The sequence below is a fragment of the Acidobacteriota bacterium genome (genome assembly GCA_016196035.1).
GTDB lineage: Bacteria > Acidobacteriota > Blastocatellia > RBC074 > RBC074 > JACPYM01.
This window is the reverse complement of the sequence record JACPYM010000021.1, coordinates 1-57,671: the sequence shown is the minus strand read 5'-3', so window position 1 is coordinate 57,671 and position 57,671 is coordinate 1. Positions and strand designations below refer to the sequence as shown.

50 protein-coding genes and 1 pseudogene (1 of these 51 running past the window's edge) are annotated in these 57,671 nt (G+C 55.7%); 24 read left to right on the top strand and 27 right to left on the bottom strand.

Annotated features, from left to right (window positions below; genetic code table 11):
• A protein-coding gene (locus HY011_07015; GenBank protein ID MBI3422674.1) for an MFS transporter crosses the window boundary here: on the top strand, positions 1-656 show its 3' portion. 676 nt of this gene lie to the left of the window's left edge; 656 of the gene's 1,332 nt are visible here — the last part of the coding sequence; its start codon lies beyond the left edge, outside the window; the stop codon is at positions 654-656.
• On the opposite strand, the gene HY011_07010 is transcribed toward HY011_07015, so the two are convergent.
• Entirely contained in the window at positions 649-1,236 is a 588-nt protein-coding gene (locus HY011_07010; protein MBI3422673.1) for a sel1 repeat family protein, read from the bottom strand. The genes HY011_07015 and HY011_07010 overlap by 8 nt on opposite strands.
• 26 nt (positions 1,237-1,262) lie before the next feature.
• The gene (locus HY011_07005; protein MBI3422672.1) at positions 1,263-1,829 is read right to left on the bottom strand and encodes a hypothetical protein; all 567 of its coding nucleotides are present in this window, start codon (positions 1,827-1,829) and stop codon (positions 1,263-1,265) included.
• A gap of 265 nt (positions 1,830-2,094) precedes the next feature.
• Here HY011_07005 and HY011_07000 point away from each other — a divergent pair, with 265 nt between their 5' ends.
• Positions 2,095-2,580, top strand: a complete 486-nt coding sequence (locus HY011_07000) for a hypothetical protein (protein ID MBI3422671.1) — start codon at positions 2,095-2,097, stop codon at positions 2,578-2,580.
• 86 nt (positions 2,581-2,666) lie between these two features.
• Here the strand turns inward: HY011_07000 and HY011_06995 are convergent, their stop codons facing one another.
• Positions 2,667-4,871, bottom strand: coding sequence for a FecR domain-containing protein (locus tag HY011_06995; protein MBI3422670.1), 2,205 nt, complete (start codon positions 4,869-4,871; stop codon positions 2,667-2,669).
• A gap of 708 nt (positions 4,872-5,579) precedes the next feature.
• Between HY011_06995 and HY011_06990 the strand changes: the two genes are divergently transcribed.
• Positions 5,580-6,032 carry a group 1 truncated hemoglobin gene (locus tag HY011_06990; GenBank protein MBI3422669.1) on the top strand — a complete coding sequence of 151 codons (453 nt, stop codon included), beginning with the start codon at positions 5,580-5,582 and terminating at the stop codon, positions 6,030-6,032.
• 294 nt (positions 6,033-6,326) lie between these two features.
• Complete coding sequence (locus HY011_06985; protein ID MBI3422668.1) at positions 6,327-6,782, top strand: DUF3574 domain-containing protein; 456 nt, start codon at positions 6,327-6,329, stop codon at positions 6,780-6,782.
• A 162-nt stretch (positions 6,783-6,944) separates the two neighbouring features.
• Here the strand turns inward: HY011_06985 and HY011_06980 are convergent, their stop codons facing one another.
• A complete protein-coding gene (locus tag HY011_06980; GenBank protein MBI3422667.1) occupies positions 6,945-10,103 on the bottom strand; it encodes a PD40 domain-containing protein in 3,159 nt (1,052 codons plus the stop codon).
• Positions 10,090-10,674, bottom strand: coding sequence for a sigma-70 family RNA polymerase sigma factor (locus tag HY011_06975; GenBank protein ID MBI3422666.1), 585 nt, complete (start codon positions 10,672-10,674; stop codon positions 10,090-10,092). Before HY011_06975 ends, HY011_06980 begins: the two co-directional genes overlap by 14 nt.
• Positions 10,675-10,951: 277 nt before the next feature.
• On the opposite strand from HY011_06975, the gene HY011_06970 reads away from it, so the two are divergent.
• Positions 10,952-11,587, top strand: coding sequence for a hypothetical protein (locus HY011_06970; GenBank protein ID MBI3422665.1), 636 nt, complete (start codon positions 10,952-10,954; stop codon positions 11,585-11,587).
• A 118-nt stretch (positions 11,588-11,705) separates the two neighbouring features.
• Here HY011_06970 and murA read toward each other — a convergent pair whose 3' ends face one another.
• The 7 genes from murA to HY011_06935 all read right to left on the bottom strand — a co-directional run bounded on the left by murA (position 11,706) and on the right by HY011_06935 (position 22,393).
• Positions 11,706-12,965 (bottom strand): UDP-N-acetylglucosamine 1-carboxyvinyltransferase, encoded by a 1,260-nt coding sequence (gene murA, locus HY011_06965; GenBank protein MBI3422664.1) that lies wholly within the window; start codon positions 12,963-12,965, stop codon positions 11,706-11,708.
• 4 nt (positions 12,966-12,969) lie between these two features.
• Positions 12,970-14,541 (bottom strand): glycosyltransferase family 39 protein, encoded by a 1,572-nt coding sequence (locus HY011_06960; protein ID MBI3422663.1) that lies wholly within the window; start codon positions 14,539-14,541, stop codon positions 12,970-12,972.
• Between the two features lie 106 nt (positions 14,542-14,647).
• On the bottom strand, positions 14,648-16,348 hold the full coding sequence (locus HY011_06955; GenBank protein ID MBI3422662.1) for a GMC family oxidoreductase: 1,701 nt from the start codon (positions 16,346-16,348) through the stop codon (positions 14,648-14,650).
• A gap of 243 nt (positions 16,349-16,591) precedes the next feature.
• Complete coding sequence (locus HY011_06950; protein MBI3422661.1) at positions 16,592-17,278, bottom strand: hypothetical protein; 687 nt, start codon at positions 17,276-17,278, stop codon at positions 16,592-16,594.
• 345 nt (positions 17,279-17,623) lie between these two features.
• Entirely contained in the window at positions 17,624-17,866 is a 243-nt protein-coding gene (locus HY011_06945; GenBank protein ID MBI3422660.1) for a hypothetical protein, read from the bottom strand.
• 52 nt (positions 17,867-17,918) lie between these two features.
• Positions 17,919-18,590, bottom strand: coding sequence for a hypothetical protein (locus tag HY011_06940; GenBank protein ID MBI3422659.1), 672 nt, complete (start codon positions 18,588-18,590; stop codon positions 17,919-17,921).
• Between the two features lie 212 nt (positions 18,591-18,802).
• Positions 18,803-22,393: a carboxypeptidase regulatory-like domain-containing protein gene (locus HY011_06935; GenBank protein ID MBI3422658.1), complete on the bottom strand. Its 3,591-nt coding sequence runs from the start codon at positions 22,391-22,393 to the stop codon at positions 18,803-18,805.
• A gap of 439 nt (positions 22,394-22,832) precedes the next feature.
• Here HY011_06935 and HY011_06930 point away from each other — a divergent pair, with 439 nt between their 5' ends.
• The 14 genes from HY011_06930 to HY011_06865 all read left to right on the top strand — a co-directional run bounded on the left by HY011_06930 (position 22,833) and on the right by HY011_06865 (position 38,906).
• Complete coding sequence (locus HY011_06930; protein MBI3422657.1) at positions 22,833-24,161, top strand: Gfo/Idh/MocA family oxidoreductase; 1,329 nt, start codon at positions 22,833-22,835, stop codon at positions 24,159-24,161.
• Between the two features lie 29 nt (positions 24,162-24,190).
• The gene (locus tag HY011_06925) at positions 24,191-24,790 is read left to right on the top strand and encodes a hypothetical protein (protein ID MBI3422656.1); all 600 of its coding nucleotides are present in this window, start codon (positions 24,191-24,193) and stop codon (positions 24,788-24,790) included.
• Positions 24,791-24,853: 63 nt separating this feature from the next.
• Entirely contained in the window at positions 24,854-25,603 is a 750-nt protein-coding gene (locus tag HY011_06920) for a DUF1080 domain-containing protein (GenBank protein ID MBI3422655.1), read from the top strand.
• A 127-nt stretch (positions 25,604-25,730) separates the two neighbouring features.
• A complete protein-coding gene (locus tag HY011_06915; protein MBI3422654.1) occupies positions 25,731-26,423 on the top strand; it encodes an orotidine 5'-phosphate decarboxylase in 693 nt (230 codons plus the stop codon).
• A 284-nt stretch (positions 26,424-26,707) separates the two neighbouring features.
• A complete protein-coding gene (locus tag HY011_06910; protein ID MBI3422653.1) occupies positions 26,708-27,757 on the top strand; it encodes a zinc-binding dehydrogenase in 1,050 nt (349 codons plus the stop codon).
• Positions 27,758-27,778: 21 nt separating this feature from the next.
• Positions 27,779-28,939 carry a metallophosphoesterase gene (locus HY011_06905; protein MBI3422652.1) on the top strand — a complete coding sequence of 387 codons (1,161 nt, stop codon included), beginning with the start codon at positions 27,779-27,781 and terminating at the stop codon, positions 28,937-28,939.
• Between the two features lie 6 nt (positions 28,940-28,945).
• On the top strand, positions 28,946-29,836 hold the full coding sequence (locus tag HY011_06900; GenBank protein ID MBI3422651.1) for a sugar phosphate isomerase/epimerase: 891 nt from the start codon (positions 28,946-28,948) through the stop codon (positions 29,834-29,836).
• A gap of 555 nt (positions 29,837-30,391) precedes the next feature.
• Positions 30,392-30,583, top strand: a complete 192-nt coding sequence (locus HY011_06895) for an IS1 family transposase (GenBank protein ID MBI3422650.1) — start codon at positions 30,392-30,394, stop codon at positions 30,581-30,583.
• Between the two features lie 158 nt (positions 30,584-30,741).
• Entirely contained in the window at positions 30,742-31,107 is a 366-nt protein-coding gene (locus HY011_06890; protein MBI3422649.1) for an IS1 family transposase, read from the top strand.
• A gap of 447 nt (positions 31,108-31,554) precedes the next feature.
• Positions 31,555-31,707, top strand: coding sequence for a hypothetical protein (locus tag HY011_06885; GenBank protein ID MBI3422648.1), 153 nt, complete (start codon positions 31,555-31,557; stop codon positions 31,705-31,707).
• Positions 31,708-32,166: 459 nt separating this feature from the next.
• Positions 32,167-32,721, top strand: coding sequence for a PQQ-binding-like beta-propeller repeat protein (locus tag HY011_06880; protein ID MBI3422647.1), 555 nt, complete (start codon positions 32,167-32,169; stop codon positions 32,719-32,721).
• Positions 32,722-33,116: 395 nt separating this feature from the next.
• On the top strand, positions 33,117-36,431 hold the full coding sequence (locus HY011_06875; protein ID MBI3422646.1) for a TonB-dependent receptor: 3,315 nt from the start codon (positions 33,117-33,119) through the stop codon (positions 36,429-36,431).
• Between the two features lie 209 nt (positions 36,432-36,640).
• Positions 36,641-37,903 carry a Gfo/Idh/MocA family oxidoreductase gene (locus tag HY011_06870; protein ID MBI3422645.1) on the top strand — a complete coding sequence of 421 codons (1,263 nt, stop codon included), beginning with the start codon at positions 36,641-36,643 and terminating at the stop codon, positions 37,901-37,903.
• Positions 37,904-37,985: 82 nt separating this feature from the next.
• Positions 37,986-38,906: a TIM barrel protein gene (locus tag HY011_06865; GenBank protein ID MBI3422644.1), complete on the top strand. Its 921-nt coding sequence runs from the start codon at positions 37,986-37,988 to the stop codon at positions 38,904-38,906.
• A 127-nt stretch (positions 38,907-39,033) separates the two neighbouring features.
• Here HY011_06865 and HY011_06860 read toward each other — a convergent pair whose 3' ends face one another.
• From HY011_06860 to HY011_06795, 14 genes are all read right to left on the bottom strand, one after another.
• On the bottom strand, positions 39,034-39,480 hold the full coding sequence (locus tag HY011_06860; protein MBI3422643.1) for a polymer-forming cytoskeletal protein: 447 nt from the start codon (positions 39,478-39,480) through the stop codon (positions 39,034-39,036).
• A 99-nt stretch (positions 39,481-39,579) separates the two neighbouring features.
• Complete coding sequence (locus HY011_06855) at positions 39,580-40,449, bottom strand: ParB/RepB/Spo0J family partition protein (GenBank protein MBI3422642.1); 870 nt, start codon at positions 40,447-40,449, stop codon at positions 39,580-39,582.
• A complete protein-coding gene (locus tag HY011_06850; GenBank protein MBI3422641.1) occupies positions 40,418-41,203 on the bottom strand; it encodes a ParA family protein in 786 nt (261 codons plus the stop codon). The genes HY011_06855 and HY011_06850 overlap by 32 nt, the downstream gene beginning before the upstream one ends.
• Positions 41,204-41,326: 123 nt before the next feature.
• Positions 41,327-41,965, bottom strand: a complete 639-nt coding sequence (rsmG, locus tag HY011_06845; protein ID MBI3422640.1) for a 16S rRNA (guanine(527)-N(7))-methyltransferase RsmG — start codon at positions 41,963-41,965, stop codon at positions 41,327-41,329.
• A complete protein-coding gene (gene mnmG / locus HY011_06840; protein ID MBI3422639.1) occupies positions 41,962-43,866 on the bottom strand; it encodes a tRNA uridine-5-carboxymethylaminomethyl(34) synthesis enzyme MnmG in 1,905 nt (634 codons plus the stop codon). Before mnmG ends, rsmG begins: the two co-directional genes overlap by 4 nt.
• 22 nt (positions 43,867-43,888) lie before the next feature.
• Positions 43,889-45,265, bottom strand: coding sequence for a tRNA uridine-5-carboxymethylaminomethyl(34) synthesis GTPase MnmE (gene mnmE, locus HY011_06835; GenBank protein ID MBI3422638.1), 1,377 nt, complete (start codon positions 45,263-45,265; stop codon positions 43,889-43,891).
• A gap of 57 nt (positions 45,266-45,322) precedes the next feature.
• A complete protein-coding gene (locus HY011_06830; GenBank protein MBI3422637.1) occupies positions 45,323-45,832 on the bottom strand; it encodes a hypothetical protein in 510 nt (169 codons plus the stop codon).
• 11 nt (positions 45,833-45,843) lie between these two features.
• Positions 45,844-47,694 (bottom strand): membrane protein insertase YidC, encoded by a 1,851-nt coding sequence (yidC, locus tag HY011_06825; protein ID MBI3422636.1) that lies wholly within the window; start codon positions 47,692-47,694, stop codon positions 45,844-45,846.
• A gap of 48 nt (positions 47,695-47,742) precedes the next feature.
• A complete protein-coding gene (gene yidD, locus HY011_06820; protein ID MBI3422635.1) occupies positions 47,743-47,952 on the bottom strand; it encodes a membrane protein insertion efficiency factor YidD in 210 nt (69 codons plus the stop codon).
• Positions 47,949-48,299 carry a ribonuclease P protein component gene (gene rnpA, locus HY011_06815; protein ID MBI3422634.1) on the bottom strand — a complete coding sequence of 117 codons (351 nt, stop codon included), beginning with the start codon at positions 48,297-48,299 and terminating at the stop codon, positions 47,949-47,951. Before rnpA ends, yidD begins: the two co-directional genes overlap by 4 nt.
• 76 nt (positions 48,300-48,375) lie before the next feature.
• Entirely contained in the window at positions 48,376-48,519 is a 144-nt protein-coding gene (rpmH, locus tag HY011_06810; protein ID MBI3422633.1) for a 50S ribosomal protein L34, read from the bottom strand.
• A gap of 90 nt (positions 48,520-48,609) precedes the next feature.
• Positions 48,610-49,494, bottom strand: coding sequence for a polyprenyl synthetase family protein (locus HY011_06805; protein MBI3422632.1), 885 nt, complete (start codon positions 49,492-49,494; stop codon positions 48,610-48,612).
• An 11-nt stretch (positions 49,495-49,505) separates the two neighbouring features.
• Entirely contained in the window at positions 49,506-49,871 is a 366-nt protein-coding gene (locus tag HY011_06800) for an exodeoxyribonuclease VII small subunit (GenBank protein MBI3422631.1), read from the bottom strand.
• Between the two features lie 21 nt (positions 49,872-49,892).
• Entirely contained in the window at positions 49,893-51,272 is a 1,380-nt protein-coding gene (locus HY011_06795; protein ID MBI3422630.1) for an exodeoxyribonuclease VII large subunit, read from the bottom strand.
• A gap of 126 nt (positions 51,273-51,398) precedes the next feature.
• On the opposite strand from HY011_06795, the gene HY011_06790 reads away from it, so the two are divergent.
• The 5 genes from HY011_06790 (at position 51,399) to HY011_06770 (ending at position 56,203) form a co-directional block, all read left to right on the top strand.
• Positions 51,399-52,184 (top strand): glycosyltransferase family 2 protein, encoded by a 786-nt coding sequence (locus tag HY011_06790; protein ID MBI3422629.1) that lies wholly within the window; start codon positions 51,399-51,401, stop codon positions 52,182-52,184.
• A complete protein-coding gene (locus HY011_06785) occupies positions 52,181-52,936 on the top strand; it encodes a pyridoxine 5'-phosphate synthase (protein ID MBI3422628.1) in 756 nt (251 codons plus the stop codon). Before HY011_06790 ends, HY011_06785 begins: the two co-directional genes overlap by 4 nt.
• A 37-nt stretch (positions 52,937-52,973) precedes the next feature.
• On the top strand, positions 52,974-54,323 hold the full coding sequence (locus HY011_06780) for an alkaline phosphatase family protein (GenBank protein ID MBI3422627.1): 1,350 nt from the start codon (positions 52,974-52,976) through the stop codon (positions 54,321-54,323).
• A 16-nt stretch (positions 54,324-54,339) separates the two neighbouring features.
• Positions 54,340-54,921 (top strand): PH domain-containing protein, encoded by a 582-nt coding sequence (locus tag HY011_06775; protein ID MBI3422626.1) that lies wholly within the window; start codon positions 54,340-54,342, stop codon positions 54,919-54,921.
• Positions 54,922-55,012: 91 nt separating this feature from the next.
• Positions 55,013-56,203 carry a hypothetical protein gene (locus HY011_06770; GenBank protein ID MBI3422625.1) on the top strand — a complete coding sequence of 397 codons (1,191 nt, stop codon included), beginning with the start codon at positions 55,013-55,015 and terminating at the stop codon, positions 56,201-56,203.
• A gap of 160 nt (positions 56,204-56,363) precedes the next feature.
• On the opposite strand, the pseudogene dnaN reads toward HY011_06770, so the two are convergent.
• Positions 56,364-57,467 (bottom strand): annotated as a pseudogene (gene dnaN, locus HY011_06765) (DNA polymerase III subunit beta).
• Between the last annotated feature and the right edge of the window lie 204 nt (positions 57,468-57,671).

The following is a 57,671-nucleotide window of genomic DNA, read 5'->3' as shown; positions in this document are numbered from 1 at the left end:
CCAGTTTGGAAGCGGTCAAGCAGGCTTGGCGTTACGCGCGCAGCCGGCAGGAGTTGTTGGGCACCTATCTGATTGACATCAACGCCATGTTCTTTGGCATGCCGATGGCGCTGTTCCCCGCGCTAGCCGAACCGTTTGGCCCCAGCGCCGTCGGGATGTTTTACGCCACGCCAGCGCTGGGCGCGCTACTCGTGACGCTCTCTTCCGGTTGGACGGAAAGAGTCGAACGTCACGGACGCGCCGTGGTGTTGGCCGCCGCAGTTTGGGGCTTGGCAATCATCGGCTTCGGGCTGACGAAGCAACTCTGGCTAGCCTTGACCTTTCTCGTCGTCGCCTTTGGCGCGGATGCCGTCAGCGGCATCTTTCGCATGACGATTTGGAACCAGACGATCCCCGATCACTTACGCGGGCGCATGGCGAGCATCGAGATGATCAGCTACACGACCGGCCCTTATCTGGGCAACGCCGAAGCTGGCTTGGCCGCGAGTTTGCTGGGGTTGCGCAACTCGGTGGCGCTGGGCGGCGCGCTCTGTGTCGCGGGTTGCGTCGCATTGGCGTTTTGCTTGCCGCGCTTCATCCAGTACAAAGGACGCGAAGGGATTGCGCAGAAGCAGGCGGAAGAGGCAGCGCGCGCTAAAGAAGCCAGAGTTATTTAAGTTGGCTCAGTAAGCGCAACGCCTGACGATGGTTTTGTTGCGCCGCTTTCTCAAGCCAGTGGCGAGCCCAGCGCACATTTTTACGAACTCCTTCGCCGTCAAGATAGGCACGTCCCAAGTTAAATTGGGCTTTGTCATCACCCTGCCGTGCAGCTTTGCGCATCCAGAAAACGCCTTGCGCCAAGTCTTGCTTGGTTCCTCGCCCTTCGAGATAACAAATGCCAAGATTACATTGCGCCCAGTCATCACCCAACAAAGACGCCCGTTTGTATAACGCAAAGGCTTTGCGGGGATTGGCTTCAACGCCTTCGCCTTTGTCGTATAGCAAGGCGAGACTGAAGAGCGCCTCTTTGTGATGATGTTTGGCGGCTTGCCGATACCAGAAGAGTGCTTGCGCATTATCTTTTGCCACTCCCAAACCCAGACAGTAACAATAGCCCACTAGATTTTGCGGATGAATATCACCGGCCTGAGCAGCTTCGAGCAAATACGGAAAGGCTTTGCGATAGTTCTTTCTGACTCCTTCGCCGTAAAAGTATCGCTGCCCAATCTCTGATGGATGTTCTTCGCTCTCTTTCATAACAATTCATTCAAAGGGTTCAGCAATTACTTCTTGTCAGGCACCACCTTAAACCCATCCTGCACATTAAACATCGTCCCCGTCTGTTTACCGTCGTATTTGAAATTGACGATATTGACCTGATCGTCAAAGAGTTCTTGCATCACACGATTGCTTAATTGTGCGCCGCTCAATCCGCCCGGCAGTTTGCCTTCGAAATACACCCAGATCATCTCGGCCTGCATTTCCATCCCGACCCAAGTGAGTTTGACGGCGTTGCCGTTCTTGCCCTTCAACTCGAAGCGCTCGCGCACGTAGGCAAAGACGGCTTCGTTGCTGGCTTTGTCTTTCAGGGCTTGCGGCGTGTTGAATTTGATCTCGCGTTTGGCGTGCTGGCTGATGGCCGTTTCGAAATCATCGGCGAAGAAGCGGATGACGGCTTCGACGGACTGCTCTCTGGCGTTGTATTCGAGTTGGGCGATGGTGGCGTGAAACTTATGTGAAGAATGAGGGAGGAAAGGGGAAGGATGAAAAGCCACGGGGCTGTGCTTTGATTGCGCCGACGCGCAAAGCGCGAGCGCGCAGCACAGGACGGCGATGATGATGCGTTGCATGGCGTTCAACCTTTCTCTTGCGGATTGTTTTGGTCGTGCTGGTTTTGCGTGCGCCAGTATAACGGAGCGGCGGCGGCAATGCGAAAAGGCGGCCTTCACAATTCTTTCAAAACAATTTCACGCCCGCTTCAAGATTTCTGCCCGGCCTTCCGTTACTTTCCACAGCGTCCTGAGGCGCATTGCGCGCACGAAATTGGCGGGCCTTGGTTGCGGCTCTGGCTCGTATCGAACTATTTGCTGCCCTTTTGCTATGAGGAGAACCCTGATGAAAAACGCAAAACAGATCACACTTACTTTGCTGGTATTGGCTGCACTGTTGTCATTGTGGCGCGGCGCTGACGGACAGCGTTCCAGCGGTCTCTTGCCCAACGTGCAAGCTGCACAAGAGAACCCCTTTGACCGCGCCCGCAGCAAATCATGCACATTAGGCACAATGCTGGGAGCGCACGGCTATTCATACAGCGGGAACGTGATGGGTTCCGCTATCGCCATTGCCGGCCCCATCAGCTTTGACCAGCAAGGCAATATCTCTGGCGCATATAACGGCACCTTGGGCGGCAAACCGTTGCAGGGGAATCTGAGCGGCCAGATCACTGTGAATGGCAATTGCACAGGCACCGTGCGCGTGGATTTGCCGATTGCCGGCGTCTCGGCCAACGGCACTTTTGTTATCGTCAACGATGGGAAAGAGACGTTTTTTACCGCCACCGATCTGGGCATTGCCGTGACCGGCACGACAAAAAAGCTGTAACAGCAATCTGTGTCACAAAAAAAGCGCCCCGGTTAAGTTTGCAACTCAACCGGGGCGCTGGCCTGTTTAACAGACAAGATTTGCGCTCAATTGTTCTTGCGCGTCGGCATTGAACGATCCGAACTGCCTGACGGTCGTTCCGGTTTAGACGGCGCATTTTCACGGGCAGGCGCACTCTCACGGGCAGGCGCACTTTCACGAGCAGGCGCGGAGCGTTCCGGCATCGAAGGCCGCTCTGCCCCACGCGCCGGACTGCTGTCACGGGCCGGACTGCTGTCGCGCGACGGACTGCTGTCACGGGGTGGCGTGCGGTATTCGCGCGGCGGTTCGCTGCGTTCCGGGGCACGTGGCGCTTCGGTACGTGCGGGCATGCGGCGTTCGACGGGTGGACGTTCGACACGTTCCGGCGCACGTTCCGGCCCGCGTGACGGCATGTCGTACCGGTCGTTGGAACGCGTAGGCGCCTCGGTGCGGCGCGGCGTTTCGCCATCGCCACGGGGCATGTTGCGGTCACGCGGCACGGCGGAACCTGAGCCTGTTTCGGTATTGCTGTTTTCCCGCCGTGGCATTGAACGGTCTTCGCTGGATGGCCGCGTCACGGCCGGGCGTTCGACACGTTCGACCGGACGATATTCCGGCGCGCGGCGCTCAGGCCGGGCGACACCTTCCAACACCGTTTCCCTGGACGAATTACGCGCCGGTATGGCGGCATCACGTGACGGCAAATTGCGTTCGGTCGTCACTTGCCCGCGTGTAGGCGCGTTCCCATCCAAACTATTGCGTGTCGGCATCCCCCCGCCATCGCTCACCGGCGCACGGCGCGCGGTGACTGGGGCGTCCAGGGCACGGGCCACGGACGAATTCCGCTCAACCGGCAACTGGCGCGCGATCTCGCGTTCCGTAGGCCGGAAAACATCATTGCGCGCCAGGGCCAACTCGCGCCCGCCACCGCGCCCTGTGTTACCGCTGTTCCCGGGGCCAGCATTGCCGCTGGCATTCCCAGTGTTGTCATCTGCTAACAAACGTCCGGAACCACGTGGCGGTACTGTGATGTTGTCGGCCACGACACGGGGCTGCGCGAAGCGGCGGCCTTCCATTCCGCTCACGGCGTTGGGCGCGTTGTAATTGCGCAAGCTGTCAAGCGAGCGCACGTGGTTCGTGTTGTTGACGATCACGGTGTTGTTGATGATCGTCGTGCTGCGTCCATAATAGCCGCCGCCCCAGCGTTCACCCCAACCCAACGGACACCAGCCCAGATAGCCGCGCCCGTCGCGGTAACCATCCCAATACCCGTTGCGATAACCGGCTCCGTAACTGCCGCCCCAGCCAAAGAAGGCGACCAAATGCGGCGACCAATCCCAGAAACCCACACCGACGTGGCCCACGCCGAAGTTGATGTAGGGCGTCCAGCACCAGCGGCTGCGATAGTAATTCCACCGCCCGTAATGATAGGGCGCCCAACCCCACGGCTCAGACGAAACCCACGTCCAACCCCAGTCGCCATACCAACGCCAGTAACCCGCACGATAAGGCGCCCAGCCGCCCGGCACGCCACGTGGCGACCAGACCCAGCCGTAATCCGGCGTCTCGAACCAATCGCCGTAATCATCCAAATCGTAAACGCCCGCCACCGAGGCCGGCACGTAACGCGTGCTGCGCCGACTGTCCGGGATGCTGCTGACGCGCGCATAAAAATCGTCGTCGCGCCGGTCGTTCCAGCGATCCCAGTTGTCTTTGTCGTTGAGCTTGGCGATTTGGTAATAGCCCGCATCGCGCCCTTCGATGATGATGCGGCGGCCGCTCTTGACCGGCACGGTGCCGAGTTCCTGGTTGTAAACTTCGGCCTGGCCCTTGCGCACGATGACTTCGGTCGTGCCGTCATCGCGCACGTTGACGCGGTAATTGCCTTCTTTCAGAAACGTGATGGCGACGGTAGGCGTGTCCACTTCAAAGTAGAGCGGGTTATCAATCGAACCGCTCTTCACGTCGTAAACCTGGAACTGCCGCCGGTCTAGGCTTTCTACGCGATAGGTGGCCGTGCCGATGGATTGGGCCAGTTGAATGGTGCTGGTGTTGAATTGCACGATGCGCAGGTTGGTGTCGCGATCAATGCGCGCCAGCGTGCCGCCGCTGAATTGCACTTCGGCGCGGCCATTTTTCGCGCTGTAAACCTGATCTTTCTCGTCGAGCGGCAGATTGACCGTAGCGTCGAACCAGTCGGTGGTTTTGTCATCGTTGGAACCACCCCGTTGATAACTGACATCGCCTTCGATCAAGCTGACGCGGGCCACCCGAATCGCCCTCTGAGGTTGAGGCTGCGGTTGAGCCTGTGATTGAGAGTGAGCTTGCGGCTGAGTTTGATCTTGGGCCAACGCGCACAGGCCGAGCGCCAGCAGCGCCAACGCTGCCACACTTGCTGACCTGACGGATCGGTTGGGGAAGAATCCCGAAAGCCTAGCCAGGAACTTCATAATGTCCTCCGCGCAAATCGAGCTCCGGCGGTGCGCCGGGCAACTCGAAGGTTGTTGTCAAAAGTCCTTTGCAGGAACTGCCTGGTTGGGGTGCTCATTGACTCGCGCTGCAAGCATTGTGCCGCCACACGGGTTGCCTCAGCAGGCGGGGATTCTAAGGCTTTTTTCGTGGCAGGGCGATAGTGCGGCGCGAGTTTTATCCCATATCGCATGGCGGGGCCAACTATATGGGGTGTGGGCTGTCCGCCAAACTGGCCGTTACGTTGACAGCTTGCTTAACACTCTTTACCCGGCAAGCGCACGCCGCAAACACCAAGCGCCTTACCCCGCAGCGCTGTTTGAACAGGTCACAGTCGCTGCGGCAACATCCGCAGTCGCGCCCGCAGCCACGTGCTCTCCGGGCAACAAAACCAGCCGCGCCGCGTGACCGTCTGAATCCGGTTGGTGGCGACGTTGCGTACCTTCCGGCGAAACCGCAGTTGCTTTGCGCAACCTTTAATACGATCAAACAACCGGAGGACGATCACGATGCGTAACTTTTTCAGGTCAGGAAAAACAGTATGGCTTTTGGCGGCGCTGCTTTTGTGCGGCGCGGCAGACCTGGCGCGCGCCCAACAAAAATCGCTTTATCAGCGCGTGGGCGGCTACGACGCGCTGGCGGCGGTGACGGATGATTTCATTGGGCGGCTGGCGGCAGACAAAGACCTCGGGCGCTTTTTCGTGGGCGCGAGCGAGAATTCGCAGAAGCGCATTCGTCAACTCGTGCTCGATCAATTGTGCGCCGCGACCGGCGGACCGTGCCTTTATATCGGGCGCGACATGAAGACCGCGCACAAAGGGCTGAAGATCACCGAGAAGGACTGGGACAGTTCCGTCAGGCACCTCACGGCCACGCTCGATAAATTCAAAGTGCCGAAGAAAGAAAAGGCAGAAGTCCTCGCCGCCATCGCCAGTCTCAAGCCAGACATCGTCGAACAATAGACATTATCGGGAATAGAAATTAACCACGGGGAACACGGGGATGAGGGGAAAGCATAAACGAACCAGCAAATCGTAACTCTTCTTCCGCACGTATTTTGCTCGATTGCCCCGTGCCCCCCGTGTTCCCCGTGGTTAGTCCGCAGCTTAACCCGATAAGGTCTAATGACTGATTGGCGCAGGCGCAGGATAATTTGCCAAATCGTTCCGCGCCTTTCAGAATCCTCAGCCGCGTCAGCCGCAGGTTGGACAACCTACGGCGCTTTTAACTCAAATTCACCAATTAGGAGAAACCTCATGAACAAACACTTGACCAACCACCTACTCATGCTGGCCTTGCTCGTCACAACGTTGTTCGCACCGGCTGGCAACGCCAAAACGCGCCCGGCCATGCGCATCGCCACCGCGCCGCCCGCCGCGCAACGCGCTGAAGTCTGGCGGCGCACAGAACTCTACTTCGGTTCGCAAAAGCCTGACGGGACGGTTGTGACCGAAGCGCAGTTCATGCAGTTCGTAGACACGGTAATCACGCCGCGCTTTCCCGATGGACTGACGGTGCTGACCGGCTACGGCCAATTCCGCAACTCGGCTGGCGTGATCGTCAAGGAACGCTCGATGGAGTTGATTCTGCTGTACCCGCCGCAAATGCGCGATGCCGACCGCAAGATCGAAGAGATTCGCACCGCCTACAAACAAACCTTCCAGCAGGAATCGGTGTTGCGCGTGGACAGTCTGGCGGCGGTCTCGTTCTGAGGGAAGGCGCGCCTGGCAAAACTGAGCAGGCTGTGACGGCGCAGGTGCGCAGGCTGCGCCGTCACCAGCTTTTGGCTATGTCTTCCTTGCGTCAGCCCGGCGCACCGCAGCTAATCACGCCTCCTGCATTCACCCACCGCGCGCGCCGAATGGTGGCGCACTTCAACGATCCACGTTCTCCAAAATCCAAACGCTCCCCGCGACTTCCATAATCGGCGCGACCAGCCGGTCAGCCGCCAGCGCCAATTCGATCTGCACCACGGTCGGCGGAATCATCTGGCCGGGGCTTTCAAAATTGGTCACGCGAAAGGCCTCACCCACAGGCTGGCCCGCTTGCGGATCAAAGCGCCGTCCCCACACATTGAAAAAGCCCGAGCGGTTAGAGATGAAATAGAACGCCTGGCCATCCGGCGACCAGCGCGGTTTATCGTCATAAAACTTGCCCTCGGTCAGCCGCACCCATGCGCCGCCTTGCGCCGGTACGGCATATAGCCCGGCGTCGCCCGCGTCGGTGCGGTTGACGCCGATGAAACAGACCCAGCGTTCGTCCGGCGAGAAACGCGCGTTGAAGGCGTCGTAAGCGGGACGCGCGGCGAGCAGTTGTTTTTGCGTCTCGGCTTGCGGCGCGGCGGCCAGCGGAAAAAGGAATAAGCCCCAGTGTTCCGGCGTCTGGCGTCCGCTGCTGGCGAGGATGGCGCTTTGATCGGCAGTCCAGTCCCAGGGCCACCCTTGGCGCGGGTGCGCCGCCGTGAGCACTTGTTCGTTATTGCTGTCTTCATTCAGCACCACGATGGCGTGTTCGAAGTTAAAGGTGTATTGCTGGCTGCGTTCGGGGCTGGGCGGACGGCTGCGCACATACGCGACACGCAACCCGTCACGCGACCAGCGCGGCGCCGAGCGCGTGTATTCATCGCCCGCCAATAACATTTTTTCGCTTCCATCTGCAAAATACTTTTCCCACAACTCGCGCTGCTCGGCGCGTTGCACCAGGAAGACGAGCTTCTTGCCGTCGAGCGTCAGATCGAAACCCTGCGTATTCAGCCCCACGGGCGTGACTGGTTGCCCCGCACCGCGCAACTGGCCGGTGGCGGCGTTGAATGGCAACGACCACAGCCGCGTGTGTTCGCTGCGCGTGGTGAACGCCAGTTTCTTTCCATCGGGCGAAAGCGTGATGTCGGTGTCCAGCCCCGCGCCGGTCGTCAAGCGCTCCGGCCCATTCGTCCAACGCAGGCTGGCGGGTTCGACTTCCACTTTCCAAAGATTGCGCACGCCGCGCGAAACGCCCTCGAAATACAGCGCCCGCCCCGTGCGCGCCCAGCGGAAATCGAACAGATCAACCGATGCTGTTTTGATTTGTGCCGCGACCTGCGGGCTGAATTCCGATTTGACGGGCGGGCCACTCGCCGGGGCCGCCAACGTCACCGTCCAAAAACTCAACCCTGCCTGATGATGTTCGCCCCAGAGCGAAAGCCGCTGCCCATCGGGATGCCAGGCCACGCGCAGCCGTCCGGGAAATTCACCGGTCAGTGACGCCAGCACTTCGCGCGGCGGCGCGCCGTCCAAGCCCACGACATAAATTTTCGGCGGCGCGGTGACGTTTTTCAGATTCGAACTGTAAAAGAGAAGCTGCGTGCCATCCGGCGACCATTGCGGGCGATAGCCGAAAGCCGCGACCTTGCGTTCGTTGCCGCCCAGCACCGGCACGACGAAAAGGCCGCCGCCCTCGCGTTCGGAACGAAAGGCCAGGCTGTTGCCATCGGGCGACCAATCGGGCTGCCAATCGTGCGCGGGCGTTTTCGTCACCTGCACCGGATTGCCGCCGCTGACCTGCTGCACCCAAATGTCGAAGTTGCCGCCGCGATCCGAACTGTAAGCAATGAAGCGGCCATCGGGCGACCAGGTCGGTTCGCTCTGCAAGCCCGCGCCAAAGGTCAATTGCGTCAGCGCGCGCTGCGTGGCGGGCGGCGTTGCGCCGGGCGCGCTTTGCAGCAAGCGGTACGCGCCATAGCCCAACGCGCTGATGACAACGAGCAGCGCGACAAGGCTGACCGCTACACCGCGCTTGTGTTGCAACAAGCTGGTCAGCAAAAACTCCGCGCTCGAAGCAGTCGTGACAGCTTCGCTCGGATTGGTCGTGACAGCGCGCTCACCGACAGGCGTCATGATGTTCGTCGTCAATCCGCTTTCCGGCATCACCGCGCCGCTGGCATAACTCGTTTCGGCCTGGCGTTCCAACTTTTGTTTTAGCCGCTTCAGATCGTCGCGCAATTCCTTCGCCGTTTGATAGCGCTCGTCGCGGTCTTTGCGTAGCGCCTTCGACACGATCCATTCCTGCGTTTCCGAAGCGTCCAGGCCGCTCAGCGCCAACGGCGCGGGTTCGCGTTCCAACAACGCCGCGATCACGTCGGCGGCGGTCGTCCCGGCGAAGGGTGCCTTGCCTGTGAGCATTTCATAAAGCACCACGCCCAGGCTGAACAGATCGGTGCGCGCATCCACTTTCACGCCGCGCGCCTGTTCGGGCGACATGTACGCGGGCGTGCCCATCACCAAACCTGGCGTGGTGGTGAAGGCCGAATGCGCGGCCTCTTCCGCGCTGTCCATGCCCGGCGCTTCGATCAGTTTCGCTAGGCCGAAATCGAGCACCTTCACGTAACCATCGCGCCGCAGCATGATGTTTTCGGGTTTGATGTCGCGGTGGATGATGCCGGCCTCGTGCGCGGCGCTGAGCGCGGCGCTGACTTGCATCGCCACGTCGAGCGCGGCGGCAATCGGCAAGCGGCCGCACGCGATGCGTTGGCGCAGCGTCTCGCCTGCGACGAATTCGGTGGCGATGAAATGCGTGCCGCCCGCTTCCGCCGAAGCTTGGCCGATTTCGTGAATGGTCAGGATGTTGGGATGATTGAGCGCCGAGGCCGCGCGCGCCTCGCGCACGAAGCGGCGCACGCGCGCTTCATCCTGGGTGAAGCGCGCCGGCAAAAGTTTGAGCGCGACTTTGCGATCCAGGCGGCTGTCCCGCGCCAGCCAGACTTCGCCCATGCCGCCCGCGCCCAACAAGGATTCAATCCGGTACGTGCCGAACTCGCGCCCGGCCAGCGCAGCCGCCTGCTCATCGGCCAGCATTTCCGCCGCCCATTTGACGGCGGGCGTTTCCAGAAAGCTCCCGGTCTGCTCTTCGTAAGCCAGCAAGGCTTCGACCTCGCGGCGCAACGCTTCGTCGTCCGCGCAGGCGTCCGCCAGAAACTCCGCGCGCGCGTTGGCGTCGCGCTCAAGGGCTTCCTGGTAAATGCGTTTGATTTGCAGGATTCGTTCAGGCTTGCTCACGGCTTTCGTTACTCAATTCGCGCAACAACCAGACCTTCGCCCATTGCCAATCGCGCTTCACCGTTTCGGGCGAGACGCGCAAGACCTCGGCGGTTTCTTCGATGCTGAAGCCGCCGAAGAAACGCAACTCCACGACCTTGCTCGCGCGTTCGTCCGCCGCGGCCAGCGTCTGCAACGCGTCATCCAGCGCGATCAGTTCCGCGCCGCGTTCGTTTGAAACGACCAGCGCCTCTTCCAGCGAAACCTGCTGCGCGCCACCGCCGCGTTTCTGGTACTGGCGCGCGCGCGCGAAATCCACCAGCACACGCCGCATCAGTTGCGCCGAGACGGCAAAAAAATGCGCCCGGTTTTGCCATTGCACACGGCTCGCATCAATCAGCCGCAAGTAGGCCTCGTTGACCAGCGCGGTCGTTTGCAGCATGTGCCCCGCGCGTTCGCCGCCCAGGTAACGGTGCGCCAGCCGGTGCAATTCGTCATAGACCAGCGGCATCAGCTTTTCCAAAGCCGATTCATCGCCGCTGTTCCAGGCGAGTAATAACTCGGTGACTGCTTGTGATGGGGGCGTTGCCATAGATTGTCACAGGATGTGCGATGCGGGCGGATTATACCCTGCCCGGCGCAGGCTGAAAATTTTTCTTCATGACATGACCCGGTTCGCCCGCGCTTTCCCGCCTATAGCAACGAGCCGCCAGGAGGCGCTCGTAACCGAGAACTTACAGCGGTTTTACTTTGGATGTGCAGGTAGCAAGGTGTAGGGCGGGTTACTAACCCGCCCTACACCTTGCGCGGCCCTGAACACACAACTTGAAACCGCTGTAAACAACGTATGACTTGGAGGTAACGTAACGATGCAACGCAGCAACATTTTCTTCGCACTTGCCATCACGGCATTCATGGCCCTCGCGTCCACCACCGGCTTCGCGCAAAACAACGGAGCGGCGGCCCTCAAAAAGCGTGTCGCGGAACACGTCGCCAGCGGCACGCCCGTGCCCCCGGCAGAGACGCTTGAAAGCGCCAACCCGGCCATTGAATTACCTTTCGCGCAACAAGGCGGCATCCTGGATATTGTTGAGCGGCAAAAGCGCGCCTTGCTGGGCACTTGGAGTCTCACCTTGACCTTCAGCGATGGTTCGTCAGTAAAATCCACGCTGAACGTTTTCCCAGGCCGCGATGACAACGAAGGTTCGGTGCTGCACGCCGCCGAAGCCTCGCTGCTTTTGCCCAATCCGACCACGCCGGAGCAAGGCGTCTGGCAACACGCGGGCGGCTTGCAATTCATCGCCTCGTATCGCGGCTATGCCGTGGATGCGACCTTTGAACATCCGGCCGGTACCGTCGGCTTCCGGCACGCCATTACCGTCAACTCCGATCAGGAAAGCTTCACCGGGCGCGCCGTGTTTGAAGTCAAAGACGACAAAGGCGCGGTGGTCTTTTCAGATAACATCACGACCAAAGGTACACGCCAGCGCGCCGTCGCTCCGTAATCAATCCGCCAAGCACAGCCGCCGCAACAGCGCTGCCAAAACGCAACGCTCACAAAGCAACGGGTGCTCAATCCATCGCTTTGTGCGCGTCTGTGTTTGCCGCCGCACTCGTGCGTGTTTAATTCTTGATGCGTTCGATCTCCGCGCCCACCGCCCGCAACTTCTCTTCGATCTTTTCGTAGCCGCGATCAATGTGATAGACGCGGTCAATCCAGGTTTCGCCCGCCGCCGCCAACCCGGCCAACACGAGCGAAGCAGAGGCGCGCAAATCCGACGCGATCAGCCGCGCGCCGGTGAGCTGGGTCTTGCCGTTGACGTGCGCCCGCGAGCCTTGCACGCGGATGTGCGCGCCCAGCCGCTGCAATTCACTGGCGTGCATGAAGCGGTTCTCAAAGATCGTCTCATTGATCTCGCATTCGCCCTCGGCCTGCGTCATCAGCGCCATGTATTGCGCCTGCATGTCGGTCGGAAAGCCCGGATAAACTTCGGTCATCAAATCCACCGCGCGCAAGGAGCCGTTGGCCGAAGCACGCAACGAACGTGCGCCGGTCTCTTCAATCTCGACGCCCGCCGCGCGCAGCTTTTCGATCACGGCGGTCAGGTGGCGCGACTCGCAATCCACGATGTCGAGTTCGCCTTGGGTAATGGCGGCGGCGATCAGAAAGGTGCCCGCCTCGATGCGGTCGGGAATGATGGCGTGCACCGCGCCCTGCAAAGCTTCGACGCCGGTGATGGTCAGCGTCGAGGTACCCGCGCCTTCGATGCGCGCGCCCATTTTGCTGAGTAGGTTGACGAGGTCTGTCACTTCGGGTTCGCAAGCGGCATTGGTCAGGCGCGTCACGCCCTCGGCTAGCGTCGCGGCCATCAGCACGTTCTCGGTGCCCGTGACCGTGACGGTATCAAAATGAATGGCGGCCCCGCGCAACCGTTCAGCCCGCGCAATGACCACGCCGCTTTGCAATTCGATCTGCGCGCCCAGCTTTTCGAGCGCGGCCAAGTGCAAATCAATCGGGCGCGTACCAATCGCGCAACCGCCGGGCAGACTGACGCGCGCCTCGCCAAAGCGCGCGACCAGCGGCCCCAGCACCAGCACCGAGGCGCGCATGGTTTTGACCAGTTCGTAAGGCGCTTCAAAGTTTTCGACTGTCGCGGCGTTGACCTGATGCGTGCGCAAGGCGGGCACCAGCACGGTCGCGCCCAGGTCTTCGAGCAGACGGCGCATGGTGATCAGGTCGCGCGTGTAAGGCACGTTGCTGAGCGTGATCGTTTCGGGCGTCAGCAAGGTCGCGGCCAAACACGGCAACGCCGAATTTTTGGCGCCGCTGATGGTGACACGCCCGCGCAAAGGTTGGCCGCCGATGATGCGAAATTGATCCATTGAGTTACTCCTGTGTTAAGGCCGCGGCCACAGGCTGGTACAACACCGCCACGGGTTTGCGCTGCGACCAGACCGGCTGCAACCAGGCAGGCGCTTTGGCCGGATCGCCGAGCGGTTTCAAGCCCTTGCGCTCTTTCATTTCGCGCTCGCTGATGAGCAGATAATCCACTGGGTTTTGCGCGAGCCAGGCGCGCAATTCTTCCGGCGACTTGACCTGGGGGAAGAAAATCCATTCGCCCCGGCACAGATACGCCAAATGCGGTTTGCGCGCCACGATGCGTTTGTGCGCCTGCGCTGTGCATGCGCCCGTGCTTTGCAAGTACGCCTGCACCGCCGTGACTTCGGACGGGTGGCTGTCGAGGAAGTCGCGCACTTCTTTGCGACTGCCCCGCACGGTGACGACAACCAACGCTGCCACGAGTGCCACGGGTAACAAGGCAAACGCTGGCTGCGTGAGCCAACCCCGTGCCCGTGCCAGTTCAAACAGCCTGGCCACCAAATAAACCGCCAGCCCCGCGCACAACGCCAGCACGAAAAAGTAATAGCGCGTCTCCCAATGATTGAGCGCCATCAACAACAGGTACAACAACCCCGCGCTCAGCAGCACCTGCGCCGCCTTGTTGCGCCGTTCGAGCGCCAGCAACAGGAGCAAGCCGCCCAGCGCCGCCCAGGCCAGCGCCACAGGCATTAGCGAAGTGCCGCCCAGGTTGCGCACGCTCTCCCACAAATTCACCGGATAGCGTTTGAACAATTTCAGCGGATCGTAGCGCAGCACATCGCCAAACGAGTGAAAGCGCGCTTCCAAGGCGCGGGTGGCGTCCTGATTGACCTCGCCTTTGACCAGTTCGGGATAAAACTCGGTGGCGATGTTGAGGTAGTTCGTGTTGTAGAGCGGCGCGCCATGATGTTTCGCGTTGTAGTAAAACCAGGGCAGCGCCACCAGTACGAACAGCCCGGCAAACAGCGCCACCTGCCGTACACGTGCGCGCCACGTCAATCCGAACAAATCAAACACGACGATGCCCAGCAAACACGCCGCCAGCAAAAACAGCCCGTTGTAGCGCGTCAAATAACTCAAGCCGGTCAGCACCGCCGCCCCACCGATGCGCCAGCGCCGCGCTAACTTCTCATTCGTAAACACCACCAGCGTCGCCAAACACAGCGCTAGAAAAAATACATCGGTTGTCGCGCTGATTGAGAATTGCGGAAACTCTCCGCTCGCCACGGTCAGCAATTGCGCGCCCACGCCCACCCAGAAACCACACACTTGCGCAAACAGCCGGAACACCAGCCACCCGCACAGCACCGCGCACACGACCGACAACCACTTGCCCACGGTAAACAAAGCGCCGCCCAATCCGGTCAGTTTGCCGAGCAGGGCCAAGGCCGCCGGGTAACCCGGCCCTTGATAGGTATTGACGGGAAATTGCCCCGCCGCCAGCCGTTCGGCGTCGGGGGCAAAGAAGTGATAGAAATCGGTTTCGGTCGCGTAGGTGCCAAAGGGATGCTGGCGTGCCAGCAAAATCAGCAACACCAGATGAACGGCACAGAGAATGAAAGGGAGTGCGCGCTTCATAACTCAAAAGGCAAAAGGCAAAAGCAAAAGGCAAAAATGAGGAACTGCTTTTCGATTTGAAAGCTGCGTTCCGCACTTTTGCCTTTTGCTTTTTGCCTTTTGATTTCTACAGATTTCCTTTCTTGCGCTCGGCCAGCAAATACTCCGCCGCCCGCCACGAGAGCGCCATGATCGTCAGCGTTGGGTTTTTGTGCGTGCCCGAAGCAAACGACGCCGCGTCGGTCACGAACAGGTTTTTGACATCCCACGCTTGATTGAAGGAATTGAGCACCGAGGTTTTCGCATCGCTGCCCATGTGCACCGTGCCCATTTCGTGAATCGAATGGCCCGGTTTGTCCGGCGCATCGGGCAAGGTGACTTCCGTGGCTTTGGCGGCGGCAAACAACTCTTCATAAGTTTGCCGGATGTATTTGTACATGCTCCGCGCGTTGTCATCCACGGGGTGGTGAATCTTGAGCACGGGGCTGCCCCATTTGTCTTGCACCGTCGAGTCGAGGTCGACGAACTTGTCCGGGCCGGGCAGCATTTCGCCGTGACAGGCCAGCGAGACGCGCGTGCCCTGCCAGCGGCGAATCTCTTTTTTGAAGGCTACGCCCAGACCCCGTATGCGCTTCGGGTTCTTGTCGGGCCGCATCCGTTGACGCGCCGAAGGCTCGATCTGAAAGCCGCGCACGAAATCACGCTTTTCCTGCGGACGGAAGTAACCGAACCACGGGATGATGATGTGCGAACCGCCGATGCCATCGCCCTCTTCGCGTTCTGAAAAACTGAGTTCGGGCAAGAAGGCCTGCGCGCCCGCGTCCAAATGCTCGATGAAGTTTTTGCCGATCAGGCCGCTGGAATTGGCGATGTTCGACAACAACAAGAGCCGCGTCGTTTCGAGCGTGCCGCACCCCAGCACGACGGCGCGCGCTTTGATTTCGCGTTCGTGGCCCGTGGTCTTGTCAATGTAGCTGACACTGCTGGCCAGCCCTTTGCCATTCAGGTTGACCTTGTGCGCCATCGCATTGGGAATCAGTTTGAAGGTGCGCGGGAATTTATTCAGCAGTGGCTGTATCTGGCGCGACGTCGAACTGTAAAACGAATCGGTCTCGCAGCCATCATCGCAACCGGCGCAATAATGGCACTGCGCGTAGCCTTTATAGGCTTTGGTCATCATCGCCCGCCGCACGCGCATGGTGCGAATGCCCAATTTCCCGGCGGCTTTTGTCAGCAAATGATCCGGACACTTCAGCGCCGCCGGGGGCAGGAAATTGTCCCCGTCCGGCAGATCGGGATGATTCTCTTTGGCCCCGCACACGCCCATGAAAATCTCGGCCTTGTCATAGTAAGGGGCGAGGTCCTTGTATTCGATCGGCCAATCCAAGCCCTGACCGTCCAGCGAACGCATTTTGAAATCCGCTTCGTTAAAACGGTTGGCAAAGCGCCCCCAAAACATCGTGCGGCCCCCGACATTGCGCGCGCGCATCCATTCGTAGGGCAAGTCTTTCGGGGTTGTATATGGTTCATCCGGGTTGGACCAAGGCGCGTAAGCGTTCGGGCCGAAGATGTATTTCTTGCGCATCGCATCGGTCGGCGATTCTTCGGTTTTCAGGCCACGGTGGGGATCCTCGTAAGGGAAGGGTTCGTGGTAGGCGAAATCCACCATAGGCTCGCGTTTCGGCCCGGCTTCGAGCATCGCGACGCGCAACCCGGCATTGACCAGCACCCAGGCCATCGTGCCACCCGCCGCGCCAGAGCCGACGATCACAGCGTCATACACGGGTTCTGGGCGAGCAACAGGGACTCTTTTCTTTTGGCTCCACATTGGGACAATCCTTTCCACTAATTAGTGTCTTTGCGTATTTCGGAATGCATGATTCAGTGATGAGCGGCGTTTGTATTGTAGTTTTGCGTCCGCAGGCTTGTCCAGATGGCGGAAAGATTCATTCACGTCATGCCTGTGCGATGAGCAGGCCGCTCTTCACAGCCTTGGCCCACAGCCGAATAAGTTCACACCCGCCTCTCACCAAGCGGCCCGCTTGCCGGACAACTTGGCGTCATTTCGCGTTCACGGCCAGACGCTGCCGTCCGCATATTCGATCCGTTTGAGGGTGACGGGCGCGGGTTTCTCGCGCAGCAAAGAAGGATCAGTGAACCCGCGTCCACAGACATATTCGAACGGCTTGGTTTCTCCGGCTACAGGTGCAGCCTCACGGGCGCTAATCACCTGGCAGCGCGTCGCGCCCGTTGGCAAGGGTTGCCGGAGAGTCTTTTTCGCGCCGGGTTTGATTTCGGTTTGGCTGATGATTGTGGCTTGCGTCAGCAACTGCCCTTGCTCCATCCGCAAAAAGGCATATTCCCAAGTCAGCGCCTTGATCGGTTTGGCCGCCGTGTTTTTGACGGTGAGATAGGCCCATTCGGCGGCGCTGATGACTTTGAGCGTAGGCGCCGCGCCGGGCGGGACGCCAATCTCGTTGGCGCGTTCCTGCGGCGAACGCGGCGTCGTGCGCTGGGCATTTGCCACCCGTTCGGCGGGTGTGCGCGGCAAGTCACGGGCGTCGGCGGAATTGGCATTGGACGGTTGCAAGAGCAGGTTGTTATACGAAACGAGTTTGAAGCTGAGTATGTCGAGCAGCGGGTCAGGCTGTGCGGCGGGCGTGGCCTGCCCCAGCGCGCCGAGGGCGCCGAGGGCGCCGAGGCAGATTGAAAGCAGGAGGCTGGCGATACCGATTGTCTTGCTGGGAGTGCGGTTCATATCTGCCCATCCTTGTCAAAGCAGAACGTTGAAGCCTTCCTGGGTGAAGTGATGGTCGCGCGTCAGCACTTCGGCGATGCCACGCGCGCGCATAGATCGGTTTGCAATTGCATTTATGGGAGCGCGTTGTGCCGGGACGGTACCGCGCGCGTGAGCAAGCGGCGCGTCAAGTTGACGCTACTGGCTGAACCGCCCAGGCTCCGCTTGCTCACGCGCGCGGTACCACCCCGCTGCGCGGCTTTTCCCATACACTGATGTGAAAACCGATCTAATGTTCATTGAGATGCAATCCGTCAGGCTATCGCCTTTATCCAGTCGCGCCGCATGCAACATCGAAGACCTGCCTCATATCCGCTTCGGCGCTCCGTATCGGTAGTGATCAACATTGGCCGCTCCGTCTTTCGGCACTTCGGCCCAAGCTTCCGGCGGCACGGCCTCGATAATATCTTTGACTTGATCCCAGATCGTAACGCGGCGTGGCGTGGCGGGTGGCTCCAGGCCCTCAATGAATTGCAGCACCTGCCCTTGCTGCTCCGGCGACAGGGTGCGCAGTTTTTCAATCGCGATTTGTTCGGTGGTGGATTCCATCTCGATTTCCTCTTGGCGGCGATTCTACTGTGCCGGTGGGCACGCGCAAAGGTTATTGCCGTTGCCAGACCGTGCCGTCGGCGTATTCGATGCGTTTGAGCGAAATCGGCTGGCGCTGCCAATCGGCAGGAACCGTATAGCGCTGGCCTTGCACGGAAGTGAAGGTGAGGAATTGGATCGACGGCGCGCCAGCGCTGGCGCGCTGCACGAGTGTAAAGCTCTCCGCTTGTCCGAGTTGAAGCGTGTTGCCTGCCGCGTCGGTCAGCGCACTCAGCCGCAGGCGTTTGTTATGCGGCTGTAGCGTCTCTTTCAGGAGCGCCGTCGCGGCCGCCGGTAAATTGACTTTTCTCTTGATCGCCAAACGCCACAGCAACTGACCGTCTTTGAAATTCATGTGCGGCGCTTCCCATTCGATGGTTTTGATGGTTTTGGTTCCGGTGTTTTTGACGCGCAACAGCGCGTATTGCGTCGCAACCTGCCGGCGGCTCACTTCACGCACGCCTTGCACCCGGCCCGGATCAGCGCCGAGTTCGGCGGCATAACCGCCCTGCAATCCAGGCGCGGGGAAGCTTCGGTAACGTTCCGCCAGTTGCCAGGAGTTATGCGTGCCCACATAAGCAAAGACGATCTCAAGGTCGGGCGGCGCGGCTGCGGCGGGCGCGGCTTGCGTGAAAGCGGAACCGGCCAGCACGCAGAGCAACAACAACCCAGTCAAAGTTTTCATGCATCCTCCTCAAACTCAAAGATACAACCATTAATCGACGTGACGCCTTGCGGCGAGAATCAAGCCTGCGTTGGCGGCGATTTTACGCCCAGCAGAGGAAAAGTGTTAACCCCAAAAGACGCTTCAAGCGAAATGAAAAACGGCGGGTCAACTCGCCTGGAGCTAACCCGCCATTGAATTGTCGCAGGCATCAACTGCCCGCGTGAGCCGGACTAGAAGTTCAGTTTGAGGCCCAACTGCACCGTCCGCCGGTCATCCGTCTTGCTGGTGACCAAGCCGAAGTTGCGCGTCACCGGCCCGCTCGCATTCGGCCTAAAGGTACCGTAAAGCGGGTCGGTAAAGCTGGTGACAATCGCGTTGTTGTCATTGATGTTGGTGTTCGGCCCGTTGAAGTTCGCGTGATTGAGGAAGTTGAAAGTCTCAAGCCGGAACTGCAGCTTCAAATTTTCCTTGAAACGGAAGTTCTTGAAGAGCGCCAGGTCATGGCTCTGGGTGATCGGGCCGCGGAAGTTGTTGCGGCCCGAATTGCCTTCCGTACCGGGAGCCGGCAGGGTGAAGCAGGTCGGATCGCTGAAGTACTGCCCGCCCAGCGAAGCGCCCACCACCTTGACCGGACAACGCAGGCTCGCCACCTGGAAGGTGCTTTGGTTGCCCGCGCCGGGTCCGACGCCCAACGCATCCACGGGGATACTAATTGAGCCAGGCCCGCCGCTACGGACGAAGGTGATGCCCGTCACCTGCCAGCCGCCGAGTATGACGTTGGTCACGCCGCCGTGATCAAGCAACTTACGGCCCTTGCCGATGGGCAGTTCGTAGACGAAGTTCGCCACGAAGGCGTGCGGCCGGTCGAAATCCGACACGCCCCGGATGTTTTTGTCGTTGAAAGCATTCGGCAACACATCGCGTTTGTTCGAGGTGTTGTCGAGCGACTTCGAGAAGGTGTAGGCCATATCGAAGCTGAACCCGCGATTGAAACGGCGGCTCACCTGCGTCTGGAAGCTGTGGTAGATCGAGTCGCCGGAATTTTCCGCCAACCGAATCTGCCCGTGTCCCAAGTAGGGGCGCAAGGCATTGGCGAAGGCCACCGTGCCCGTGATCTTGCCCGCCGCGTCACGCGTGAAGTTTTGGCCTGGTTGAAGCGAATTGATGTTGCGTTCACGTTGCAGGAATTGCGAGTGCTTGCCGATGTAGCCCAATTCAACGAGGAACTTGCCCGGCAATTCGCGTTGCACCGTCAGCGACCAGTTGTAGGAAGTCGGCAGCTTGAAGACCTTATCCTGCGCGGTCAGGCTGAAGGGGAACCGCAGTGAATCGGCGAACGAGGTAATCACGCCGCCGGGCGCATCCGCGCTGCCGTTCTCAACGCCGGTCTGAATCTGCAAAGGCGCATTGCCGCCCAGCAGCGACGAATCGTTCAGAAACACGCGGCTATGAAAAACCGCCGCGCCCACGCGAATCGTCGTCTTGTCATTCAACGAATAAGCCAACCCCAGGCGCGGCTCGAAGATATTCTTGTGGGTCTCAGAGATGCCTTCGGGAATGCCACGGAACAGCGAAGCCGAATTGATCAGCGGGTTGTTGAGTACCGCGACGCGGCCTTTGGCGGCGTCAGGGAAGCCGCTGCCGGCCAGCGAGATGCCATTGAAACGCGCGAGGGTATAGTCAGCACCCGTTGCAATCACGACCGCGCCATTCGCCGGATTGATGGAAAGCAAACCGGCTTTATAGAAGCTCGGATCGAATGTCCCGATATTGTTGAAGAGCGAATGCCACGGCGGCCAGTAGTTGTAGCGCACGCCATACTCGACCGTCAGCTTGCGCGACACCTTCCAGTTGTCTTGCACATAGCCCTCATAAGTGGTCGCGCGCCACGGCGTGTAAGCCTTCTGGCCGATCTCGCCATAGGTGCTGAACAGACCCAGCAGCGCATCGCTGACGGCGACCCCTGTCCCGCCGGGCCGATTCGCCACAAAGGCAAACGAACCATTCTGATTGTTGGAAGCGCCCGGCACCGACTGGATATTGACCTGATCGAAGTCGTTCTGCCCCGAACGCTCAATGTTGATGCCAGTCTTGAACGTGTGGCTGCCGCGCACCCAGGTCAGATTGTCCGCCCACGTAAAGATCGGGCCGGAAGATGAAGCCGGGTACGGGCCGCCATCAATGCCGGTGAAGTTGGCGATCGCGATGGTCGGAATCTTGTCGTCGAGTTCCTTGCTGCCCGGAAAAATGTAAGGGAAAGTAATGCCCACAGCCGTGCGGCTCGGTTTCCCGCCCACGCGCAGCTTGACGATGTCCGCTGAAGTGCCGTAGGTGAATTCGTTGATCAAGGTCGGCTTGAGCGTCGAGGTCAGCGTCAACCCCGCGCTACGGTTGGGCCGGTTATTATTGTCCGGCGTGAAGGTGAACGAGCCACGGAACGCGGTACGAATCTTCCAGTCGAAAAGCGTGCCGCGAAACGCCAGGTGATGATTCCCTTTGTAGTAGTCAACGCGCAGCGTCTTGTTGCGCGTATCGGTGGCATCATTGCCCGACGCGATATAGTTCGTGGTTGCGCCGGGAAAACAGCCGATACAATTCGCCGCCGGGTAGGCATTGACGATCGCCTTGCCAATCGGGCTGAGACGGTTCGTGGGGATAAAGCCCGGGCCGCGCGTCGTATCAACAAAGCCGCGCCCCGTCGTCGGGTCTTTGACCGGATCGTCAGCCGTGCCAAACACGCCATCGGCGCCAGCCCCAAGTTCACGCACGTCACCGCTGCGCAGTGCTGCGCTCGGCACGGTGGCCGTTGGCGTCTGGCCAGAGCGGAATCTGACCCATTCGTCGGCCCAGAAGAAGAAGAGTTTTTCCTTGCTGGTGTTGAATTTGCCTGGGATGTAGACCGGGCCGCCAATCGAGTAACCAGGCTGATTGAATCTGGTGATGGGCGGCGTCACAGCCACCGTGTTCACCGCCGTCACCGGCGTCCGGTTGCGGTTCCATGTATTGGCGTCGAGCTTGTTGTTGCGGAAGAACTCAGTAAGCCCGCCGTGGAATTCCTTGGTACCCGACTTGGTCACGAAGATCATCTGGCTGCCGGATGAGCGCCCGAATTCCGGCGCGAAGTTGGAGGTCAGGATTTGCACTTCCTGCAAGGTGTCAACGTCAACGACGCCCGTGGTGGAACCTGCCGAACGGGTGCGCACTTGCTGCACGCCATCCAACAGAATGCTATTCGCATCGCTACGGCTGCCGTTGACGTTGAAGCCGCCGTCGCCCGGCGTAAATTGGAAGGCACCGGGGCTGCCGCCGCCCAGCACGCCCGCTTTGAGCGCGCCCAAGCGGATCGGGTTGCGGCCGTTCAGCCCCAACTCGCTGACTTGGATGCCTTCGATGGTACGCCCCACAGTGGCGGTGGATTCCTGCAATTGTGTGGCGGAGGCTTCGACCGTGACGGTCTCGGCCACGTTGCCGACCTGCATTGTCAGGTCAATCGAGACCTTACCAGCCGCGTCGAGTTTGACGTTTGTTTGCGTGGACTTTTTGAAGCCCGACTGTTCGACTGAAACGTCGTAAATCGCCGCGGCGATATTGGCGACGACGTAATAGCCGTCGGCGTTGGTCGTAGCTCTGCGTTGTTGTTTGGTGCCGACATCGGTCACCATAACGGTGGCTCCGCTGATCGCCGCGCCGGCGCTATCACGCACAAAGCCGGAAATTTGCCCTTGCGAACCGACTTGCGCCAGCGCTTGCAAGGTGCAAAAAGCGACGAGTGCCAGGACGCCGAAACAAAGTCTCAGCAACGTCTTTTTGCTTGTATTCATGGTTTTATTCCTCTGAAAGAGTAGCTAGTGACAATGGACACGGCGCGCGCGCCGCAGCCCGGAGTAGTTACGCTGGCTGCCCCAGTAGACAACGAGCAAAGGCCGTAAGCTGGCCCGTCAAAAGTTTTGACATACCCAGCGTTACAGCGATGAAAAGCTGAATTTTTCAACTGTGATTTTTTCTTCCCAGCATGCCACTCGGAGAAGCACCGCAGGCAGGACGCCCAGGCATTTTATCGGTAAAGCAAGAATGATTTGCCGTGTAATTGAATAAGTAGCTCCGTTGACGCTGCGGATTATCAGGATGGCTTGACCAAGTGTCAAGTTAAGTCTGGCGCTGCTTCGCGGGCCTGCGCTATGATGCGCGCCGATAAATGCATCCGGTGGCATCCCGTGAACAATTCCATCCAATCCCTAAAACCAAAGGCGGGCCTGACGTATGTCGAAGCGTAACTCGCGTCGTGATTTTCTGAAACAAACCGGCCTCGGCGTCGGTTTGTTGAAGGCCGTTCCAGCGATTGCCCAAGCTGCGCCGGTTGTGGCTAGCACTTCCGGTGCGCGTGTGCTGGGCGCGAATGACCGGCTCAACATCGGCTTTGTGGGCTGCGGCGGGCGCATGAACACGCACATTGACGCGCTGGTCAACCGCGCCCAAGAACGCGGCGATGTGCAACCGGTCGCCGTCTGCGACATTTACGAGAAGCGCAAACGGCTGGCGCGTGAACGCACGGGCGTGGATGAAAAGAACGTCCAGCATGACTTCCGCGAATTGTGCGCCCGCAAAGACATTGACGTCATCGTCATCGCTTCGCCCGACCATTGGCACCACGGCCACGCGCTGGCGGCGCTCAAGGCAGGCAAGGATGTCTATCTGGAAAAGCCGTTCACCTATACGATTGAAGAGGCCCGCGAAATCGCCGAATTCGTCAAAGCCAACAAGCGCGTCTTGCAGGTTGGCAGCCAATACACTTCGTTCGACCACTTCCACCAGGCGCGCAAAGCGATTGAGCAAGGCCTGATCGGCAAAGTCGTCTGGGCGACCGCTGGCTATGGCCGCAACGCGAACAAAGAAGGCGGCGAGTGGAATTACGCGATTGACGCCGACGCCAGCGCCGCGAACATTGATTGGAAAGCGTTTCTTGGGAATGCGCCGAAACGGGCCTTTGACGCCGAGCGGTATTTCCGCTGGCGCAAGTATTGGGACTATTCAGGTGGCATCGCGACCGATTTGTTCTATCACGCCCTCGCGCCGCTGGTGATGATCACGGGCCAGGAATTCCCCGCCAAGGTCGTAGCCTCTGGCGGCATCTACGTGCAAAAAGACCGCGAGGTGCCCGATACGTTTTTGATGAACGTGGATTATTCCAGCTTCACCGTAAATCTCTCGTGTTCGGTCGCGGCTGGCGCGCCGCCGCTGGTTGCCGTCAACGGCACCGAAGGCCGCATCATCCTCGCGCAAAGCGGCGAGAACTTCAGTCACAGCGCGATTGAAGTCCTGCCCGACAACGAATACCGCAAGGAATTCAAAGCCAAGACCGGCGTTGATAAATTGTCGCTTGAATGCAAACCCAACCTGCGCGGCACGCACCCGCACATGGACAACTTCCTGGACGCCGTGCGCAGTCGCCAGCAACCAAACTTGAATGCCGAACTGGGCTACAAAGTGATGGCCGCGATTCGGATGGGCGTGGATGCTTATCGGCAGCAGACGACGCTGCAATGGGATGGGCGGCGGGAACGCGCCACGGCGCGCGTGGCAAAGGCATAAATCAACCTACCTGGAAAGGAGCGGTAGCCATGCTGACAAGAGCAATTTGCACAACGCTACGATTGATTTGTTTTTCTCTCTGCTTCACGCTGCTAGTGCGCGCCCAACAAGTGCCAGAGCGCGTTCTTAACACTGAACGCTTGGCCCCCGGCGCTATCGAAGTGCTTGCCGTCTCCAACCTGCAGGTTGAAGGTCAGCCCGTAACATTCGGGAACCGGTTTGAGGCGAGTGACGATTGGGCAAAAGGCCTGCGGTTTGAGGTCAAGAACGTCTCGGACAAAGTCATCACTTATTTTGAGCTTGGCTTACAGGCTGTTGCGCCGGATGGCCGACATCCGAGCCTGCGAATGTTTTCCTATGGCACGCGCCCTGAGACGCCAACCGTCGGACCAGCCAGGCGCATGCTGCCAGGCGAGGTTGTGCAGGTTGATTACAGCGAAAAATTCTATCGGGCATTTCAACGTATGCAGGCAGATTTCAACTTGGCGAAAGTAGGTGAGCTGACGCTCGTAATTAACTTCATAACTTTCGAGGATGACACGGCGTGGCGGCACGGATTCCTGATGCGCCGTGATCCATCTGACCCGCTGAGGTGGATCGTCATCGGCAGAGAGCACCTGGTTCGTTAGCTGGCTGAGGCGTTCAAGTAGTAACATCATCGAAAACAACTCTAAGGTAACCGGTAACCCATCATGAAAAAGATTCTCTTGCTAAGCACTATCTATGCGCTGTCCGCTTTGGCGGTGTTTGCGCAAACCAAAAACGCAGCAGACTCTGCCAATCAACTCACCGCAGCCGAAAAGAAAGCCGGCTGGCGCTTGCTCTTCGACGGCAAAACATTCACCGGCTGGCGCGGCTTTCATAAACAGAATGTGCCCGAAGGCTGGATCATTGAGGACAATTGCATCAGCCGCATTCAGGCGCACGGCGAACTCGGCCAAGCGGGTGGCGATCTGATCACTGCTGACCAGTTCGAGAATTTTGAATTCACCCTGGAATGGAAGATCAGCAAAGGCGGCAACAGCGGCATCAAGTATCTCGTTTCGGAAACGCTGCCACCCACAGGCCGCTCAGCGGTTAGTTTCGAGATGCAGGTACTCGACGACGACAACCATCCTGACGCCAAGGCCGGCATCAACGGCAATCGCAAAGCCAGCGCGCTGTACGACATCATGCCGCCCAACGACAAAAAGAAACTCAAACCCGTCGGCGAGTTCAATCAGATTCGTCTCGTCGTCAAAGGCAATCACATCGAACACTGGCTCAACGGCCAAAAGGTGCTCGAATACGAACGCGGCAGCGCAGCGCTCAAAGCCCTGATCGCCCAAAGCAAATTCAAAGACCAACCGCTCTTTGGCACCTTCGCCAAAGGCCATCTTTTGTTGCAGGAACATGGCGACAAGGTGTGGTATCGCAATATCAAAATCCGCGAAATCAAGTAGTCAGTCGTCGGTAGTCAGTAGTCAGTAGTCAGTAGATGTCGCAACTGAATAGGTTGCTCTTGATTGGCTTTCGGCTACCGCCCCTACTGACTACCGACGACTGACTACCGGCTACCGACTACCAACAATGAAACCAATCGTTCAAATCTCTCTTGATCTTACTGACATCAACGAAGCACTCGAAACTGCCCGCATCGCGCTCGAAGCAGGCGTGGATTGGCTCGAAGCCGGTACGCCGCTCATTCTGGCCGAAGGGCTGCACGGCGTGCGCGCCTTGCGCCAAGAGTTTCCCGACACGCCCATCGTCGCCGACTTGAAAACCATGGACGGCGGCTATCTCGAAGCCGAGATGATGGCGAAAGCGGGCGCAACGCACGTCGTCGTGATGGCGCGCGCGCACGCCGAGACGATCAAATGCGTTGTCAAAGCGGGCCGCGATTTCGGCGTCAAAGTCATGGGCGACAACATGGTCTGCGACGACAAAGCCGCCGCATCGAAATGGATGGAAGACCTCGGCGTGGATTACATCGTGCATCACACGGGCTTCGACGAACGCAATGGCATTTACGCCGACACGGGCCACATGCTCAGTCCGCTCGACGACCTCAAAGCCGTCGTTGCAGCCGTCAGCATTCCCGTCCAAGCTGTCGGTGGCCTTTCCATCGAACAGGCCATCAGCATGCCGAAACACGGCGCGCCGCTGGTGGTGATTGGCGCGCCGCTGGCGATTGATGCGTACTCGTTCAGCACTGCCTCCCATACCGGAGGCAACGATCTCAAATCCATTCTTTCAGAAATTACACGGAGGATTCGGGAATAATAAATTTCGCCCACGAAGCCACACGAAGTGGCACTAGAGCGGTTTTCACTTCGTTGTACGGGAAACCCGCGCAACGGGATAGTACCGCGCGCGTAAGCAAGCGGAGCTTTGGCAGTTTAGCCAATGATGCCAGCTTGACGCACCGCTTGCTCACGCGCGCGATACTGTCCCGGCGTCAACTGACTCCCGTAAACGCAATTGCAAACCGCTCTAAGTAAAAGATTCCTCTTCTTCGTGTCTTTCTTCGTGTGACTTCGTGGGCGGAAAATTCCCGCTTTGCATTTATGACTCAAACAATGACTGCGGTCGTCCAATACGACCTCAAACCTGGTTCCGTCGAAGTCCGCGAAGTGCCGGTGCCGGAAATCAATGATGACGAAGTGCTGCTCAAAGTCGGCGGCGTCAGCGTCTGTGGCAGCGACGTACATCAATACCACGGTTCGCAAAGCTGGCCGGTCAATACGCCGGTGATCCTGGGTCACGAGTTCGGCGGCATTGTCGCGGCCAAAGGCAGCCGCGTGAAACTGTTCAAAGAAGGTGACCGCGTCGTGTCGGAAACGGCTTCGTATATTTGCGGCCAATGCATGATGTGCCGCACGGGCGCTTACAACCTGTGCCCGCAACGCAAAGGGTTTGGCTACGGCATCAACGGCGCAATGGCGGGGTACGTGCGCGTGTCGGAACGCTGCCTGCATCACATCCCGGACAGCCTGCCATTTGAAAAGGCCGCGCTGACCGAGCCGTGCTGCGTCGGTTACAACTGCGTCGTAGAGAAAAGCAAAGTCAAACCGGGTGACACCGTCGTCGTCTTCGGCCCCGGCCCAATTGGTTTGCTGTGCGCTGAAATGGCACGCCTCGCAGGCGCAGGCAATCTGATCGTCGCAGGGCTGGCCAGCGACGCTTCGCGTTTGGAAGCCGCGAAAGAGTTGGGCGCGACGCACACGGTCAATCTGCAAGAAACCGATTTGAAAGACTTGGTGATGAGCCTCGGCGACGGCCTCGGCGCACACTTGGTCGTAGACGCGGCGGGCGCTTCAGCAGCCTTGAAAACGGCGCTCGACATCGTGCGCCCGGCAGGCCAAATCACCAAAGTCGGTTGGGGGCCGCAACCACTCGGTTTCTCGCTTGATCCGCTGGTGCAAAAGGCGGTGCGTTTGCAGGGCAGCTTTAGCCACACGTTTGAGAATTGGGAAATGGTGGTTTCGATGCTGGCGTCGGGGCAGATCAACCTCAAACCAATCATCAGCCGCGTGGCTTTTTTGGAAGACTGGAAAGATTGTTTCGACGGGATGCACGGCGGCAAGTATGTGAAAGCCGTGTTGCAGCCGAAGTAAGCAAGGTGACGAACAAACGCAATGAGCAAACTAAAACACACAACTTTCTTCTCGTTCTTTCTCTGTTGCTGGTTGGGGTTCGCAAACACAGCTTTTGGGCAAACGCCCGCCGCACCACCGGATGAACCAGTCCGCGCCATCAAAGCGCCGCGCAATCCGCTGCCCGGCGAAGCCGCATCCGCTGGCGTCTCAAAGTTTTCGTTCATCGTTTACGGCGACACGCGCGGGCGGCGCGATGGCTTTGAGCAACAATACGAACACTCGCTGGTCGTCAACGCCATGCTTGCTTCGATCAAGAAGCTGGAGAAAAGCGACTATCCCGTGCGCTTCGTGTTGCAAAGCGGTGATGGCGTGGCGAACGGTGCCATCGGGCGGCAGTGGAATGTCAGTTACATTGACCTCATCAATAAGCTGACGCAGGAGGGCGGCGTGCCCTATTTCCTCGCGCCCGGCAATCACGATGTCACGAGCGCCGAGACGCACGAGGCCGAACGGCGGCAACCAGGCTTGAAAAACTATTACGCCGCCAACGCCGAGTTGCTACCGCCGGATGGTTCGCCGCGCCGGTTGAGCGGCTATCCGGTCTTTTCGTTCGGCTACGGCAACACCTTCGTCATCGCGCTCGATTCCAACATCATGGGCGACGAAAAGCAGTTCGTCTGGTTCAAAGGACAGCTCGAAGGCTTGGATCGGAATCGCTATAAAAACATCATCGTGTACGCGCATCATCCGACTTTTTCCTCTGGGCCGCACGGCGGGGCCAAGACGGAAAAGCCCTCGTTTATCCTCCGCGAGCGTTACACGCCGTTGTTTCGTCAGCATCACGTCAAAGTCTTTTTCGCCGGGCACGATCATATGTTTGAACATTGGGTCGAACACTATCAGGACGCGACAGGCAAACATCGGCTTGATCATATTATTTCGGGCGGTGGCGGCGCGCCGCTTTACACTTACGCGGGCGACCCCGACGTGCAGCCTTACCTCAAACAGTTCGCCGCTGAGAAAGTCACGCTCGACCGCCTTGCCAAACCACCTTATGAACCGGGCGGCGGGGCTTATCATTTCGTGCTGGTGCAAGTGGACGGCGAACATCTGAGCATGGAAGTCATCGGCGTAGACTGGGGCCGCGACTTTGCGCCGTATCGCAGCAACAAAGCAAATTTATCAAATCAGGAGAAATAAGTTTTCATGGCCAAGCTAAGCGCCTTTCCCAAAGGGTTCATGGACGATCTCTGCGTCCACAAAACAATGACGCTGTTTGACTGGATTGATCTTGCTGCCACGCTCGACGTGGACGGCATCGAGATGTACCCCGGTTTCTTTGCAAACTTCGAGCCGGATTATGTGGCCAAGGTGAAGCAGCACGCCGACGCCAAGGGCTTGGAAATCCCGATGATGTGCTGCTCGCCCGATTTCACCCAGCACGACGCAGCGGCCCGCGCGGCGGAACTCGAAAAAGAACGCTTCTGGATTGACCTGACCGCCCAACTCGGCGGCAAGTACTGCCGCGTGCTCACAGGCCAACGCCGCGAAGACGTTTCGCGCGCGGACGGCATTCGCTATTCGGTCGAAGGCATCAGCGCCTCGCTTCCTTACGCCGCCGCCCGCGGCATCATTCTCAACATCGAGAACCATTACAAAGACGGCTATTGGAAGTACCCCGAATTCGCCCAGCACCTCGACGTCTTCCTCGACATCATCAATCACCCGGCGCTCAAAGATTCGCCCTGGTTCGGCGTCAACTTCGACCCGTCCAATTCGATCATCTGCGGCGAAGACCCACTCGATGTGCTCGAAGCCGTCAAACACCGCGTCATCACCATGCACGCCTCAGATCGTTACCTGCTCAGCGGCACGATTGAAGACCTGAAATCGCAAGACGGCTCGCTGGGTTACGCCAAGAACTTAAAGCACGGCGTCATCGGCAAAGGCCTCAACGATTACGACAAGATTTTCTCGACGCTCAGGGCAGAAGGCTTCGACGGCTGGATTTCGATTGAGGACGGCGAGAATGGGATAGAGGACTTGCAAGAATCGGTGGCGTTCTTGCGTGGGAAGATGGCCGAGCATTTTGGTTAGGCACGCGTGAAAACAGTGCGCTGTCATTTCGGCGTAATGTTCCGATGTAACATCTTGCGGCCCGAAAATTCACTTGAACAATTCCCGCTTCACTGAACCGAAGAAGAGGTTTTGGCAACTGGTTTGCCCAACGAACGCTCGGTTTTTGCCGGGCGCTCAATCCAAAACATTTACAAATAAATATCGCCCCGACATGGCAACGCCTCTTTCAGTCAAAGACGTATCAGTTGCATTTGAGCGTGCTGGTGAGCAAGTGATCTTTGGAAACTTGGAGCGTGCATCGTCTTCCCTTTGCATCCCTGGAACAAGCTCTTTATAGTGACGCTCCGATCAACTTATGCACGGTTCGGCCTTTATCGGCTAGAGTGCTGGATGTGCATCAGTTATCTGCAACCTTAGCGAGTTTGCCAATGACACTCGCACACAATAAGAAATGGTAACCTTCTTATCCTGAATAACAAAAGACAGTTCGTGCTAAGCATGAAAATCACACCTAACCACATTTCTATCGCAAAGCGGTAGTGTTATCTAGTGGTTGATGTGACAAGGTGGCATATGATCACTGAAACGCGTACTTGTCATGAATGTCATAGCCCCAACATTGTCCGCAACGGTAAAAACCGTGTGGGGAACCAACGCTACAAGTGCAAGGACTGTGGGGTCACCAGCGTCCTCGACAATCGGCTGCCCACCCGGCAGCTTGATCCGGCAGTGCCGGAGCGCACGTATCTGGAACGCAACTCCTGACGAGCAACCGGGCGGATTTTCGGGATTAGTCACGTCACTGTGTTCCAGCATCTGAAAAAAAAGCGCGCGCCGCCGTAAACTTCAAAACCACCATTGCCCCAGCACAGGCGGAGGACGCGCTGGAAGCCGCTGAACTCTTCACCTTTGTGCAGGTGAAGGTGCAGCAAGTGCGCATCTGGATTGTGCAGTCCCGGCGCACTCGTCAGATTCTCGCGTTTTTTAGCGGCGCTGGTTCAATGGATTCCTGCAAACGGCTGTGGCGCAAATTGCCTTATGAGTATTTACGCTGTCGCAGTTTTAGCGACTGCTGGCGGGCCTACAACTGTCTGCCGGCAGTCACCCCTCAACTGGTCGGCAAAGAGACCGGCGAGACCGCGCACCTTGAACGGCTCAACAACGCACTCCGGCAGCGCAGCAGCCGACTCGTGCGCAAGGCGCTCTCGTTTTCAAAGAAAGAATATATGCTCAACCTGCACTTCAAACTGTTTGCCGTGCATTACAATCTTAAATGTATCAACCACTAGGTAACACTACCGCGAAGGCTTCTGGTCCTTGCGCCGTTCCTGGTTACGCCCGCATCGTGGTATCTCGCAAGAATTGCTGCCGCTCTATCTCGGTTTCTTTAGAGTTAGTTCACAACGCCCGCAAACGAGGGAAGGCTCTGCTTGGATCATTGCTCGCGTTGTTACTGACCTAGTACTCCATCAAGCTGTAAGTGATGGATGCTGAGAGCGCATCCGGGATGTAGGGCGGGATTAAATCCCGCCCTACATCCCTCATTTTCAGCTTGATGGAGTACTAGCTCCTAGATTCAGCTATTGAGCCATGATTTTTATGGCGCGAATCGGCACGGCGACAACCTGTTTGCCAATTTGCTGCTGTGTCTTGATGCGGCAACCGGCCAACGTAAATGGCATTTCTAAACGATTCGACACGATTTGTGGGACAGGGATTTACCGACGGCCCCTGCGTTGGTCACGCTCATACACAATGGCCGCAAGGTGGACGCCGTGGCCCAACTGACGAAGTCCGGGCACATCTTTGTGTTTGAACGCGAGACCGGCAAACCCGTCTTCCCGATTGAATATCGCAAAGTCCCCACCAAGGGCGTGGACGGCGAGTAACCGGCGGACACACAGCCTGTCCCCCAACTGCCACCGCCGATTGCTCGCCAAATCGTGACCGAAGCCATGCTGACCAAGCGCACGCCCGCCGCGCACGCCGCTGTGTTGCAACAGTTTCGTGAACTCACCAGCAGCGGCCAATTCGAGCCGCCCAATTTGCAAGGCGTCATCGTCTTTCCAGGCTTCGACGGCGGGCCAGGCTGGGGCGGCGCAGCCTTTGACCCTGAATCAAGCTTGCTCTTCGTCAATGCCAGCGAAGTGCCTTGCATCTTGAAACTGGTGGAGCGTCCGCAAGCCCGCGCGCAAGCCAGCAGCCGCAACTTGTATGAACGCAACTGCGCCAGTTGCCACGGCAAAGACTTGCAGGGTACGCCGCCGGAGTTTCCCGCACTGATCAACGTCAGCAAGAAATACAACGACGCCGAATTGCAGACAGTCATCCGCAATGGCTTCGGACGCATGCCGGGTTTTACGGCCTCGCTCAATCGTGAGGCTTTGCAAGCCCTCACCAAATTCCTGCTCACCGGCGAAGACAGCAACCTCACCGTCGAGCAAAAGAGCGCCTCACCTATCGAACAAAAATATGCGACAAACGGCCATCCGCGCTTTCTCGATCCCGATGGCTATCCGGCGGTCGAGCCGCCCTGGGGCACGCTCAGCGCGGTGGATTTGAACCAGGGCAAAATCGCCTGGCAGATTCCCTTGGGCGAACATCCCGAATTGGTCGCGCAAGGGTTGCGTGACACAGGCAGTTGGAATTACGGCGGCCTGATTGTCACGGCGGGCGGTTTGGTCTTTATCGGCGCGACGAATTATGACCGCAAGTTCCGCGCCTTCGATAAAGCCACCGGCAAGTTGCTGTGGGAAAGCTTGCTGCCCTTTGCGGGCAACGCGACGCCTGCAACCTATCAGGTGGGCGGACGACAATTCGTCGTCATCGCTGCGGGCGGCGGTAAACGCGGCGCGCCGTCGGGCGGGACGTATGTGGCGTTTGCGCTGCCGCCAGCAAAGTGAAAACCTCTGGTAGCCGCCTCGCGCGCTCAACGTCGTGGGAAAGCTGGAACATGCTCAAAGCGGATCAATCGCCAAATTTGCGCCAAACCACCGGCCAGCGCGTGCTGCCTCAAGCTCCTTACACTTTGGGCATTCGGAAAATAGCTTGCGTCCGGCGTTCACCCGCCGTTGACTTCTGGTCTTACCATTCTGATAATCGCCCCGCTGGCGGAACATCATCATCAACTTACCATCACCTCTTTCGTCAGCGTGCTGGGATTCCTACCTGAATTAGCCGTAACGGGCATTTTCGAATGTTGAAAATAGCCTCGCGCTTCGCACACCGGTGTGAAAGGCCCGGCACATTCAGCATTGCTTCCATTCAACGTCAGGAACCTTATCAGGAGACTTCGATTATGCAGTTCAAACTAAGCTCTCGTCACCCTCGTGTACGCTGGCAGCAACGCTTCACACACACGGGCACGCTGCTCGCGGCCTTGCTATTGACGATGTTGCTGACCTCCGCCGGTCAGGCCCAAGCGGTCAAAGGCGCCTTGCTCGGCACCATCACGGATGCCAACGGCGCAGCGGCAGCAGGCGCCGCCGTCACCGCCACCGAAGTGCGCACCAACATCGCCGTCACCACCGCCACCAATCAAGATGGCAACTATGTCTTCTCAAACATCAAGGACGGCATCTATCGCGTGGAAGCGACCCTGAAAGGCTTCAAGAAGGTCGTGCGCGATAACATCACGGTTGACGTCAACACGACGGTGCGCGTTGATCTGGCGATGCAGGTGGGCGAAGTCAGTGAGACCGTAACCGTCGAAGCCAGCGCCGCCGCGATCCTGCAAACCGACCGCGCCGACACCGGGCGCTTGCTCGAAAGCAAACAGATCGGTGAATTGCCGCTCGGCTTCAACCGCAACTTCCAGGGTTTGCTCGTCACCGTGCCCGGCGCGACACGCCCGACGCGGCCCCATTCGCAATTCTTCAACTCGCAGGACAGCCTGGAATCGAAGGTCAACGGCCAATCGCGCCTCTCTAACAACTTCCAAATCGAAGGCGTGGATGACAACGAAAAGACGGGCTTGCTGCAAGTCTTGATCCCGGCGGCGGACGCCATCGAAACGGTCAGCGTGGCGACCTCGAACTTCGACGCTGAGTTCGGGCGCGCGGGCGGCGCGGTCTCGTCTGTTACAATCAAATCAGGCACGAACAGCCTGCACGGCAGCGCCTTCATGTTCGGTAACAACAACAATGGCTGGCTGCAGGCGGGCGATTTCTTCACGCACACCACCGCGCCGACGCATTACCGGCAGGCAGGCGCGACCATCGGCGGCCCGATCAAGAAGAACAAGCTTTTCTATTTTGGCGATTACCAGTACACCACCGACGCGCTGGGCACTGTGCAACAACACAAAGTTCCTTACGCCGAGTGGTACAACGGCGACTTCAGCAAGACGGTGGACGCGAGCGGTAAGCAGTTTGTTATTTATGATCCGCTGACGACGCGCACCGACGCGGCTGGCAATGTCACCCGCGATCCTTTCCCAAACAACATCATCCCGGACAACCGGATTAGCCCCATCGCCAAAAGGCTGCTGGCCTTCCTGGCGCGTCCCAATGCCGGCCCGGCGCCCGGTGCGTCAAATTACTTTTTGGCGCAGGTGCCCAACCTCATTTTCAACGAGGTACGTATCAAGACCACGCATGCCTTCGACACCAAGATCAATTACAACATCAATGACAAGAACGTGCTGTCGTACCGCTTTAGCTACCAGCGCCCGCAGGTTTTCGATCCCGGCACCTATGGGCTTTATGGCGGCCCGACCAACGGCGGCTTTGCCGGCACTGGCACGCAGAACACGATTAGCACGGCGGCCAACTACACGCATACCTTCAGCCCGACCTTGATCCTGGAAGGGCGCTTCGGCATCAGTTGGTATCACAACGTGGCGGTCTCGCAGGCCACCGGACTGAAAACTTCCAAAGACGTCGGCATCCCGAACGTCAACACGGATTCTTTTTCGGACGGGCTGACTTCGATCAACATCAGCAATTTTGACGGCCCGGTGCTCGGCTTTTCGGGCAGCTTGCCCTGGGATCGCGGCGAGAAGACTTATCTCGGCTCCGCTATTCTGACCAAGCTCTGGGGCAATCACTCGTTCAAGTTCGGCGAAGAGATTCGCCACAACCGCGACCTGTTGCTGCAGATTCAGGACAACGGCGGCGTGCGCGGTCACTTCGATTTCAACGGATTTCGCACGGCGACCACCGCCGATACGCGATCACAAACCGCGCCCGCCAACGCCTTCGCCGCGTTCCTGCTCGACCTGCCCAACAGCGTCGGACGCGACATCAAGGTGATTGACCAACCCGGCACGCAGCACTACGCCGCCTTCAGCTTCGCGCAAGACACTTGGCAATTGACGAAGAAGCTGACGCTGATTCTGGGATTGCGTCACGAGTACTATCAACCGCTGGTCGGCATCGTGAACAAAGGCGGGCTGTCGAATTACGTGCCGAGCGAGAACGCGCTGCACGTGGCCGGCTACGGCAACGTCCCGCAGAACATTGACGTCAAGGGCGCGCCGTGGAAAAACTTTGTGGCACGTGTGGGCGCGGCCTATCGCTTGAGCGACAAGACCGTGATACGCGCCGGGTACGGTGCCAGCGTGGTGCCTTTCCCGGACAACAGCTACGCCTTCAATTTCCCGGTCAAACAAAACAATCAATTCAATGCGCCCAACTCCTACGCGCCGGCAGGCTCAATGGCGGCGGGCTTCCCCGCACCGATCTTCTTCGATATTCCGTCGAATGGGATCATTGACGGCGGCAACTTCAAAACCACCGGACTGTATTACGCCCCGCCTGACCTCCACGAAGGTAAACTCCATTCCTACAACATCGCGTTCCAGCGGCAACTGTGGTGGGGCTTCACAGGGGAGGCGGCTTACGTGGGCAACGTCGGGCGCGACGTCGTGTTCGTGCTCGACCTGAACGCCGCCAACCAGTTGGGGCTGGCGACTGCGGCCAACGACAACCCAGCGCGTCCGTACTTCAACTCCTTCGGGCGCACGGCTTCGATCACCACCAGAGTGCGGGAAACCACGAGCTACAACTCGCTACAGATCAAAGTGGACAAGCGCTTCTCGAAAGGACTGCTGTTTACGAACAACTACACGCTCGGGCGGTCTTTGGATTACGCCGGTGGCGACCAGGGCACCATCAGCACACCCGCCAACATTGCGTTGAGTTATGGCCGCTCCGACTTTGACCGGACGCACTCTTTCGCGTCGAGCTTCGTCTGGCAAATTCCCTTCGCCAGCAAAACGCACGGCTTCGTCAAATGGGTGCTTGATGGCTGGCAAGTGACGGGTATTCTTGATATCCGCTCCGGGACGCCGCTTGATTTCACCACGACCGGGACGGCCTTGCATGCGCCCGGCAACACGCAGCGTGCGAACGCCACCGGCACGCCTAAGGTTAACGAAGTTGGAATCCGCACGGGGCAACTCTACTTTGACACCTCGGTCTTCTCGACACCGCTGGCGAGTGTCGCCAGCAAGAACGACCCAAATCTTTTGTACGCGCCTTTCGGCAATGTAACGCGCAACAGTTTGATCAACGGGCCGGGCTACTGGAACTTCGACAGTTCGCTTTTCAAGAAGTTCAAATTCACCGAGCGGATCGGCGGCGAGTTGCGGGCGGACATCTGGACAGCTTGAACCACCCGAATCCGAGCAATCCGGGCACCAGCGTGAGCACACCAGGCACCTTCGGGCTGATCACTGGCGTCTCCAGTTCGGCGCGGCTGGTGCGCTTCGGCGCGCGAGTCACCTTCTAAATAGTGACGACTGAGTCAGCAGTCCGGCGATTGGAGGTCACACACTTTCACTGCCGGACTGCTGACACGCTTTCTTTCTGGGAGACAACTATGAGCAAACAACCAATCGAACGCAGAGATTTCATCAAGCAGGCTGCGGCAACAGCGACTGTGGCGACGTTCACCGCATCGTCGTATGCCCGTGTGCCCGGCGCGAACGACCGCGTCCGCCTCGGCATCATTGGCCCCGGCGCACGCGGCCAGGAATTGATGGAGCAATTCGTCAAAGTCCCGAATGCCGAATTTGTCGCGACCGCCGATGTTTACAAAGCCCGGCACGAACAGGCGAAAAAGATCGCCCCTTCGATCACACAAAATTTCGGCGATCATCGCAAGCTTCTTGAGTCAAAAGACGTGGATGCCGTGATCGTCGCGACCCCGTTGCATTGTCATGCACGCCACTTCATGGACACGCTCGCCGCCGGCAAAGACCTGTATTGCGAAAAAACCATGACCTGGTCTATCGAAGAGGCCGAAGCCTGTCTGGCCGCCGCCAAGGGTGTCGCGGGCAAGCGCGTGATCGGCGTCGGGCAGCAACACAACAGCGCGGGCTATTTTGTGGACTCGCGCAACTGGGTCAAAGAAGGCAAGCTGGGCAAGGTGGCGCACGTCGAATCCTGGATGAGCCGCAACACGCCCGCCGGCAAGGGCCAATGGGTGCGCCCGATCCCGGCGGATTGCAACGCTCAAAATGTGGATTGGAAGGCATTCCTGAATGGACGCGAGAACCGCCCCTTTGACGCGCACAAATTTATCAATTGGCGCCTGTACTGGGAATTTAGTGGCGGCAATGTGACCGAGAACATGGTGCATCAAATCGGTTACATCATCGGCGTGCTGGATTTGGGCGTCCCGACCGCAGCGTATATGTCCGGCGGTGTCTTCTCTGAAAAAGACGGTCGCGAAGTGCCTGACACGATTGCCGTGACGCTGGATTATCCGAACGACTTGGTCGTGACCTGGCAATCCACGTTTAGCAATAGCCGCTATGGCCTGGGTGTGCGCATCCTGGGTTCGCACGGCACCATTGAATGGCTGGCGGGCACGACTGATATGGTCTCGGGCAAATCGGCCAGTGGTTGGAACTATGCGCCTGAAAAGATGAACAATGCCGAGGGCGCTTTTATCAAAGGTGAAGCGAAAGGCGATAACCACTACGCTAATTTTGTCGAATGCGTGCGCTCGCGCAAAGAGCCCAATTCATCTGCCGAGTTGGGCTACAAATCGGCTATCGCCGCGCATATGTCTAATCTGTCGTACAGACGCAAACAGCGCCTGACACTGGACGCCGCCCGGCAAGTCGCCAGCAATTAAACGCCCGCTGCTTTAACATCAAAGAGCGCATACTTCCTCATTGCTGGGACTGTGCGCTCTTCATTTCTAGGGAGCCTTTACGATGCGTTTTTCACGCCGGCAGTTTATGTGCGGGGTTGGCGCTGCGGCGTTAACGGGTCATAGCACTTTTGCCAAACCTCAACAAGCTGAATTCAGCATTGGCTACGATACTGCCGCCTGGCAATCACAGACTGAACAGGCTGTCACCGAAATTTCCGCACTCGGCTATCGTGGAATCCAAATTCGCCAAGCCAGCTATACCAAATATGCCAATCGCCCCGGCGAATTCAAAGCTTTGCTTGCCGCCAGAAAACTCAGCTTGGTCGCACTCGCCGCAAGCAACATCACCCTCAACCCGACAACGATGAAACAGGAAATTGCCGACGCTTTGCTAATGGCAAAATGGTTGAAGGAGGTTGGCGGGATTTACCTTCAGGTTGCGGATGGCGCGCGTCCTCCGGCTTCACTGCCAGCGCCGGATGACTATCGCAAGCTGGGCAAACACTTGACCGAAATTGGCAAACGCACATTGGGCGAAGGTGGGATCAAGCTTGCGTACCGCAATCAAATACAAAGCCTGGGTCAACGGCGCGATGAAGTAGATCGGATTTTGGACGCCACTGATCCGAAGTATGTCTGGTTGCTCGTGGACAGCGCGCATTTGTCTGCCTCTGGCGGTGAAGAGGTGCGCTTTGTGCGCGATTATCTGAACCGTCTGGCTTTTCCGCATTTCACCGATGTACGCATCTCCCAATCGGCCACAACCACATTGGACGGCTCGCGCGTCCCTGCGAAATATGATTTCGTCGAACTCGGCCAAGGCAAAGTCAACTTGCCGTCAGTATTTCAAATCTTGAAAGATTATCACTATGCAGGCTGGGTTATCGTCGCACTCGACCGCACACCGCAGGGCCGCACAGCACAAGAAAGCGCGGCCATCAGCAAACGGTTCATCGAAGAAAAGCTCAAATACAATTTTTAGCCATTTGGCCATTGCGACTTTTCTACTTACCACAAGAACTATTTACCATAAAGCCCTTTGCTAAAACAATGGGCGTGCGTTACCAGTCAGCAACACACGCCCTTGCCGCTTACATTCATCAAACGCCCTAGACCGCATCCGCCGTTTTGGCAGCTTTCAAATCGGTCGGCAGGGATTTTTGTTCGGCCTTCAAATTGGCCTTTTGATCTTTGCTATCCAGCATATGGCACTTCCCATCAAAGACGGCCCCATTCTCAATAATCAGCGAGGGGGTGTAAATATCCCCATAAACCCGCCCTGTCGGATGAATTTTGACGCTCGTTTTTGCGGTCACAGTGCCTTCGATAGTGCCACTCACCTCGACCACGCCGGCTTTTACCGTCGCTTTTACCCGACCCCGCTCCATGACCAGGAGGTTGCCATTATCCGAAATGATGTTGCCACTGATCACTGCATCCACACGCATGATCTCAGTGAATTTGATCTCACCGGTAATCTCCGTTCCCTCGCCTAAAAAGCTGCGCAAATCTGTTGGGCCTTCAACACTGCTGGTTTTATTGCCAAATTTCATCATCAAGCTCTCCTTTGAATAAAATAGCGCTGAAATTTCATGTTGGATTGGGACAATGAGTTGATTCAGGTGTTGAACACCAATGCGGACGTAGGTAGGGGGTCAATGAGTGGCTTTCTGCATGATGATTGAGTAAATGCGGTCCAACTCGCTCATCGAACTGAATTCAATTTCAATCTTGCCGCGGTTTTGCCCGCTGTTGATGCGTACCTGTGTGCCCAAAAACCGCTTCATCTTCAATTCAGCAGCACGAATGTTAGCATCATTCTTAGCAGGTGTCGAGGCAGCCTTCGCGGCGCTGGCGCCCGTCATTTGCTTGACCGCGTTTTCCACTGCCCGCACTGACAACTTGCCATTTACGATCTCGTCGGCCAGTTTAATTTGCTGTGCTTCCGTTTCCAACCCCAGCAACGCCCGCGCATGCCCCATTGCTAAGACCTCATCCTCCAGCATCTTTTGAATTGCGGGCGGCAGTTTCAGCAAACGCAAAAAATTGGCGACGGACGACCGGTCTTTGCCTACCTGCTTGGCTACTTCGTCTTGCGTCAGCGCCAATGTTTGAAGCAAGCGCTGATATGCCTGCGCCTCTTCAATAGGATTCAATTCCTGCCGCTGTATGTTCTCAATTAGCGCCAATTCCAGCAGCTTGGCATCTGGAATTGTGCGGATAACAGCTTTGATCTTCCCCAGCCCTGCTCGCTGTGAGGCGCGCCAACGCCTTTCGCCCGCAACAACCTGATAGCGTCCATGCGCAACTCGCCGCAACAAGATGGGTTGTACCAAACCATTTGCTTTGATGGATTGCGCCAACTCTTCCAACTTGGCCTCGCTAAAATTGAGCCGTGGCTGTTCGGGGTTGGCATCAATCAAATCAATCTCAACTTCTAGTAACTCCTCATCTTTTGGGAACGCCTCGGCAACCGGATCGGCCAATAAGGCGCTAAGCCCTCTGCCGAGTGCCTTTCTTGTCATTTTCCATCACCTCTTTCGACAGGTTTAAGTAGCTCTCTGCCCCGCGCGATTTTATGTCGTATAAAATAATCGGTTTGCCATGACTCGGCGCTTCGGCCAACCGCACGTTGCGCGGAATAACAGTTTCGAAGACTTGTGCGCCTAAAAAATCCCGCAAATCTGAAACCACCTGATTCGACAGATTGGTGCGCTCGTCATACATCGTCAACAAGAAGCCTTCGACGGACAAGCTGGAATTCAAGCCACGCCGAATGCGTACTAGCGTATCCCACAGGTCTGTGACTCCCTCCAAGGCAAAGTACTCACATTGAATGGGGACAATGATTGAATCCGCAGCGGCTAAAGCATTCAAATTCAAGATTCCCAAACTGGGGGGACAGTCCAGTAAAATGTAGCGGAAATTTTCACGCAGTGGCTCCAGAATTTTCTTTAAATAAAACTCCCGTTCTTCAGTATCAATCAATTCGATCTCAGCGCCAGCCAGGTTGCGATCTGCCGGGGCAATTTTCAGATATTCCAACTCCGTCCCTAGCAATATGTTAGCGAGCGGCTCCTGCATAACCAAAGAATGGTAAAGGCCGCGGCGGAAAGAGCCTTTTTTCACCCCCACTCCGCTGGTGGCATTGGCCTGCGGATCCATATCTACCAACAACGTCGGTATTTCCGCAGCAGCCAGTGAGGCGGCCAGGTTGATGGCGGTTGTGGTTTTCCCAACTCCCCCCTTTTGATTAGAGATCGCGATAATTTTGCCCATGCTTGTCTGTTTATTTGTCAAGTTGGCTTCCAGCGGCACCTTAACACAGGAACGGGAAGTCTGAAAAGAATTCACGCCTACTGTTTCACGTGGAACCAACAGGCAGAAGTCAGCGCGGCTGTTTCACGTGGAACGCGTAAGAGTGATTAAAAACGCCGCTTGGGTGTCTGGAACCCGCACCGCTTTCAAGTTAAAACCCCTGGTCGGCGGTTCGAGCAGTCCAAGCAGGCCAGTTCCGCCCAAAAATAACATTTGCCAGCCGTCACGACCCAATTTCAGAATTTCGGGCAGGAGCGTCTCCAATTTTTCAAGTGCGCGAATGGCAAGAGCGGCATCCTGGGGCAAGCCAGCCAGTGTTTCAAAGCGGGAATTGACTACGGTTAAACTTGAAAGCCCGAGGCGCTCAGCAACTTCTCGCAAAAAAACTGCTTTCTTACGATTCGCTTCCACCAAACGCACGCGCAAGTCGGGTCTCACAATCGCGAGCGGCACACCAGGAATTCCCAGTCCCGAGCCAATATCCCAGACCTCGGCCACCTTTCGATCCAGATACTGCGCTAAAAAAAAAGCCTCGAAGATATGTCGCTGAAAGAACTCTGCAGGTTCAGTGATGGTCGTAAGGTGAAGTTGAGGGTTCCATTTAAGGACCAGGGCGTAATACTGAACGATCTGCTCAACCGCCTGAGCGGAAAGAGGTTGCCCTGCAAGCTCAGTGCGAGTCAGTAAAAGCTCCTTCAAGCATTCAACTTTTTGCGTATTCATGGCAAAGCGGAGTTGGAGAATAGTTGCCGGGATAACAATTCGACATGAATCGTCAGCAGCGAGAGCGCTGCCGGTGTTATTCCCGGTATGCGCATGGCTTGCCCCAAGGTCTGAGGGCGCACGCGATTCAGGCGCTCGACCATTTCATTCGATAAACCAGGAAGCTGCGCATATTGAACCTGCTCGGGGATAATCCGATGAGCAACTTTCTCAAGACGCGCGACCAAATTCTCTTGGGTGGAAAGATACCCCTCATACTTAAAATCGGTAACGACCGTAATGACTTCCTCCAGACGACATTCGTCGCGCAAGGAGGCAGGTAATAAAGGAAGCACTTGATTGGCACCCAGTTCAGGCCGTTTGGCGAGTTGGGCCAGATTGACGGCTTCGGCAAGTTGAATCCCGGTTCGCTGTGAAAATTCAGCAAAGCCTTCCGAACGCTGGCTGATCGTGGTGCGACGGAAATAGTCACGAAGCAGTTCTTTACGCTTCGATTTGGCGACAAATTCCGAGTAACGCTCAGTCGCTAGCATTCCCAAGCTCTCACCCAGGGTTGTTAAGCGTTCATCGGCATTGTCAATCCGTAATTTAAGCCGCTGTTCCGCCCTTGAGGTAAATATACGGTACGGTTCATCAACACCTTGTGTCACAAGGTCGTCAATCAAAATCCCAATATAGCCTTGATCGCGCTTAATGATGACAGGGTCTTCTTGCTGTACAAACCGAGCTGCGTTAATACCCGCGATGAGGCCCTGCGCGCCAGCCTCTTCGTAACCGGTGGTGCCATTGATTTGCCCGGCGTTAAATAATCCGCGCACACGTTTGGTCTCCAGGGAAGGCCATAGCTCTGTGGGGTCTATCATGTCGTATTCAATGGCATAGCCAGGTCTGATCATCACTGCATTTTCAAGCCCGGGAATCAGATGCACCAGTTCACGTTGCAAATCCGCAGGTAAACTGGTCGAAAAGCCATTCAGATAAGTTTCGTAGGTATGCCGCCCTTCCGGCTCTAAAAACAGTTGATGACGGTCTTTGTCCGGAAATTTGATGACCTTGTCTTCAATTGAAGGGCAATAACGCGGGCCGATACCGACGATTTGGCCGCTGTAAAGTGGCGAGCGGCTTAGATTATCCCGAATCATCTGATGAATGGATTGTGTCGTGTAACCGATATAACAGGCAATCTGGGATTGCGTGATGGCTTTGGTGGTAAACGAAAAGGGTGTTGGCGTTTCATCCCCGGGTTGTTCTTCGAACGCTTTGAGATCAATGGTGCGGCCGTCCAAGCGGGGCGGTGTGCCGGTCTTCAACCGCATAGTGCGAAAGCCGAGTGCGCGAAGGTTTTCCGCCAGTTTAATGGAGGGCAATTCGCCATGCCGTCCAGCGGAGTAACGCTTGGATCCGATATGGATCAATCCATTTAAGAACGTACCGGTCGTCACGACAACGGCATGGGCACGCAACAAGCGTCCATCCATTAATTCGACGCCTACGATGCGGTTTGCTTCAAGCAATAGTTCAACGACTTCGCCTTGCCGCAAATAAAGGTTCGGAAGCGCTTCGAGTACTCGCCGCATCTGTTGCCGATAAAGCGCTCGGTCAGCTTGGGCACGGGGGGCTTGCACCGCCGGGCCACGACTGCGATTAAGCAGGCGAAACTGAATGCCGGTCGCATCAATGACCTGGCCCATCAACCCGCCAAGCGCGTCCATTTCACGTACCAGATGACCTTTGGCGATGCCTCCGATGGCCGGATTGCACGACATCTGGGCAATCAAGTCTAAGTTGAAAGTGACGAGGGCAGTCTTTGCGCCCATCTGCGCGGCGGCATGAGCAGCTTCGCAGCCAGCGTGGCCAGCGCCGATGACAAGCACGTCAAATTCTTCATCGAAATACGACATAACAATTCAGCGATGGCAACGGTTATTTGCCGATGCAAAAGGTAGAAAAGATTTGGTTGATAATGTCGCCGATCAGTGTCTCACCGGTAATAACCCCGAGTTGGCGCAATGCCTGATGCAGATTGGTCAGCGCAATCTCTTCGGTAAAACCGCGCGTCAAATCCTGTTCGGCTGCGCGCAAAGAAGTTAAAGCTTGCTCTAACGCGGCATAGTGCCGCTCATTGGTAATAATAGCATCTTCGGTATTGATTTGAGCGGCGGACACAAGTCGTTGATAAATTGCTTGTCTGAGGGCAACAATGCCCTGACCCATTAGTGCAGACACGCTTAGAACAGGCGCATACTGTGACAATGCTGTTTGGACTTCAACGTGCCGTGCCGAAGTCAGATCGCACTTATTTAAAACGCAAAGTCCTACAGGCATTTTCTTAAACAAGTCAAGTTCTTCGTCTGACAAAGTGCTTTCGACACTCGCAATCGCTAAAACCAGATCAGCTTCAGCCACCGCTGTCAGGGTGCGTTCTACACCCAGTTTTTCTATGACGTCATCCGTCTCTCGCAAACCCGCCGTATCAATCAGTCTGACGGGAATGCCATTGATGGAAAGGGTTTCGGCAAGGGTGTCGCGGGTCGTCCCAGGAAGCGGCGTGACAATCGCACGATCTATCCCAAGCAGCGCATTAAACAAAGACGACTTCCCAACATTCGGACGGCCAATCAAAGCGAGCTTGGCACCTGAATGAATCAGTCGGCCAGCGCGATAGCTCTCTGCAAGGCGGGAAATTTGACCAGCAATACCACTTAACCGTTCACGAAAATGCTGTAGATCAAGAGCGTCCAAATCATCTTCGACAAACTCTACCGAGGACTCAAACCAAACAATCAGTTCAATCAAGGCTTGCTTGATCGGTTGCATCTGCTTCGATAATTCGCCACGAAGCTGGCGGGCTGCAAGTTGCGCCTGGAAAGAAGTCTGGGCATGAATCAGGTCGTGAATCGCTTCGGCCTGTGTCAAATCAAGGCGGTGATTGAGGAAGGCGCGCAGACTGAATTCGCCTGGCTGTGCGAGTTCAGCGCCAAAGCTAACTAAGAGTCGAAGAAGTTCGGCCAAGACCACCGGGCTGCCATGGCAAGACAACTCGACGACATCTTCCCCAGTAAAGGAATGCGGCGCCTGAAAATAGGTAACCAGCGCTTCGTCCATAAGCTGCGACGTATTAGGGTTGAAAAGCTGCTGAAGGGTGACCTGATTCGGGGTGAGTTGTTTGGACGCGCTTTGATGTAAAAGCTGCCGCGTAAAATGTAAGGAGTCATGACCACTGATACGGATAATTCCGATGCCGCCATATCCCGCTGGCGTCGCGATAGCGGCAATAGTTTTGAAGTCGACTGGACGCATCAGTCTTTGCGGCGGAACAACGAGGCGCGATGGTCAGCGACAGATAGCGGCTCCCACTTAAACCGGCAGAATCTTCACACGGCGCAGTTGCCCTTCGCCCTCGCTTTCGGTGCGAATGCCCTGCATGTCTACCAGCGCCATGTGAACAATGCGGCGATCCTGCGCGTTCATCGGATCAAACACAAAGGGGACTTTGGTGAGCCTGACTTTCTCCGCCGCTTTCTGCGCCATCAACTCTAATTCCTGTGAGCGGGACTCGCGGTAACCGTTCGCATCGAAATCAATCTGCAAACCATCTGCAACAGCCTTAGCGAAGGCGCGCCGGGCAATATATTGAAAGGCATCCAGCAATTCAGCGTTGTGCCCCAACAATAAGGGCAAATCAAAGCCTTGAAACTGAATCTGGAGATTATCGGGTTCAGGCTGTAGCACCTCGACGCGCAAATCCAAAGAGGATTTATCCACCATTTCCCGAACGAAGTGTTCAACTTCAGGTTTGATTGCTGCGAAATTCAGTTCCGTCATGATATTTCTCAATGTCAAACGGCCGGATGAACTGTGGCCCATGCCGGGTCGTGTCAGTTTGCTAAAACCTCTTTAGCTTTTTTTTTGCCAGGATTCGCACCGGCATTTTTAATTGAATCAACTACAGGTGAAGGAGCGGGCGGCGTGGTCGAGCCAGTCATTTTATTGATTACGAATTGCTGCCCCACGCCAACCAAATTGCCGACCATCCAGTACAACACAAGTCCAGCCGGCGCCGAAATGAAAAAGAAGTAGGTCAGAACCACGGGCATTATATAACTGACCCTTTTCTGTACCGGATCAGCTGTCGAAGGGGTCAACGCGGTCTGTGCAATCATGGTCACACACATAATAATTGGCAACAGCCAATACGGGTCTGGTGAGGACAAATCTTTCAGCCAACCAATAAAGGGAGCGTGACGCACTTCAATCGAAACAGTAAGGATCGCATAGACTGCCACGAAAAAGGGCATCTGTAACAACAACGGCAAACACCCCATCAAGGGGTTGCCTTCTTTCATCAACTCCAGTTGCTTACGCTGAAGCTCGAGCGTGCGCGGATCGTTTTTGTCGAGCTTCTTCATCTCATCCTGCAGCTCTTTCATTTTAGGCTGCATGGCCGCCGCTTTCTTCATCATTACGGAGCTGCGCCAGCGTAAGGGGAAGAAGATCATATTCAGCAACACGGTCAGTATCACAATTGACCAACCCCAATTGTGTGTAAACTGATTTATTGCCCGTAACGCCCCTAACATAAAACGTGCAATAGGCTTAATCAGGAAACTGATAAAATCAAGGATTCCATAGCTGATAATATCTTCTAAATGGGCATTTTGATCGCCGAGACCAAAGTTGGCGCTTATCTGACCAAGGGTACCAATATTCTTTGGGCCAGCGTAAACGCGATTGAGTTGGCCAGGATTAACACGCACAGCCACAGAAACAAAATTGAGTTGGTGTTCCTTATTGTTAATTGTTTCATTGCGGCTAATATCCAACGCCACCACTGAAACAGGCTGTGGCGGCACTACGGCCATCGCAAAATAGTTATCATCAACAGCAGCCCAAGCAACATCACCAAGCGATTTTGTGCCGCCTGATTTAGCAACACTTGCACCTTGTTCACGATAAACCTTTTTGCCTAAGGCATAGGTTATTTGAGGTGCATGTTTATAGGTGTTTACCTCAACGACACCCTGATCGCCAAAATTCGGGCCGATGACGATAAATGCTTCCAACGGCTGTCCATTACGCGTAACCTCGGCTTGAAAATCAAAATCGTAACCTGACCCGTTTTCTGCGCCCACACCTTTCAAAATCAGTTTTTTCTGGGCTATTACACCTACATTGGCATAGCTGAAAACAATCTCTTTCTTGTCACCACGGTTCAAGGAAACTTCCTGCTCAGAGAAATTCTCCACCACAAAGCGCGCCGTATTAAGTTCTTGTTCCAGAACTGTATCAGCCGGAATATGAAATCTTAGAAAGCCCCCGACCTCTTGGCTAAGCTTGGCCGAAATAAGGTTGACTCCTCCTTTTTGGGCATCAATCAAAGTGCCTTCAGATGATTTAAGCATCGTCCATTCAGTAAAAACAGCCCCCTGATTGGACAGCGTCGCGCGCCAAAAATCTGATTTTACATGAATCTCACGAAGCTCCGTTTGAGCCGAAATGACGGACTGTGTGCTGATTGAAGCGGAGGCTTGCGGTCGCGGAGATTGCGGTAAAGTTGTAGGTGTTGGTTGCGTATCCTTGTTTATTGCGGGTGGACTGGTAGTTGCGGCGGTCTTTGGCTTTTGAGTTGGATAGAGCTTTTCATGGGCATATGAATAACCCAGAAAGATCAGAATAGAGAGGACAATGAAAAGGATAAACCGAGGATTGCTTTGATTTTCGTTTTCCATCTAACAACTCAAACTGCAAGAAATGCTCGCCAACCAATTGGGCCATGCTCACCGAACAGGATCGTAGCCACCCGCACAAAAAGGATGACAATGCGCTAGCCGCCACAAACCCAGCCAGCCACCTTTCCAAAAACCGTATTTCTCAATCGCTTCAAGCGTGTACGAAGAACAAGTTGGAAAAAAGCGGCAGGCTGGTGGCAGGAGAGGCGAAAGCGTCAACTGATAAAGTTTCAAGACTGCAATCGCCAAGTATCTCATGTCTCTGTTAGCGTGTTGGCATCTGACGTTTTCATCTGCGCCTGCCGTTTAAGAAACGCCTGAAAGCGTTGCAAGGTTTGCTGGAAAGCTTGGGTTATCGAATCAAATTCCGATTGGGCCAATTCCGTCTTGGCGTTGATCACCAGATCATAACCAATGCCCCACAGACTTTCTGGCTGGTTATGTCGAAAGATCTCTCGCATACGACGCTTACACCGATTTCTAAGAACAGCCTTGCCCACCTTTCGGGTGACAGTAATACCCAAGCGCGCTTCACTGGTATTTGTTGGCAAGATAAATGCCGCAAAATAAGGCGAATGGAACCGCTGCCCTTTGCCATAAACCAACTTGTACTCTATGCCAGTACGTAACCTACCAAGTTTTAATAGCGGTTTTGGCGGTGTGTCCATCAGGAACAATAATTTAGTAGTGGCTCGGAGTTAGGCGTTTGCGGCCTTTGGCGCGGCGGCGCTTAATAACCAACTGACCGGCTTTAGAACTCATACGCGTCCGAAACCCATGAGTTTTCGCACGACGGCGATTATTGGGTTGAAATGTACGTTTCATATTTCAGTCTCCTACTTAAGATTACATTGATCGCAACAATGCCATTTTGGAAAAGCGAGAGACTACTCAATCCAGGTTTAGGCTGTCAAGCTATGACTTTCGCTCAACGATGAATTGAGCTAGGGCTGCGAGTACAGGTGTTTGACGGTCAATGCTTTGCAAGGCGGCGAGTGCCTCTTGATAGAGCGTCTGCGCTCGTTGCTTGGCACCTTCTATTCCGTATAGCGAGGTATAGGTCGCTTTTTTCACCGCTGCGTCCTTCCCCGCCGTTTTTCCTAATTCTTCACTGGTGGAAGTTGCGTCAAGCACATCATCCGCAATCTGAAATGCCAATCCAACTTTTTCACTGTACTGGGTCACAGCGGTTAAGTCGGCTTCATGAGCGCCGCCAAGAATTGCACCAAGGCGCACGGCACAACGAATCAAGGCACCCGTTTTTGACCGGTGAATTACTTCGAGTTCAGGCCCAGTGATCGACTTACCTTCGAACTGAAGATCGAGTACCTGCCCACCAATCAAGGCACCCCTCGTCCCTGCGGCTTCAGCAACCTCTGACATAAGGCGGCCTCGGCGCTCAACCGGGATGGCTGTGGTTCGGGCCAAAGTAAGGAAAGCCTGTGTCAGCAAGGCATCTCCAGCCAGGATGGCAAGCGCTTCGCCATAAACCATGTGATTGGTTGGCCGACCACGTCGCAAAGTGTCGTTATCCATCGCGGGCAAATCATCGTGTATCAGCGAATACGTGTGGATCATCTCCAGTACACAGGCCGCAGGGAGCAGTTCTTCTTCAGCGGCTCCGAACATCTCACCAGTGGCAATGGTCAAGATGGGGCGTAAGCGTTTGCCGCCAGCGAAGACACTGTAACGCATCGCTTCATGAATAATGGCCGGAGCGTCCTGCTCGCTGGGCAGAAGCCTATTCAGCCATTCGTCTACACGGGCAGCCTTGATTTTGAAATACTCTTTGACGTCAATCATCGAATTGCTCAAAAAGGGATGATGTCATCAGAATTGGCATCATCATCAGACGCTTCGAGTGGAAGCGCCCTCGAAGTCTGGGTCGAAGAAGGTACAACGAAACCGCCAAGCTTATCGCCATCACTGAGGTAGGTTTCATTTCTAAGCTCGAAAGGTATTGTTTTGATCTCGCCCCGTTCACGCAGTAAAACTTCCACCTTGCGCTCGGCTTCTTCCAATTGGGCTTGGCAGCGGCGCGCCAAACCGACACCAGCTTCAAAGATTTCAAGCGCGCGTTCGAGCGGTAAATCGCCTGATTCGAGTTGTGCAACGATCTTCTCCAAAGTGTCGAGCGATTCCTCGAACCCTGGTTCTTTCTCTTTTGCTTTAGCCATCAAGACCCCCTTCCCAGAAAGTTAAACTGAGACTACTTGGCAAGCCGCTTCACCATCCTCAAAACGCAGCTTGAGATTTTGACTTGATGAAAGCTGCGCCGCACGTGTCACCAGTTTGCCTGAGTCATCTTTAACCAAGACATACCCACGCCCCAGTACTGACAGCGGCGAAAGTGTATCTAGCTTACTGGCCGCGATTGCCAGTTTGCGCGCTTCACGTTCAACCCGACGTTGCAACGCCCTCTCTAACCGTTGGGTCAGGGAAACAAGCTTAGTCTGATGAAGCAAAATCGGCGCGCGGAAGTCGGTCGCGGATAAGCGACGCTGCAAGTCCAGCAGCCGCCAAACTGCGCGGCGAAAATTCTCTTTCAAAGCGGACGCAGCCCGTTCTTCCAATTCGCGCCGTCGTACCGCGAAATCAATCACCAACTGGGCAGCATCAGTAAAACCACGGCTCTCGGTCAAATTGCGGAGTTGCTGCCGGCGGCGTAGCAGGTAATAGATCGTGGCGCGCCGTAGGTTCTCCTGTAGCGCCTCAAAACGGGCAATCAGTGCCGAAGCTTCCACAGCCACCAACTCCGCCGCCGCTGAAGGTGTCGGCGCGCGCAAGTCGGCTACAAAGTCGGCAATCGTATAATCAGTTTCGTGACCCACGGCCGAAACCACCGGGAGTTCGGATGAAAAAATTGCCCGCGCAACTTGTTCTTCGTTGAAAGCCCATAAGTCTTCCATCGAACCGCCGCCGCGCCCGACAATGATCACGTCAAGTTGATTGCCGCGTTGTTTTGCGTATCTATTGAGCAAGCGTATGGCATCGGCAATTTCGCCGGCCGCGCCGTTGCCTTGCACACGCACGGGAGCAATCAAAATGTTGATGGCCGGGTTTCGACGTAGCAGGATTTGAAGCATGTCGCGCAAGACCGCGCCCACAGGCGATGTCACAATCCCTATGCAACGCGGATAGGCGGGCAAAGAACGTTTGCGCGCCTCATCAAACAAGCCATCCGCCGAAAGCCGTTTGACCTGTTGTTGAAAAGCCAATTGCAAGGTGCCGACGCCAACCGGCTCGACAGTTTCAACCACGATCTGATATTCACCGCGCGGCTCATAAACGCTCAAACGCCCACGTAAGCGCACTTCCAATCCATTTTCTGGCTCGAATCGCAGCAGCCGATTCCACTGGCGAAAAAAAACGGCGCGCAACTGAGAGTGCGCATCTTTGAGCGTAAAGTACCAATGCCCGGACGTGTGGCGTTTGTAATTGGAAATCTCACCCTGCACATGCAAGGTAAAGAACTCTGACTCGAGAACTTCTTTGATGCCCTCGTTCAATTCGCTTACGGTGTAAACACGGCTTTCCGCAAATAAAGTGGCGAGCAATTTGGAACTGGATTCGTGCATACTGTGCTACCTGAGGTGGCGGGCATCTTAGCATTCACCCTATACACCGTCCAGCGTAGCGGATGGAACATTTTGCAGCTTTGCCCGACGAACAAAGTGGGGTAGAGTTCCGTTTCTGTTATGGAGATGCAAAAAGAGATGCCGTTTCTATCCATCGTCATTCCGGCTTATAACGAAGAAGCGCGGATCGGAAAAACGCTCACCGGAACGTTTGAATATCTGGATGCGCAAAGTTACGAAAGTGAAGTGATCGTCGTGAATGACGGTTCGCGCGACAAGACCGCCGACCGTGTCTTTGAGTACGAGCCACGCGCCGCTGGCCGCTTGCGCTTGCTACACAACCCTGGCAATCGCGGCAAAGGCTATGCAGTACGGCATGGGATGCTGCAAGCCAAGGGCAAAATCGCATTGTTTTACGATGCAGATCTGGCGACCCCTACCAGCGAAATACCAAAAGTAGTTGGGCCGATTGCCGAAGATCGTTATGACGTCGTCTTCGGTTCGCGCGCCCTTGACCGCAGCTTGATCGGAACACATCAGACATGGTTGCGCGAAAACATCGGGCGCGGCGCGAACTGGGTACAATACGCATTCACCGGTTTGAATTTCAAAGATACACAATGCGGCTTCAAGGCCTTTCGCCGCGAGGCCGTACAATCCATCTTCCCGTTGCAACGAATTGAAGGGTTTGGCTTCGATCCGGAAGTACTCTTCATAGCCAAAAAACTGGGCTGGCGACTGCTGGAAACGCCCGTGCGCTGGAATCACGTTGAAGGATCAAAGTTGCACGTCATTGGCTCGCCGCTCAAAGCGTTTTTAGAAGTTTCAACGATTCGCTGGAACGACCTGACTGGCAAATATAATCTGGATGCGCAAATCGCTAATCTGAAATCGGAACCACAAAAGAGATGAGCAGGCTCAACGTCAACATTGACCACATTGCCACCATCCGCCAGGCACGCCGCACCAACGAACCGAACCCTGCGGCTGCGGCAGTCATCTGCGAATTGGCAGGGGCGGATGGCATTACTACACATCTTCGCAGCGACCGCCGCCATATTCAGGATTACGATCTGCTGGCATTGAAGCAAGTTGTAGTTACGCATTTGAATGTAGAGATGGCCGCAACGGCTGAAATGGTGGAGATTGCCCTACGCGTAAAACCTGATGTCGTCACCCTGGTTCCCGAACGACCGCAAGAAATCACGACCGAGGGCGGCTTAGACGTTATCTCAAACAGGCTAGCTATCCAGGCAGCCATCGAAAAGCTGCGGTCGGCGGGAATCTTCGTCAGTCTATTCATTGACCCCGACGTAAAACAGATCAAGGAGTCCGCCAAGCTCGGCGCTTTTCAGATCGAAATTTGCACGGCGCATTACGCGCGCTTAAATGAACAACCAGGTGATTTGACTGTACGCCGAACCAAAGAGATCGAAGTTGAAATCGAACGCATACGTGCGGCAGCCAAGACCGCTGTGCGTGCCGGGTTAAAAGTGGCTGCGGGTCATGGGCTGACCTATCGAAATGTGAATGCAATAGCCTGCATCTCTGAAATCGAAGAGTTCAATATCGGGCATAACATCATTGCGCGTGCCGCCTTTATTGGTTTGGATCAAGCCGTGCGTGAGATGATAACGGCCATTCGCACCGCTCGTGTTCGATAAGCAAGATGAAACTGTTCAACGCGAATTGTTGAGAGCCATGCCGACGAAATTAACCAGATTTCTGTTTTACATAGCGCCCTATCTATTATTCCCACTGGGAATGAATCTGGCCCAACGACCGGCAGAAACACCCAAGGCCACTCCCACACTTAAACCAGCACCACCGAAAATTAGTTCCCATGTCGTAATGATCCTGGTGAGCGGTCTTGGAGCAGATTTATTGAATGCGGGGCGCGAACAGTTACCCAAATTAAACGCAGCAATGGTTCAAGGTGTCGTGGCCAACGCCGTTGAGGGGGTCTATCCATCGCTCACCCAACCGGCGCAGGCGACGATTGCTACGGGTATGCTCCCAGCCGATCATGGGATCTACTCAAACGATAATAATTTTGCAGCAGCGCTGAAGCTGGCTGTAGAACCACAGGAAAAGGCGAAGAAGAATGTCTTCGTCTGGGAGAGTGCTTCAAAGGCAGGGCTAAATGTTGCCGCCATCGGTTACAAACTTACTACTGGCGCAACTATCAAGTTTAACTATCCGGACTATCCTAAACAGTCACTGAATGAGCCAACCGCGAACAAAAAGCGTAAGAGCGACGTCTACACACAAGCATTGAACATGGACGAGCAGCGCGCGCAGAAGGCGTGTGAATTGATTGAAGCCGTAAAACCAAATTTGCTATTGATCAATTTCAGATCGCTCTACTGGACGCAAAGTCAGTTTGGCATTAGGAGCAAAGAAGTGGATACAACCTTGCAGCATTTGGACTCATGGATTGAGCAGATATTGACCGCTACGGAAAAAGCCAAAACACGAGACCAGACGACTTTTTTGGTCGTGTCAGATACGGGAATGGCCGCTGTCGAAAACGAGTTCAATCCCAATGTTGTGCTAGCGAAAAAAGGCTGGTTGACGGTGGATACGCAAGGCAATATCGCGGCTTGGAAAGCGGTCGCCCAAGCGCTGGAAGGTGCGGCGGCCATCTTTGTAAAGAGCCCGGCTGATGAGCAATCTGTTGAGAAGATTTTCCGTGAAATTCATCAAATACCCGACAGTCCAGTCTGGCGTATTTTTACTCGGCAAGAACTCTCGCGGATGGCGACATTGCCCCAAGCAGCACTTATGCTTGATACAGCTCCAAATTACATGTTTGGAACTGCGACAAAAGGCAACATATTATCTAAAACCAGTGTGCGAGCCGCCACAGGTTTCTCACCGCAACGTTTGGAAATGCGCCCGGTGTTCATCGCTTTTGGTAAGGGAATAGAACCCAAAGGAAGTTTTGGGTTAGCGCACCTAACAGATGTTGCACCCAGTATCGCCCGGATTCTTGGGATACAGCACCCGACATCAAGAGGCAAAGTTTTAACCGAGTTATTACAACCATAAGACGCCACCTTGAGCTATGTTTTGTCACAATTGCGGCAAGCAACTTTCATTGGAGTCGCCTCAATGCCTTGATTGCGGGGCGCGCAGGTATGACGACGTTTCTGACACAAACAAGCTTTTGCATGCCTATCCAGAAAAACTAGACGACAGCGCTCTAGCTATTGAGAGGTGTCTGTTTAGCGTGCGACCAGCTTTTTTTAAGATTGCAATATCCTACGCTCTGGCGGCGCTGGTTACAGTAGCGGCGACCATCCTGATCGCTTATTTGGAGTGGTCTGTAATTTGGGTGGGGACCGCAGTTCTTGTTTTCTTCAGCAGCCCGTTAATTAGACACCTGAAAAGAAATCACATCATCTATACGTTGCGGCCTGAGAAAATTGAGCTTGAGCAAGGATTATTTTCGAGAACATCACAAAACCTGGCGCTGCGGCACATTAACAATGTGTCCATTTATCAGAGTTTGCCCGACAGACTTCTTGGCATTGGCGATGTGCTAATTGACAGTGTTGGAACGGCAGATAAAATAACCTTGAAAAGCGTCCGCAATCCACGTCAGTACGCAAATCTGATCTTGACACAACTACGTCGCAGGAATTGATTGCTCGTCACAACTTTTAAGCGTTGCTCGTCTCCCTTTCGCTTGCCAGCGACGCAGACCCATCGGCTTAAGCGACACAGGAGGGACTGTTTTGTCAGCATCTCAACTACGAAGCCTAACGCTTCTTGTCTTCACAGTAATTTTTATTGCCGCTCCCTTGTTCCAAGGTATCAATACGCTCATTGCATGGTGCGCTGAGCCAACCCCTCAACAGAAAGGCCTGCCAGACTCGCCAGTGCAATTACCTGGAAATATTGGTAATAAATGGAAACCAACCGGGGTGATTCGCGTACTTAAGGGAAGTGAGTGCGCAAGCATACCGGATAGCGAAATCGGTCTTGAGTATGGACTGAACTCAGTCATAATTGCTAATTATACCAACGGTTCGGATCATTATCAGGTTGAAGTGTTTGAGATGCGGTTCCCATCCAGTGCCTATGGGTTCTTCACTTATCTACGCTCAAAAGAAACTAAAAACCGGCGCCAATTCTGGACCAATAGCCAAGTAATACGAGTACGACAAGAGAAGAGCGAGGTATCTGTAAATTCAGAGTTTTTCGACGGGCTATTAAGAGTGTTTCCGATCCTAAACGACTCCCTTCCCTCCTTGCCAAGTCACTTGCCAAAGACAAAAAAATTGGCGGAAGGGCAGATTTACTTTATTGGCCCCCTAGTGCTTGCCATTCACCCGCGTTTCGGTTTTCTAAAAGAGATTGTCAAGTTTGATGGTGGAACTGAAGCTGTATCGGCGGAATATGAGTCATCTGAGACGCCTTTTGGATTACTGCTGCTGGAATTTCATACCCCGCAATTAGCAACGGACGCTTACCTCAAAATTGAGTCATTGAAAGCGACCTTGTCAGAAACTGCCCGCTCCCAAATGCTGCTCAAAAGGGTCGGGAATTATGTGGCCGTCGCGAATCCTGTCAAAGATATGAAGGCCGCTGAAGCCATACTTGGAGAGCTTAAGTACACGGCAGTGGTATATTGGGAGGGCAAAACATTTCGCAATATTCCCTTAGAATACCGTCCGCCTGACGCTGCAGCTTTGGAAGAAGCTTCAGAAACTGCAGTGATATTACTTAGAACATTTTACTGGATAGGACTCATGCTCTCACTAGCAGCAATACTTGGGACGCTTGCGGGAAGCAGCTTTTTTTACTGGCGTCGTTATCAACGAAGAAAGGCGGGCTTAGCTGACTTTTTTAGCGATGCTGGAGGTACAATTCAACTAAATTTAGAAGATGACTTTGAGAAGCAAGAAGGAAAGCTGCTAAGTTGACTTAGCGAAGTTAGACAAAAAATGGCGACCATAGCCTAGAACCCACCCCAGACTTGCTATGGTCGCCGTTATCAGGAGGTTCACCCGTGCCAGTAATAACGATCCTTTTTAACAAAGGTTCCGTAAGTAGGCTATTAATTACGCTTAAGAGGAATCACAACTATAGCCGCATTGGCATTACGATATAACGAAAATCATATCCACTTTCTAAAGCCGACCTAAGTTGAACCTGTGAACTGCTGTCTTTAAGATCAAAAATCACATCACCATCCTGGATGACACTAAAGAAATCAAGCAAATACTGGGCATTAAACCCAATCGTAATCGCTGGTCCGCTATAATCTGTAGTGAGAATGTCTTCTGATTCACCTATATCCGCCGCTTGAGATGTAATCCGGACTTGCCCATCCGTTAGCTCAAATTTGATGGAATGAGATTTTTCGTCAGCCATTAACGCAACACGCTTAATAGCGCTAAATAATCTGGCATTCTCAAATACCACAGGTGTACGCTTATCCTTGGGCAGCACCAATTCATAATTTGGAAACTGACCGCTAAGAGTACGAGAACATAACAAGCGCTTATCCACTTTGAAATAAAGATGATTATCATCTTTGCCAAATTCAAGGACCCCATTGGCTTCAGCACTGAGTTTTGTTAACTCACTCAATGTCTTACGCGGAATCAAGACATCTACCTTCTCGCCCTCATAAAACTTATCAACCTTTTCAATAAATGACAACCGATGTCCATCTGTGGCCACCATCCTCACACCAAGCTCAGAAAGCTCAAATTTGGCACCATTTAAAGCATAGCGCGATTCTTCATTGGTGATAGCAAATACTGTACGGTTAATAAATGTATTCATCAGGGAGGCGGGCAAAGACGTAAAGGGTCCCGCGAAAGAGTTTACCTCTGGGAAATTTTCTTTGCTCAATCCTACCAATTTAAACTTAGAACGTTCGCATGTTAGAAGAACTTGATCCTGCTCAGTGCATTTGACCTCAATTTCAGATTCTGGCAGTGCTCGAATAATCTCAAAGAGCTTTTTTGCTTGTACACAGATAGCGCCAGGTTTTTTAATCTCAGCTTCACAGCCAGTGATAATCGATAAATCTAAGTCTGTTCCCTTAATTGAAATACCTCCATCATTAGTCTCCAGCAACAGGTTTGAAAGAATAGGAATGGTGTTCTTCCTTTCGACCACTCCTTGAATCGAATTTAACTCTTTTAAGAAAACTGATTTACTCACTATAAAGTTCATAGTGCCTCCGCGATTTTGGCATTGTCCAAAACTTAATTAAAATTCCTTCAAAGGGGCGGGCTTGGCAGAGCGGGATTCTTAGTTGAAATTCTGTCAATCAAAAACCCAACAAGGAGACCCGAAATGTCCAAACCTGAGATCAACCAAGAGAATTTACGCTGGCTGTTAGCGCAGCCAGCCGACGTAAAAAGTGCGATGCTCGAA

Coding starts and splice junctions, on each gene's coding strand:
- HY011_07005 (MBI3422672.1), bottom strand. CDS start 1,829: ATGCAACGCATCATCATCGCCGTCCTGTGCTGCGCGCTCGCGCTTTGC.
- HY011_06865 (MBI3422644.1), top strand. CDS start 37,986: ATGCGTTTTTCACGCCGGCAGTTTATGTGCGGGGTTGGCGCTGCGGCG.
- HY011_06925 (MBI3422656.1), top strand. CDS start 24,191: ATGCTGACAAGAGCAATTTGCACAACGCTACGATTGATTTGTTTTTCT.
- rsmG (MBI3422640.1), bottom strand. CDS start 41,965: ATGAATACGCAAAAAGTTGAATGCTTGAAGGAGCTTTTACTGACTCGC.
- HY011_06895 (MBI3422650.1), top strand. CDS start 30,392: ATGATCACTGAAACGCGTACTTGTCATGAATGTCATAGCCCCAACATT.
- murA (MBI3422664.1), bottom strand. CDS start 12,965: ATGGATCAATTTCGCATCATCGGCGGCCAACCTTTGCGCGGGCGTGTC.
- HY011_06880 (MBI3422647.1), top strand. CDS start 32,167: ATGCCGGGTTTTACGGCCTCGCTCAATCGTGAGGCTTTGCAAGCCCTC.
- HY011_06775 (MBI3422626.1), top strand. CDS start 54,340: ATGTTTTGTCACAATTGCGGCAAGCAACTTTCATTGGAGTCGCCTCAA.
- HY011_06960 (MBI3422663.1), bottom strand. CDS start 14,541: ATGAAGCGCGCACTCCCTTTCATTCTCTGTGCCGTTCATCTGGTGTTG.
- HY011_06950 (MBI3422661.1), bottom strand. CDS start 17,278: ATGAACCGCACTCCCAGCAAGACAATCGGTATCGCCAGCCTCCTGCTT.
- HY011_06975 (MBI3422666.1), bottom strand. CDS start 10,674: ATGGCAACGCCCCCATCACAAGCAGTCACCGAGTTATTACTCGCCTGG.
- HY011_06915 (MBI3422654.1), top strand. CDS start 25,731: ATGAAACCAATCGTTCAAATCTCTCTTGATCTTACTGACATCAACGAA.
- HY011_06970 (MBI3422665.1), top strand. CDS start 10,952: ATGCAACGCAGCAACATTTTCTTCGCACTTGCCATCACGGCATTCATG.
- HY011_06830 (MBI3422637.1), bottom strand. CDS start 45,832: ATGGGCCACAGTTCATCCGGCCGTTTGACATTGAGAAATATCATGACG.
- HY011_06905 (MBI3422652.1), top strand. CDS start 27,779: ATGAGCAAACTAAAACACACAACTTTCTTCTCGTTCTTTCTCTGTTGC.
- HY011_06855 (MBI3422642.1), bottom strand. CDS start 40,449: ATGACAAGAAAGGCACTCGGCAGAGGGCTTAGCGCCTTATTGGCCGAT.
- HY011_06795 (MBI3422630.1), bottom strand. CDS start 51,272: ATGCACGAATCCAGTTCCAAATTGCTCGCCACTTTATTTGCGGAAAGC.
- HY011_07000 (MBI3422671.1), top strand. CDS start 2,095: ATGAAAAACGCAAAACAGATCACACTTACTTTGCTGGTATTGGCTGCA.
- HY011_06860 (MBI3422643.1), bottom strand. CDS start 39,480: ATGATGAAATTTGGCAATAAAACCAGCAGTGTTGAAGGCCCAACAGAT.
- yidD (MBI3422635.1), bottom strand. CDS start 47,952: ATGAGATACTTGGCGATTGCAGTCTTGAAACTTTATCAGTTGACGCTT.
- HY011_06920 (MBI3422655.1), top strand. CDS start 24,854: ATGAAAAAGATTCTCTTGCTAAGCACTATCTATGCGCTGTCCGCTTTG.
- HY011_06930 (MBI3422657.1), top strand. CDS start 22,833: ATGTCGAAGCGTAACTCGCGTCGTGATTTTCTGAAACAAACCGGCCTC.
- HY011_06800 (MBI3422631.1), bottom strand. CDS start 49,871: ATGGCTAAAGCAAAAGAGAAAGAACCAGGGTTCGAGGAATCGCTCGAC.
- HY011_07010 (MBI3422673.1), bottom strand. CDS start 1,236: ATGAAAGAGAGCGAAGAACATCCATCAGAGATTGGGCAGCGATACTTT.
- HY011_06785 (MBI3422628.1), top strand. CDS start 52,181: ATGAGCAGGCTCAACGTCAACATTGACCACATTGCCACCATCCGCCAG.
- HY011_06985 (MBI3422668.1), top strand. CDS start 6,327: ATGAACAAACACTTGACCAACCACCTACTCATGCTGGCCTTGCTCGTC.
- HY011_06900 (MBI3422651.1), top strand. CDS start 28,946: ATGGCCAAGCTAAGCGCCTTTCCCAAAGGGTTCATGGACGATCTCTGC.
- HY011_06875 (MBI3422646.1), top strand. CDS start 33,117: ATGCAGTTCAAACTAAGCTCTCGTCACCCTCGTGTACGCTGGCAGCAA.
- HY011_06870 (MBI3422645.1), top strand. CDS start 36,641: ATGAGCAAACAACCAATCGAACGCAGAGATTTCATCAAGCAGGCTGCG.
- HY011_06780 (MBI3422627.1), top strand. CDS start 52,974: ATGCCGACGAAATTAACCAGATTTCTGTTTTACATAGCGCCCTATCTA.
- HY011_06940 (MBI3422659.1), bottom strand. CDS start 18,590: ATGAAAACTTTGACTGGGTTGTTGTTGCTCTGCGTGCTGGCCGGTTCC.
- HY011_06945 (MBI3422660.1), bottom strand. CDS start 17,866: ATGGAATCCACCACCGAACAAATCGCGATTGAAAAACTGCGCACCCTG.
- HY011_06990 (MBI3422669.1), top strand. CDS start 5,580: ATGCGTAACTTTTTCAGGTCAGGAAAAACAGTATGGCTTTTGGCGGCG.
- yidC (MBI3422636.1), bottom strand. CDS start 47,694: ATGGAAAACGAAAATCAAAGCAATCCTCGGTTTATCCTTTTCATTGTC.
- HY011_06850 (MBI3422641.1), bottom strand. CDS start 41,203: ATGGGCAAAATTATCGCGATCTCTAATCAAAAGGGGGGAGTTGGGAAA.
- mnmE (MBI3422638.1), bottom strand. CDS start 45,265: ATGCGTCCAGTCGACTTCAAAACTATTGCCGCTATCGCGACGCCAGCG.
- HY011_06790 (MBI3422629.1), top strand. CDS start 51,399: ATGCAAAAAGAGATGCCGTTTCTATCCATCGTCATTCCGGCTTATAAC.
- HY011_06955 (MBI3422662.1), bottom strand. CDS start 16,348: ATGTGGAGCCAAAAGAAAAGAGTCCCTGTTGCTCGCCCAGAACCCGTG.
- HY011_06910 (MBI3422653.1), top strand. CDS start 26,708: ATGACTCAAACAATGACTGCGGTCGTCCAATACGACCTCAAACCTGGT.
- HY011_06935 (MBI3422658.1), bottom strand. CDS start 22,393: ATGAATACAAGCAAAAAGACGTTGCTGAGACTTTGTTTCGGCGTCCTG.
- rpmH (MBI3422633.1), bottom strand. CDS start 48,519: ATGAAACGTACATTTCAACCCAATAATCGCCGTCGTGCGAAAACTCAT.
- mnmG (MBI3422639.1), bottom strand. CDS start 43,866: ATGTCGTATTTCGATGAAGAATTTGACGTGCTTGTCATCGGCGCTGGC.